Origin of the sequence: Streptomyces coryli, assembly GCF_011044975.1 — a bacterium.
Lineage (GTDB): Bacteria > Actinomycetota > Actinomycetes > Streptomycetales > Streptomycetaceae > Streptomyces > Streptomyces coryli.
Genome location: NZ_JAAKZV010000028.1, coordinates 1 through 51,683, shown reverse-complemented (window position 1 = coordinate 51,683; position 51,683 = coordinate 1). Strand labels below are relative to the sequence as shown.

General features: G+C 71.7%; 48 protein-coding genes and 1 pseudogene. 22 read left to right on the top strand and 27 right to left on the bottom strand.

The annotated features are described in order from the left end of the window. Window positions 1–19: 19 nt before the first annotated feature. A complete protein-coding gene (locus G5C51_RS42930; protein ID WP_165235003.1) occupies window positions 20–601 on the bottom strand; it encodes a phosphoenolpyruvate hydrolase family protein in 582 nt (193 codons plus the stop codon). Between the two features lie 61 nt (window positions 602–662). After that, window positions 663–1,641, bottom strand: a pseudogene (locus G5C51_RS42925) (Tm-1-like ATP-binding domain-containing protein); the annotation flags it as partial. A 270-nt stretch (window positions 1,642–1,911) separates the two neighbouring features. On the opposite strand from G5C51_RS42925, the gene G5C51_RS09725 reads away from it, so the two are divergent. From G5C51_RS09725 to G5C51_RS09715, 3 genes are read left to right on the top strand one after another with little or no spacing between them, the layout of a single operon-like run. Beyond that, window positions 1,912–3,966, top strand: coding sequence for a SpoIIE family protein phosphatase (locus G5C51_RS09725; protein ID WP_165235000.1), 2,055 nt, complete (start codon window positions 1,912–1,914; stop codon window positions 3,964–3,966). Between the two features lie 5 nt (window positions 3,967–3,971). Then, window positions 3,972–4,406, top strand: a complete 435-nt coding sequence (locus G5C51_RS09720) for a helix-turn-helix domain-containing protein (protein WP_165234997.1) — start codon at window positions 3,972–3,974, stop codon at window positions 4,404–4,406. A 33-nt stretch (window positions 4,407–4,439) separates the two neighbouring features. Next, a complete protein-coding gene (locus G5C51_RS09715; protein WP_165234994.1) occupies window positions 4,440–4,880 on the top strand; it encodes a VOC family protein in 441 nt (146 codons plus the stop codon). Here the strand turns inward: G5C51_RS09715 and G5C51_RS09710 are convergent. Together G5C51_RS09710 and G5C51_RS09705 are read right to left on the bottom strand one after the other, a co-directional pair. Then, window positions 4,877–6,733: a beta-L-arabinofuranosidase domain-containing protein gene (locus tag G5C51_RS09710; RefSeq protein WP_165234991.1), complete on the bottom strand. Its 1,857-nt coding sequence runs from the start codon at window positions 6,731–6,733 to the stop codon at window positions 4,877–4,879. The genes G5C51_RS09715 and G5C51_RS09710 overlap by 4 nt on opposite strands. 85 nt (window positions 6,734–6,818) lie before the next feature. Next, a complete protein-coding gene (locus G5C51_RS09705; RefSeq protein ID WP_165234988.1) occupies window positions 6,819–7,838 on the bottom strand; it encodes a LacI family DNA-binding transcriptional regulator in 1,020 nt (339 codons plus the stop codon). 146 nt (window positions 7,839–7,984) lie between these two features. Here G5C51_RS09705 and G5C51_RS09700 point away from each other — a divergent pair, with 146 nt between their 5' ends. The 3 genes from G5C51_RS09700 to G5C51_RS09690 are packed head-to-tail and all read left to right on the top strand — an operon-like array spanning window position 7,985 to window position 11,121. Next, window positions 7,985–9,307: an ABC transporter substrate-binding protein gene (locus tag G5C51_RS09700; protein WP_165234985.1), complete on the top strand. Its 1,323-nt coding sequence runs from the start codon at window positions 7,985–7,987 to the stop codon at window positions 9,305–9,307. Continuing rightward, complete coding sequence (locus tag G5C51_RS42920) at window positions 9,304–10,254, top strand: ABC transporter permease subunit (RefSeq protein WP_206313643.1); 951 nt, start codon at window positions 9,304–9,306, stop codon at window positions 10,252–10,254. Before G5C51_RS09700 ends, G5C51_RS42920 begins: the two co-directional genes overlap by 4 nt. A 6-nt stretch (window positions 10,255–10,260) precedes the next feature. Further along, entirely contained in the window at window positions 10,261–11,121 is an 861-nt protein-coding gene (locus G5C51_RS09690; protein ID WP_165234982.1) for a carbohydrate ABC transporter permease, read from the top strand. On the opposite strand, the gene G5C51_RS09685 is transcribed toward G5C51_RS09690, so the two are convergent. Genes G5C51_RS09685 through G5C51_RS09675 form a run of 3 tightly spaced genes read right to left on the bottom strand, consistent with a single transcriptional unit; the run spans window position 11,082 to window position 12,836 of the window. Beyond that, a complete protein-coding gene (locus tag G5C51_RS09685; protein ID WP_165234979.1) occupies window positions 11,082–12,110 on the bottom strand; it encodes a hypothetical protein in 1,029 nt (342 codons plus the stop codon). The two genes, G5C51_RS09690 and G5C51_RS09685, sit on opposite strands and share 40 nt — an antisense overlap. Then, window positions 12,107–12,679 (bottom strand): sigma-70 family RNA polymerase sigma factor, encoded by a 573-nt coding sequence (locus tag G5C51_RS09680; RefSeq protein WP_165234976.1) that lies wholly within the window; start codon window positions 12,677–12,679, stop codon window positions 12,107–12,109. The genes G5C51_RS09685 and G5C51_RS09680 overlap by 4 nt, the downstream gene beginning before the upstream one ends. Next, window positions 12,672–12,836 (bottom strand): hypothetical protein, encoded by a 165-nt coding sequence (locus G5C51_RS09675; protein ID WP_165234973.1) that lies wholly within the window; start codon window positions 12,834–12,836, stop codon window positions 12,672–12,674. The genes G5C51_RS09680 and G5C51_RS09675 overlap by 8 nt, the downstream gene beginning before the upstream one ends. Before the next feature lie 308 nt (window positions 12,837–13,144). Between G5C51_RS09675 and G5C51_RS09670 the strand changes: the two genes are divergently transcribed. Further along, entirely contained in the window at window positions 13,145–15,607 is a 2,463-nt protein-coding gene (locus tag G5C51_RS09670; protein ID WP_338118073.1) for a galactose oxidase family protein, read from the top strand. On the opposite strand, the gene G5C51_RS09665 is transcribed toward G5C51_RS09670, so the two are convergent. The 5 genes from G5C51_RS09665 to boxC are packed head-to-tail and all read right to left on the bottom strand — an operon-like array spanning window position 15,541 to window position 22,617. Continuing rightward, on the bottom strand, window positions 15,541–17,007 hold the full coding sequence (locus tag G5C51_RS09665; protein WP_165234970.1) for a methionine--tRNA ligase: 1,467 nt from the start codon (window positions 17,005–17,007) through the stop codon (window positions 15,541–15,543). The two genes, G5C51_RS09670 and G5C51_RS09665, sit on opposite strands and share 67 nt — an antisense overlap. Before the next feature lie 28 nt (window positions 17,008–17,035). Further along, window positions 17,036–17,905 carry an amidohydrolase family protein gene (locus tag G5C51_RS09660; RefSeq protein WP_165234967.1) on the bottom strand — a complete coding sequence of 290 codons (870 nt, stop codon included), beginning with the start codon at window positions 17,903–17,905 and terminating at the stop codon, window positions 17,036–17,038. Window positions 17,906–17,927: 22 nt separating this feature from the next. Beyond that, window positions 17,928–19,526: a benzoate-CoA ligase family protein gene (locus G5C51_RS09655; RefSeq protein ID WP_165234964.1), complete on the bottom strand. Its 1,599-nt coding sequence runs from the start codon at window positions 19,524–19,526 to the stop codon at window positions 17,928–17,930. Between the two features lie 14 nt (window positions 19,527–19,540). After that, window positions 19,541–20,953: a benzoyl-CoA 2,3-epoxidase subunit BoxB gene (gene boxB / locus G5C51_RS09650; protein ID WP_165234961.1), complete on the bottom strand. Its 1,413-nt coding sequence runs from the start codon at window positions 20,951–20,953 to the stop codon at window positions 19,541–19,543. Window positions 20,954–20,958: 5 nt separating this feature from the next. Continuing rightward, window positions 20,959–22,617 carry a 2,3-epoxybenzoyl-CoA dihydrolase gene (gene boxC / locus G5C51_RS09645; RefSeq protein WP_206313642.1) on the bottom strand — a complete coding sequence of 553 codons (1,659 nt, stop codon included), beginning with the start codon at window positions 22,615–22,617 and terminating at the stop codon, window positions 20,959–20,961. Window positions 22,618–22,674: 57 nt separating this feature from the next. Between boxC and G5C51_RS09640 the strand changes: the two genes are divergently transcribed. Then, entirely contained in the window at window positions 22,675–23,502 is an 828-nt protein-coding gene (locus G5C51_RS09640; protein ID WP_165234958.1) for a PaaX family transcriptional regulator, read from the top strand. An 86-nt stretch (window positions 23,503–23,588) separates the two neighbouring features. Then, window positions 23,589–24,119, top strand: coding sequence for a hemerythrin domain-containing protein (locus G5C51_RS09635; protein ID WP_338118072.1), 531 nt, complete (start codon window positions 23,589–23,591; stop codon window positions 24,117–24,119). A 28-nt stretch (window positions 24,120–24,147) separates the two neighbouring features. Here G5C51_RS09635 and G5C51_RS09630 read toward each other — a convergent pair whose 3' ends face one another. Further along, window positions 24,148–24,930, bottom strand: coding sequence for a DUF308 domain-containing protein (locus tag G5C51_RS09630; protein WP_165234955.1), 783 nt, complete (start codon window positions 24,928–24,930; stop codon window positions 24,148–24,150). A 128-nt stretch (window positions 24,931–25,058) separates the two neighbouring features. On the opposite strand from G5C51_RS09630, the gene fes reads away from it, so the two are divergent. The 3 genes from fes to G5C51_RS09615 all read left to right on the top strand — a co-directional run bounded on the left by fes (window position 25,059) and on the right by G5C51_RS09615 (window position 28,077). Next, window positions 25,059–26,381, top strand: coding sequence for an enterochelin esterase (gene fes, locus G5C51_RS09625; RefSeq protein WP_165234952.1), 1,323 nt, complete (start codon window positions 25,059–25,061; stop codon window positions 26,379–26,381). Window positions 26,382–26,467: 86 nt separating this feature from the next. Next, window positions 26,468–27,316 carry a hypothetical protein gene (locus tag G5C51_RS09620; protein WP_165234949.1) on the top strand — a complete coding sequence of 283 codons (849 nt, stop codon included), beginning with the start codon at window positions 26,468–26,470 and terminating at the stop codon, window positions 27,314–27,316. Between the two features lie 56 nt (window positions 27,317–27,372). After that, complete coding sequence (locus tag G5C51_RS09615; protein WP_338118071.1) at window positions 27,373–28,077, top strand: trimeric intracellular cation channel family protein; 705 nt, start codon at window positions 27,373–27,375, stop codon at window positions 28,075–28,077. Here the strand turns inward: G5C51_RS09615 and G5C51_RS09610 are convergent. Both G5C51_RS09610 and G5C51_RS09605 read right to left on the bottom strand, forming a co-directional pair. Further along, window positions 28,067–28,837: a peptidoglycan-binding domain-containing protein gene (locus G5C51_RS09610; RefSeq protein ID WP_165234943.1), complete on the bottom strand. Its 771-nt coding sequence runs from the start codon at window positions 28,835–28,837 to the stop codon at window positions 28,067–28,069. The two genes, G5C51_RS09615 and G5C51_RS09610, sit on opposite strands and share 11 nt — an antisense overlap. Further along, complete coding sequence (locus G5C51_RS09605) at window positions 28,827–29,036, bottom strand: hypothetical protein (protein WP_165234940.1); 210 nt, start codon at window positions 29,034–29,036, stop codon at window positions 28,827–28,829. The genes G5C51_RS09610 and G5C51_RS09605 overlap by 11 nt, the downstream gene beginning before the upstream one ends. Before the next feature lie 190 nt (window positions 29,037–29,226). Between G5C51_RS09605 and G5C51_RS09600 the strand changes: the two genes are divergently transcribed. Then, window positions 29,227–30,081 (top strand): S1 family peptidase, encoded by an 855-nt coding sequence (locus G5C51_RS09600; protein WP_165234937.1) that lies wholly within the window; start codon window positions 29,227–29,229, stop codon window positions 30,079–30,081. A 10-nt stretch (window positions 30,082–30,091) separates the two neighbouring features. Here G5C51_RS09600 and G5C51_RS09595 read toward each other — a convergent pair whose 3' ends face one another. After that, window positions 30,092–30,490: a nuclear transport factor 2 family protein gene (locus G5C51_RS09595; RefSeq protein WP_165234935.1), complete on the bottom strand. Its 399-nt coding sequence runs from the start codon at window positions 30,488–30,490 to the stop codon at window positions 30,092–30,094. 86 nt (window positions 30,491–30,576) lie between these two features. On the opposite strand from G5C51_RS09595, the gene G5C51_RS09590 reads away from it, so the two are divergent. Next, on the top strand, window positions 30,577–31,164 hold the full coding sequence (locus tag G5C51_RS09590; protein ID WP_165234932.1) for a TetR/AcrR family transcriptional regulator: 588 nt from the start codon (window positions 30,577–30,579) through the stop codon (window positions 31,162–31,164). A gap of 42 nt (window positions 31,165–31,206) precedes the next feature. Here the strand turns inward: G5C51_RS09590 and G5C51_RS09585 are convergent, their stop codons facing one another. Beyond that, window positions 31,207–32,427 carry a S8 family peptidase gene (locus G5C51_RS09585; RefSeq protein WP_165234929.1) on the bottom strand — a complete coding sequence of 407 codons (1,221 nt, stop codon included), beginning with the start codon at window positions 32,425–32,427 and terminating at the stop codon, window positions 31,207–31,209. A gap of 218 nt (window positions 32,428–32,645) precedes the next feature. On the opposite strand from G5C51_RS09585, the gene G5C51_RS09580 reads away from it, so the two are divergent. Then, on the top strand, window positions 32,646–33,275 hold the full coding sequence (locus G5C51_RS09580) for a hypothetical protein (protein ID WP_165234926.1): 630 nt from the start codon (window positions 32,646–32,648) through the stop codon (window positions 33,273–33,275). Between the two features lie 18 nt (window positions 33,276–33,293). On the opposite strand, the gene G5C51_RS09575 is transcribed toward G5C51_RS09580, so the two are convergent. The 8 genes from G5C51_RS09575 to G5C51_RS42915 form a co-directional block, all read right to left on the bottom strand. Further along, the gene (locus G5C51_RS09575; protein ID WP_165234923.1) at window positions 33,294–33,938 is read right to left on the bottom strand and encodes a dihydrofolate reductase family protein; all 645 of its coding nucleotides are present in this window, start codon (window positions 33,936–33,938) and stop codon (window positions 33,294–33,296) included. Between the two features lie 69 nt (window positions 33,939–34,007). Next, window positions 34,008–37,883: an amino acid adenylation domain-containing protein gene (locus tag G5C51_RS09570; protein ID WP_338118070.1), complete on the bottom strand. Its 3,876-nt coding sequence runs from the start codon at window positions 37,881–37,883 to the stop codon at window positions 34,008–34,010. Further along, entirely contained in the window at window positions 37,880–38,110 is a 231-nt protein-coding gene (locus G5C51_RS09565; RefSeq protein ID WP_165234920.1) for a phosphopantetheine-binding protein, read from the bottom strand. The genes G5C51_RS09570 and G5C51_RS09565 overlap by 4 nt, the downstream gene beginning before the upstream one ends. Before the next feature lie 6 nt (window positions 38,111–38,116). Then, window positions 38,117–38,749, bottom strand: coding sequence for an isochorismatase family protein (locus G5C51_RS09560; RefSeq protein WP_165234917.1), 633 nt, complete (start codon window positions 38,747–38,749; stop codon window positions 38,117–38,119). Window positions 38,750–38,755: 6 nt separating this feature from the next. After that, complete coding sequence (locus G5C51_RS09555) at window positions 38,756–40,366, bottom strand: (2,3-dihydroxybenzoyl)adenylate synthase (RefSeq protein WP_165234914.1); 1,611 nt, start codon at window positions 40,364–40,366, stop codon at window positions 38,756–38,758. Further along, window positions 40,359–41,561 (bottom strand): isochorismate synthase DhbC, encoded by a 1,203-nt coding sequence (gene dhbC, locus G5C51_RS09550; protein ID WP_165234911.1) that lies wholly within the window; start codon window positions 41,559–41,561, stop codon window positions 40,359–40,361. Before dhbC ends, G5C51_RS09555 begins: the two co-directional genes overlap by 8 nt. A gap of 178 nt (window positions 41,562–41,739) precedes the next feature. Continuing rightward, window positions 41,740–42,522: a 2,3-dihydro-2,3-dihydroxybenzoate dehydrogenase gene (locus tag G5C51_RS09545; protein WP_165234908.1), complete on the bottom strand. Its 783-nt coding sequence runs from the start codon at window positions 42,520–42,522 to the stop codon at window positions 41,740–41,742. Beyond that, a complete protein-coding gene (locus G5C51_RS42915; protein WP_240929513.1) occupies window positions 42,519–43,523 on the bottom strand; it encodes an ABC transporter substrate-binding protein in 1,005 nt (334 codons plus the stop codon). The genes G5C51_RS09545 and G5C51_RS42915 overlap by 4 nt, the downstream gene beginning before the upstream one ends. A 118-nt stretch (window positions 43,524–43,641) precedes the next feature. Here G5C51_RS42915 and G5C51_RS09535 point away from each other — a divergent pair, with 118 nt between their 5' ends. From G5C51_RS09535 to G5C51_RS09525, 3 genes are read left to right on the top strand one after another with little or no spacing between them, the layout of a single operon-like run. Then, the gene (locus G5C51_RS09535) at window positions 43,642–44,727 is read left to right on the top strand and encodes a FecCD family ABC transporter permease (protein WP_165234905.1); all 1,086 of its coding nucleotides are present in this window, start codon (window positions 43,642–43,644) and stop codon (window positions 44,725–44,727) included. A 5-nt stretch (window positions 44,728–44,732) separates the two neighbouring features. Further along, the gene (locus G5C51_RS09530; RefSeq protein WP_165234902.1) at window positions 44,733–45,812 is read left to right on the top strand and encodes a FecCD family ABC transporter permease; all 1,080 of its coding nucleotides are present in this window, start codon (window positions 44,733–44,735) and stop codon (window positions 45,810–45,812) included. Window positions 45,813–45,814: 2 nt separating this feature from the next. After that, window positions 45,815–46,633 carry an ABC transporter ATP-binding protein gene (locus G5C51_RS09525; RefSeq protein ID WP_165234899.1) on the top strand — a complete coding sequence of 273 codons (819 nt, stop codon included), beginning with the start codon at window positions 45,815–45,817 and terminating at the stop codon, window positions 46,631–46,633. A gap of 39 nt (window positions 46,634–46,672) precedes the next feature. Here the strand turns inward: G5C51_RS09525 and G5C51_RS09520 are convergent, their stop codons facing one another. Beyond that, window positions 46,673–47,245, bottom strand: a complete 573-nt coding sequence (locus G5C51_RS09520) for a TetR/AcrR family transcriptional regulator (protein WP_165234896.1) — start codon at window positions 47,243–47,245, stop codon at window positions 46,673–46,675. A gap of 69 nt (window positions 47,246–47,314) precedes the next feature. On the opposite strand from G5C51_RS09520, the gene G5C51_RS09515 reads away from it, so the two are divergent. Then, the gene (locus G5C51_RS09515; RefSeq protein WP_165234893.1) at window positions 47,315–48,484 is read left to right on the top strand and encodes an FAD-dependent monooxygenase; all 1,170 of its coding nucleotides are present in this window, start codon (window positions 47,315–47,317) and stop codon (window positions 48,482–48,484) included. Here the strand turns inward: G5C51_RS09515 and G5C51_RS09510 are convergent, their stop codons facing one another. Next, the gene (locus G5C51_RS09510; protein ID WP_165234890.1) at window positions 48,485–49,129 is read right to left on the bottom strand and encodes a TetR/AcrR family transcriptional regulator; all 645 of its coding nucleotides are present in this window, start codon (window positions 49,127–49,129) and stop codon (window positions 48,485–48,487) included. A 91-nt stretch (window positions 49,130–49,220) separates the two neighbouring features. Here G5C51_RS09510 and G5C51_RS09505 point away from each other — a divergent pair, with 91 nt between their 5' ends. The 3 genes from G5C51_RS09505 to G5C51_RS09495 all read left to right on the top strand — a co-directional run. Beyond that, a complete protein-coding gene (locus G5C51_RS09505; protein WP_165234887.1) occupies window positions 49,221–50,096 on the top strand; it encodes an NmrA/HSCARG family protein in 876 nt (291 codons plus the stop codon). 145 nt (window positions 50,097–50,241) lie between these two features. Then, entirely contained in the window at window positions 50,242–51,240 is a 999-nt protein-coding gene (locus G5C51_RS09500) for a cellulase family glycosylhydrolase (protein ID WP_165234884.1), read from the top strand. An 87-nt stretch (window positions 51,241–51,327) separates the two neighbouring features. Next, window positions 51,328–51,683 (top strand): LacI family DNA-binding transcriptional regulator (locus G5C51_RS09495; protein WP_165234881.1); only part of this gene is annotated, 356 nt, incomplete at its 3' end.

The following is a 51,683-nucleotide window of genomic DNA, read 5'->3' as shown; positions in this document are numbered from 1 at the left end:
ACCCCACCCGCTCCGCCCCTCAGTACGTCATCGACGTAAACCGCCGCGTCGCCACCGTCAGCGCCTCCTCCGTCGGCAGCCGTTCCATCGACGACGCGCCGTAGAAGCCGTGCACGCCCTCGGTGTTGCGCAGCACGTATTGCGCGTCCTCCGGCTGCGCCACCGGCCCGCCGTGTACCAGGACGAGCACGTCCGATCGCACCTCCCGCGCCGCCTGTGCGATCTTCTGCGTCAGCCGCACGCACTCGTCCAGCGACTTCGCCGTGTCCGCGCCGATCGAGCCGCCCGTCGTCAGGCCCATGTGGGCGACGACCACATCCGCGCCCGCCTCCGTCATCGCCGCCGCGTCCTCCGGCGAGAAGACGTACGGCGTGGTCAGCAGGTCGTGCCGGCGGGCCGCGCGGATCATGTCCACCTCCAGGGCGTAACCCATCCCCGTCTCCTCGAGGTTGGCGCGGAAGGTGCCGTCGATGAGGCCGACGGTGGGGAAGTTCTGCACGCCGGAGAAGCCGATCCTGGCCAGCTCCGGGAGGAAGACCTCGGGGTCGTAGAACGGGTCGGTGCCGTTCACCCCGGCCAGCACCGGGGTGTCGCGGACCACCGGGAGCGTGGAAGGCCGCCCCCTCGACCGAGAGCATCGAGACGCCGCGCAGCGGCAGGAACAGCGCGCACGGGCCGGTCGCCGCCGACAGCCGCCGCGCCAGTCGGCGGCCGAGCTCGGCGCACTCGTCGGGCGTCGTGCGCATCAGGGTGACGCTCGGGTTGTGCACGTACAGCAGCCGGTCGGCGAAGTCGGGCGGGACGGTGTCCTGCGGGCCGAAGTTGACCATGTCCAGGGCGCCCACCGCCCGCCGCCGTCAGCCGCCCGGGGCCGGCCGAGAAGACGCCGCCGACCAGCTCATCCGCCAGCTCGGTGGTGGTCATGTCCAGCACACCGGCGAGCAGGCCGTGGTCGGCGAGGGACTCCAGGGTGCGGCCGCCGGTGCCGGTCATGTGGAAGACCAGCACCTCGTACGCCTGCTCCAGCCACTCGCGGGCCGCCTGCACGCCGGGCGTCGTCACGCCGAACATGCTCGCCGCGACCAGCGGCTTCGCGTCGTCCAGGGCCACCGGGTCGCGCGTCGCCATCCCGGCCACGGCGGCCGCGGCGTTGGCGATGACCTGCGCCGATATCCGGTTCACCCCGGCGACGTCGACGACGCTCGGCATCAGGACGAGGTCGGATTCGGCGACATACGCCCCGGTGTCGCCGGACGCCGCGGTCGAGACGATCACCTTCGGCACGCCGAGCGGCAGTTCGCGGAAGGCCCGGGCCGCGATCGACGTACCCCCGGTGCCGCCGAGGGCCAGCGCGCCCGCCACCCGGCCGTCCCGGTGCAGCCGCGCGACGACCGCCGCCGCGCCCTCGGCCATGGCGGTCACAGCCGCGCCGCGATCACCGCGCCCGGCCAGCTCCTCCAGGTCCGCCCCGGCAGCCGCGGCCACCTCCTCCCGCGACACGTCCGCCGGGATTCCGGCGCTGCCCAGCACCCCGGTGTCGACCACCACCACGTCCACACCCGCCGCCCGCAACCGCTCCCGCGCGAAGGCGTACTCGGCGCCCTTCGTATCCAGCGTCCCGAGCAGAACCACCTCAGGCATACGACTCTCTCCTCCGGGCCGATGTTCCGGGCATTGTGGTACGTGTTCGCCGGTATGGACACCGTGTCGCCGGTGATCACCGTGAGGACCTCGCCGCCGCCGGCTGCTCGACCCGCCGGGCGGCGCCTCGCTGTGGGTGGGTATCCCCCGGCCGGCGCAGGCCTGGGACGACTACCTGCGGGGCGGCAGCCGGGAGCTGCCCGGCGGCGCGGTGCTGACCCAGCGCGGCGGCCCCGTCGACAAATGCCTTATACGTCATAAACTGGCCCAATGCACACCTCGGCGGCCCTCACGGCCCTCGCCACCGGAGTGTGGCGCTGGGACGCGGCCACGGACGTGGTGTCGGTGGACGCGGAGGCCGCGCGCCTGCTCGGGCTGCCGCCGCGCCCTGCGGAGGTCGCTCGTGAGGACGTCCGGTCCCGTCTGGACGCCCTCGACTGGGCGCAGCTCGCCGGCGTCGCGGAGCTCGCCCACGGCGGCGGGTCCCTGGCCGAGTCGCGCGTGCGGCTGCCGGCGCCCGACGGCTCCGTGCTGCGCACGCTGCGGGTGCGGCTGTCCATCTCCGGGCCGCGCCCGGTCCGGGTCGCCGTCGGCACCGTCCAGGAGGTGCTCAGCTCCGCTCCGCGGGCCGGCGACCCGCCGGGGCTCGCGCGCGAGGCGTTCCTGCTCGACGCGGGCAGCGCGCTGGCCGAGGCCACGTCCACCGACCAGGTGCTACGGGTCGCGGGCTCCCTCGCGATGCCCGGGTTCGCGCCGGGGCGGCTGGCGGTCTTCCGGCCCGAGGGCGGCCGGCTGACGCTGGTCGGCGCGCACGGCGAGGACGCGGCCGCCGCGCCCGTGGACGTACCCCTGGACGCGGAGACGCCGGCGACCGCGGTGCTGGCCTCCGGCCGCGCCATCTATCTGCCGGGGCCCGACAGCTACCGCGCCCGTTTCCCGGAGGCGTGGGCGGCGGCCGACCGCCACACCATGCAGTCCTGGGCGTACCTCCCGCTCTTCGACGGCGACGACGTGGCCGGGGTCTGGGAGGCCGCCTTCCCGGGCCCCGCCCCGTTCACCGCCGACCAGCGCTCCGTGCTCACCACCGTCGCCAGGATGCTGGCCCGCGCACTGGTCAGGACGCAGGTGCGGGACTCCGAGCGGGAACTGGCCGGCGGCCTGCAGCGCTCCATGGCACCGCCGTCCCTGCCGGACATCCCCGGCCTCTCCGTCGCCGCCCGCTACGCCCCCGGCGACGGCGGGCTGAGCATCGGCGGCGACTGGTACGACGTCATTCCGCTGCCCTCGGGGCGCTTCGCGCTGGTCATCGGCGACGTAGAGGGGCATGACGTACGGGCCGCGGAGCTGATGAGCCAGCTGCGCGTGGCGATCCGCGCGTACGCCGTCGAGGGGCACGCCCCCGACGCCGTCCTCAGCCGCGCCAACCGCTACCTCACCGGACTCAACGAGCGCCCGGACGCCGCGGGGCCGGACCCCCGCTACGCCACCTGCTTCTACCTCGAGGCCGACCCGGGCACCGGTTCCCTGCGCATGGCCCGCGCGGGCCACCTCGACCCGGCGATGGTGCTGGCCGACGGCACCATGCTGATCCACCCCACCCAGGGCGGCATCCCGCTCGGCATCGAACCGCTCGACGACTATCCGGTCAGCCGCCACATCCTCGCCCCCGGCGAAACGATGCTGCTGTGCACCGACGGCCTGGTGGAGAACGGCGGCCACGACCTCTACACCGGCCAGGCCCGGCTCCAGGCCGCCTTCCACGCCACCGCCGGCGCGGGCGTCGAGGCGGTTGCGGACGTGGTGCTCGCCTCGGCCACCGGCCCGGACGCGTACAAGAACCCGGGCCCGCACTCCGCCCGCCGCGAAGACGACATCGCCTTCCTGCTGCTCCGGACCTCTACCCCCGCCGGCGCGCCGCCCGCCGGGGCCGGCCGCCACACCCACATGGTCGTCCCCCAGACCGAACAGCAGCGCATCTCCGACGCCCGCGCCCAGCTCCGCGGCATGCTCCACGACTGGGCCGACCCGGATCAGGTCGACGCCGCGGAGCTGGCTCTTTCCGAGATGATCGCGAACGTCATGATGCACACCGACAGCCCCGCCACCGTCTCCATCACGGTGATGGGCACCCCCGGCACCCGCACCCTGAGCCTCCGCATCTCCGACACCGACGCCACCCTCCCCCACCTCAAACACCCCGGCGAACTCTCCGCCTCGGGCCGCGGCATGCTGCTCCTGGACTCCCTCGCCGACGACTGGGGGGTGCAGCCGCAGGGGGACGGGAAGATGACGTGGGGGGAGTTCTACGAGCGGGGCGCACAATAGGTCCCGTGGCTCATGTCCCGATCGCCCGGCATCTGCTCCGCGCCAGAGATCTCGCGGACGCCCGCTATGCCGACCCGCTCTCCGTGGCGGACCTGGCCGCGGCCGCCGGGCTGTCCCCGGCGCACTTCAGCCGCCGCTTCAAGGCCGCGTTCGGGGAGTCGCCGCACCAGTACCTGCTGACCCGCCGCCTGGAGCGGGCCGCCGCCCTGCTGCGCGCCACCGACTGGACGGTCGCCGCGGTCGGGGTCGCGGTCGGGGTGCGGAGCATCGGCTCGTTCACGACGAGCTTCCGCCGGATGTACGGGGTGACCCCGCAGGCGTACCGCGCGGCGCACCCGCCCGCCGCGCGGCACGTGCGCATCCCCCGCTGTGTGGCGATGGCCTACGGCCGCCCGCAGAACCGCACGTTTCGAGAAGACACCAGGCCAGAGGCTGCCTAGCGTCGGATGCAGGCAACCGATTCAGGAGCGGCCATGACGACTATCAAGATCGCTAACGCGCAGTTCTGGGTGCACGACCAGGACGCGGCGCTCGACTTCTATACCAAGAAGCTCGGCTGGGAAGTGCGGGCGGACGTGGTGATGGCGGAGTGGAGCTTCCGCTGGCTGTGCGTCGGGCCGCCCGGCGGGGAAGGGCCGGCGCTGGTGCTCATGCCCGTACCGGGGCAGCCGATGCTGGACGCGGCGAGCAGCGCCCAGCTGTCGGACCTGGTGGCCAAGGGCGCGGGCGGCACCCTGTTCCTGGAGACGGACGACTGCAAGGCCGCGTACGACGAACTGTCCGCCCGTGGCGTCGAGTTCAATGACCCGCCGACGCCGCAGCCGTACGGGATCGACACCTCCTTCCGGGACCCCTCGGGCAACAACGTCCGGCTCACTCAGGTGCTGGAGTTCGACCCGGACCGGAACGGCTAGCGCACCTCCCGGCCGTCCGCCTCCACCGAGATCACCGTCGGCAGTTCGGCCACGCGCAGCCGGGCACTGCCGTACGGCACCAGCGGGCAGTCGACCACCGGCGACCCGGTGACCACCGGGCTGTCCGGCGGCTCCGGGGCCGAGCCGTGCAGCGCCTGCCACTCCATAAGGCGGGCGCCGCGGCCGCGGATCCGGACCGGCGGGCGGTCCGGGGAGAAGGGGACGTCCGGGACCGGGGTGCGTTCGACCGGCCACTGTTCCAGGCCGCCGCGGCCGCGGGTGTGCAGGGCGTAGTTCCAGGAGGAGCGCGGCAGCACCTCCCATTCGCCGAGGCCGCGCGGGCGGGGCAGCGGGCGCCAGGACTCGGCGATCGGCGCCACCATGACCAGGGGGCCGAGGCGTACGCCGACGGCGCCGCGCTCGCGCTTCACCCGGCGGATCGCCATCGGCAGCCGCAGCTCGAAGACGTCGCCGGTGGACCAGGTGCGGTCGAGGACCACGTAGCCGTCCGGGCCCGGAGTGGCCGCGGCCGCCTCGCCGTTGACGCGCAGCTCCGGCGCCGCGCACCAGCCCGGGATCCGCAGCCGCAGCGCGAAGTCCGCGGGGGCGGAGAGCGTCAGGGACAGCCGGATCGTCTCGTCGAAGGGGTAGTCCGTCTCCTCCTCGATCGTCACCTCGGAGCCGGCGACGCGGGTGTGCAGCGTGCTCGGCGCGTACGCGAAGACGGCCAGGCCGTCCGGCGCGCGCATCCACAGCGAGGCGGCGAACTTCGGCCAGCCCTGGTGCAGGTTGGCCATGCAGCAGCCGTAGTGCGGCTCGAGGCCGAAGATGTTGGCGTCGTCGGAGCTGTGCGTCCAGCGGCGCGCGTCGACGGTGGCGGCGATCTGGGTGGCCTGCTGGTGGTACTGGTGGGACGTCAGGTGCGGATCGCAGGCGGCGGCCAGCTGGTTGAAGGCCACCAGCTCGCCGAGGTCGCCGAGTTCGCCCGCGCCGAAGGCGAGCGCGGACTGCTCGAGGGTGTAGAGATACTCGACCACCTGGCAGGTCTCGATGCCCTGATACGCCTCCCGCCCGGCCAGCCACTCGTCGCCGGAGAACATGCCGTGCACCTGGCCGTGCCAGCGGTCCAGGGAGGCGAGACAGGCGCGCAGGTCGTCCAGGTGGCGGCGGTCGCCGTCCAGCAGGGCCCGTACCGCCGGGACCTTGAGCCCCATGGCGACATTCGGGCCGTGGGTGAGGTGGTCGAAGACCGTGGCGCGGCCGGTGATCAGGTCGTCGGTGAGGTAGCGGGTCCAGTCGGCGTTCTGCTCCATGAGCAGCTCGCTCAGCCGCAGCCATCGCGGGTCGCCGTCCCTGCGGTGCAGCCAGAGCGCGGCGAGGACGTTCTCGGTGGCGCGGACCGCGCCCCACTCGGTGAGCGGGCGGCGCGGGAGGTGCTCCAGCTGGTACGCGAAGTAGCGGGCCAGGAACGGCGGGACGCGGTCGTCGCCGGTCGCGTCGGCGTGCTGGATCAGCACCTTCAGGGCCACCATCCGCGGCCACCAGTCATCATTGGTGGCCGGCCCGAACTGGCCGTCCTCCCGCTGGCTGCCGAGCATCCACTCGATCCACGCCTTGGCCTTGCGCAGCAGGCTCTCGTCGCCCAGGAGATGAGCGAGGGGCACCAGACCGTCGAGGTAGTACGGGCCGCGCTCCCAGTCCTCGCCGGGTCCGCCGAGCCAGCCGGAGTCGGGGCCGAGGTCCGGCCAGATCTCCTCGGCCTGGCCGGTGAGGCCGGCGGCCTGGAGTTCCAGCTGGCGGCGCAGCCAGCCCTCGGGGCGTATCTCGCCGAGGCGGACGGGTTCGTAGCGCATGCCCATGTGTGGTGCGGGTCCTCTCCGTGCGGGGTCCGAGCGGGGTCGGTGCAGGGGTTGGTGCTGGGGTCGGTGCTGGGTCCGGTCAGTCGCCGGCGATGGTCGAGCCGCGGGCCACCAGCCGCGGCGGGAGGTATTCGATGCCGCGCGGGCCGGTATCGGCCTCCTGGATCTCGGCCAGCAGCCGCTCCGCCGCGCGCCGCCCGAGCGCTTCCAGCTCCATGTCCACGGTGGTGAGCGGAGGACGGCTGGCGGACCACATCACGTGCCAGTTGTCGTAACCCGTCACGGCGATGTCGTCCGGGACGCGCAGGCCGCGCTCGCGCAGCCGGTCAGCCGCGGCGCGGGCGAGCTGGTCGGAGGCGCAGACGATCGCGGTCACCGGCGGCTCGGCCGCGTCGCGCAGCACGAGGTCGACCGCGCGCCGGCCCCACGGCTCGCTCCACTCGCCGAACAGCGGCTCCCCGACCAACTCCATCCCGGCCTCGGCCAGCGCCTCTTGGAGGGCGGCGAGCCGCACCCGGGAGGTGTTCTGGTCGGCGCGGCCCGCGATGTGCGCCACCCGCCGGTGGCCGAGGGTGCGCAGGTGGTCGACGACGAGACGCATGCCCGCGGCGTCGTCCGGCAGCACCGAGATGTCGTCCGGGTCGGCGGAGGGCGCGAGGGCGTAGACCACCGGGACCGGGACCTCGATCGGCTCGCGCGGGTCGGTGGTCTTGCCGGTGACGATGATGCCGTCCACGCGCCGGGCGATGAGCGTACGCAGATGGTGCTGCTCGCGGACCGCGTCGTGCCGGGCGGTGGCCACCAGGGTGGAGATCTCCCCCACCGCGAAGGCGTTCTCCGCACCCTGCATCACCGGCATGCTGAACCGGCCGATGTCGTCCGTGCTCAGCAGACCGACGATGAACGTGCGCCGCATCGACAGCGCCCGGGCGCCGGCGTCGGAGACGAAGCCGAGCCGGTCGGCGGCCTCACGGACCCGCTCGCGGGTGGCCGCCTTCAGCGAACCCGAGTCGTTGAGGGCCTTGGAGACGGTGCTCGGCGAGACGCCGGCGGCGCGGGCGACATCGACGATGCGCACGAGCCGGCCATCCTGCTTCATGCTTCCTCCGATTTTCCGGTCGTTCCCATCGGACACCAAGGGGATCAACTAGTCAACGCTTTCAGACGGGTTGACGGCCGGTGTGCACGCTCTTACGGTTTCGGAAATCGGTTTCCTGATTTTCCTTCCGGCAGGAGTTGGACACGATGGAGCTCACCCGGAGCCGGTTCCTGGCGCTGCTCGGTGGTGGCGCGGCCGGTCTGGCCGGCGCGGCGCTGGCGGGGTGCGCCAAGGCGCCGCCGCCCCTGGACACCGCCGCGGCCGACTTCCGCGAACGGGCCCACGGCACCGTCGATGTGTGGTGCCGCGGCGGCCTCGTCGGCACCTCGGAGCCGACCGTCGCGGCCTTCCACGCCGCCCAGGACCGCGTCCGCATCCGCCTCACGCCGGTGCCCGACGGCATGTTCGTCACCAAGCTCGCCACCGCCATCCGCGGCGGCCGGATGCCCGACCTCGTCGACATCGATGTCATCAACTCGGCGGCCTTCGTGCACCGCGGCGCCTTCGCCGATCTGACGCCGCTGCTGGAGGAGTTGCCGTACCGCGACCGGCTGAGCCCGGGGCACCTCGCGCTCGCCAAGCGCGACGGCCGCTACTACGGCGTCCCGTCCATCGCCGACAACTCCGCGCTGTGGTGCAATCAGGCCCTCCTCGACCGCGCCAAGGTGAGCGTCGACGACGCGACCGGCTCCTTCGAGGGCTATCTGGAGGCGGCCCGGGCGGTGCGCGGCCTCGGCAAGGACTTCTACGGCTGGTATCTGCCGGGCAATGGCTCCGGCGGCCTCGCCTTCACCGTCCAGCCGCACATCTGGGCCGGCGGCGAGGACCTGGTCACCGGCGGCATCGGCAGCCAGCGCGCGCACATCGCCGGCAATGAACCGCTGCGCCGCACCCTGAAGTTCCTGCACACGCTGTGGCGGGAGCGGCTGATGCCGCGCGACTGCTTCTCCGACGACGGTGCCCGCTGGACCGCCGCCTTCTACGCCGGGAAGGTCGCGATGCTGCCCAGCGGCTACAACATCACGTTCCCCAAGGCCCCGAAGGCGCTGCGCGACGACCTCGCGGTGCGGCTGCTCAGCGGCCCGGACGGCGGCCACGCCTTCTTCGCGGGAGGCAATAACTTCGGCATCCCGAACGGCGCCAGGAACCCGGAAGGCGCCTGGGACTTCGTCCGCTTCTGCCTCACCGTGCGCCGGCAGGGCACGCTGCCCGCCGCCGGCATGGCCCCGGTCCGCTCCGACGCCGCGACCCCGGCCTTCCGCAAGAAGTACCCGCTCGCGGTGGCCCCGCTGACCGCCATCGACTCGGGGCGCGCCCCGCTCGCCCTCGCGTACAACCGCATCTTCAACCAGAACGACGGCCCCTGGCTCGCCATGCTCCGCCGCGCCACCTTCGGCGGCGAGGTGGAGCAGGCGATGCGCGAGGCCCAGCAGCGCTTCGACGAGGTTCTACGACAGGGGGACGCGTGAGTACGACCCTCAAGACCGCCGCGCCCCGGCGGCACACCCGCCCCCTGCGCGCCCGCCCGGCGCCGCGCCGCCGCGCCGGCTCACTCACCCACCCGGCCCGCACCGGCTTCCTGCTCGTCGCGCCCGCCGTGCTGTTCGTGCTGGCCTTCGTCTTCACCCCGCTGGTGGTGGCCGGCTACATCTCGCTGACCGACTTCCCGCTGATCGGCCCGTACCACTTCACCGGCCTCAAGAACTACGAACTCGCCCTCTCCGACCCGGTCTTCCTGCCATCCATCGGCTACACCCTGCTCTACACGGCGATCGTCACGGGCCCGATCCTGGTGCTCGGCTACACCCTCGCCGTCCTGGTGCGCGCCAACCGCCGGGGCTCGACGCTGCTGCGCACCATCTTCTTCCTGCCGTTCATCATCGGCCTGACCACCATCAGCTTCACGACGCTGCTGGAAGCCCAGCCCAACAGCGGCGCGATCAACGCGCTGCTCAAGGCGCTCGGCATCACGGACGGCTCCACGGCCTGGCTGGTCGACGGACCGCTCGCGACAGGCCTGATCATCGTCATGGTGCTCTGGGGCACCTCGGGCCTGACGATGGTGCTGCTGATGTCGGCCATGCAGGGCATCCCCAGGGAGGTCTACGAGTCCGCGGAGCTGGACGGCGCCGGCTGGTGGCGCACCGAGCGGTACATCACGCTGCCGATGGTGCGGCGGACGCTCGGGCTGTGCGCGGTGATCTCGGTGATCGGCTCGCTGCTGGCGTTCAACCAGTTCTACATCCTCACCCAGGGCGGTCCCGGCTCCGAGACCACCACCGTGGTGATGTCCGTCTACCGCCGGGCCTTCGTGGACCTGCAGCTGGGCGCCTCCACCGCGATGTCGCTCATCCTCGTACTGATCATCGCCGTCATCGCCGCCGTGCAGTTCTGGCTGCTCCGCGAGAAGGACTGAGGTGCCATGGCCACCATCGCGACCCCGCGCCGCACCGACACCCGCCTGAAGCTGATCCTCTACGTGCTCGGCGGGGGCGGCGCCGCGCTGGTCTTCCTCGTGCCGCTCGGCTTCGCCCTGATCCGCTCGGCGCAGCCGAACGACGTCGTCATGGGCGCACCGAGCCTGTCGACCTTCTTCGAGTGGACGCTGGACAACTTCGACCGCCTGCTGACCCAGGGCGACATGGCCCGCCCGGTGCTCAACTCCCTGACCGTGTCGCTGTCGACCGCGGTGCTGACAGCCGTCCTCTCCACCCTGGCCGGCTACGGCTTCGCGCGCTTCGCCTTCCGCGGCCGTGCCGGGCTGCTGAGCGTGGTGGTGCTGACGATGATGGTGCCGTTCCAGGCCATCCTCACCCCGCTCTACCTGGAGCTGAACACGATCGGCCTGACCGACTCGCTGTTCGGCCTGGTGCTGTTCTCCACCACCGTCAACCTCCCCTTCGGCGTCATCGTGATGCGCAATTCCTTCGCCTCCATCCCCGCGGAGCTGGAGGACTCCGCGCATGTGGACGGCACGGGCACCGCACGGCTGCTGCTGTCCGTGCTGCGCCCGCTGATCACCCCGGGCGCGGCGACTGTGGCGCTGTACGCCTTCCTCGCGTCCTGGACGGACTTCCTCGGCGCGCTGACCTTCCTCACCGACCCGGACCTCTTCACCCTTCCGGTGGCCCTGTCCAACCTGCAGCAGGGCTCGTACGGACAGGTGGACTTCGGCCTGCTGGCGGCGGGCGCGGTGGTCGCGATGATCCCGTGCGTGGTGCTGTATGTGGCGCTGCAGCGGTTCTACGTGGCTGGGCTCGTATCGGGGGCGGTGAAGGGCTGACCGGGAAGCACGACGTACACACCGCTCCCCGAAGGCGACTCCTCCGACCGGGACTTGAGAGCACGGACATCCACCGTCGCGGGCCAGCGGGTCCCGTGCTCCGTCCAGCGGACCCCGATCAGATCCACCCCCGTCAGGTCGGCGTCGGTGAGGTCGGCGTCGGTGAAGTCGTTGAGGAACTCCTCGACGGCCGTCTCGCCGAAGAGCGGAGGGTCCTCCCCCAAAGTGATGCCCGTAGTTCCCTGGACCCGTTTGCGGCACTCATCGGCCAGGGTGCGGGCGCGCGCCCGCGCACGGTCCAGGCCCAGCGCCAGGTCGCGGATGCGATCGCGGGCCAGGGCGCCGGAGAAGCGGTGGACGAGGTCGGCGATGGTGGTGAGTTCGCGGGTGAAGGCGTCGAGGCAGGCTCGGGCCTTCGCGAGGTCGGCGTCCAGGACGCCGAGGTCGAGGGAGCAGACGCCGACGAGGTTGTCGAGGAGCTTGATGTCGGCGAGCAGGTCGTCGTTGAGGCGGCGGGCGAGGTTCCGGTCCTGGCCGAGGGCGTAGGTGCGGTCCGCCGGGCGGTCGAGGCCGTGGTCGAGGGAGAGGGCGCGGTCGAGCGCGAGCGCGCGGTCGCGGCCGCGCTCCAGGGCGGCGGCGGCGTTGAGGGCGTAGACGAGCACCCGGTATTCGCCGGCGACCGCGGGGTCGCCGCGCAGCGTCATCCGTTCCGGCGGGCTGACCAGCGACAGGTGGGCGAGCCAGCGGTGCGCGGCGTGCGCTGGCAGCGGGGGCATGGCGCCCGGCACGATGGCCCGCAGCCCCGACTCGACGTCGAGCACCCGCTCCAAGTCCTCGGCCAGCGCGTCGTAACGGGCCTGGATCAGCACCTCGCGCAGTCCGGCCTCGATGTCCAGCCGCGCGGCGAGCGTCGCCGCCAGCGCAGACTGATGGCCGGCGAGCAGCCGGCCGGCGGCTTCCCTGGCTTCGTTGACGTAGCCGTCCGTCACCGTTCCTCCTTTCCGTCCGCCACTTCTCGGGCGGTCACTCCTCGGTCCTGCGTTGTGGGCCGCAGCTCCGCGCTCACCGCGCGGCGGGCCTTGCGCAGGCTCGCGCTGACGGCGTTGGGGGTGATCCCGAGCTCCCCGGCGATCTCGCCGGGGGTGAATCCGCTCAGGGTCCAGGCGACGACCTGGCGCTGCCGCGGCGGCAGCCGGCGCAGCACGGTCAGGGCGTGGTCCCGTAGCTCCCACTCCACGACGTCGCCCACGCCCGGCAGCAGCGACGTCGGCTCCGGCAGCTCGCCGACGGGCCGCTCCCGGGTGCTGCTGAACTCCCGGATCAGCGCCCGGGAGGCGACGGTGTGCACCCAGGCTCGCGGGCTGTCGATGCCGGACCAGCGCTGATACGCCTTGATCATGGTCTCCTGCGCGATGTCGGCGGCCAGGTGCAGCGAGGCGCCCTGGTTGATGAGGAAGGCGACGAGGTGGTTCGTCGTCTCCCGGTAGAACGCCTCGAATCCGACGGTTTCCGTACGGCTCGACGCGTCGCCCAATTGCGGTGCGGTGCTGTCACTCACGATGCCCCGCCTCCCTGCGCGGTGTCCGCGCGCTGGGACACGCATGGCGTTCGTGGCGGGCGTATTTGCGCTGGTGCAGCCAGTCGGACAGCAGGGTCAGGCTCTGGTTGGCCAGCACCGCCGCGATGGCGGCGGCCATGGCGCTGAGTGTCTGCATGGGCTCCCTCTTCTCGATCTCTTCTCGATGGTCAAGTCCCGGTAAAGGGAGGCTTGTTGAGAAGGGGAGCCGACAGGACGTCGGTACGTGAACCCGGCGGCGACGATCGATCGACGGCGTGGGCCATTTCCGGCCACCACTCCCGTCGAGTCTCCCTAATCACACCCTTATCCCGCTATGGTGCTCATCTCCGCGTGGGGACGCGGTGAATGGCCCGGGGGGGCGATGCGGTGATGCGTGCTGCGCATGAACTGATCAGGCTGAACAGACTCAGATCCCGCGGGCTCATATTGCTCCTGCTCGGGGCCGTGGCGGCCGCGCTGCTGCCGCTCATCTCGAGCATGGACGCCACCGCGAGATCCGCGGATCCGCCGCCGGCCCCGAAGCCGGACAAGCCGCTGACGTCGCCGCACCACCCCGTGATCCCGGCCGACGCGAAGGAGCCCACCGCGCCGCAGCTGCCGCGCGACGGCTGGACCGCCGCGGCCAGCGACGAGGAGACATCCGGCGAGAACGGGCGGGCGGCCAATGTCCTCGACGGCAGCGCCGCCACCATCTGGCACAGCAAGTGGTCCGGCACTCCGGCGCCGTTGCCGCACACCATCACCATCGACATGCACCGCACCGCGGTCGTCTCCGCCCTCGTCTACCAGCCGCGGACCGGCAGCGCCAACGGCCGGATCGGCGGCTACGCCGTCCACCTCAGCACCGACGGCCAGACCTGGGGCTCGGCCGTCGCGTCCGGGACGCTCGCGGACGACGCCACCACCAAGACGCTGAGCTTCGCCGCGAAGGGCGCCCGCTATGTGCGGCTGACCGCGAACACCGAGGCCGGCAACCGCGGCCCGTGGTCCTCCGCCGCCGAGCTGAACCTGCTGGGCGACCCGGGCATGCCCGCCTCCGTGGTGGACCTGCCCCGCACCGGATGGACGGCCACGGCCAGCGACGAGGAGACCACCGCCCAGAACAACCGCGCCGCGCTGGCCCTCGACGGCGACGACGACACGATGTGGCACAGCAAGTGGTCGGGGACCCCGGCGCCGCTCCCGCACCACATCACCATCGACATGAAGAGCAGTCGTACGGTGTCGGCGCTGACCTATCAGCCGCGCAAGTCCGGGGCCAACGGCCGGATCGGCGCGTACACGGTCACCACCAGCACGGACGGCACCACCTTCGGTGCGCCGGTGGCCCGCGGCACCTGGAAGGACGACGACACCGTCAAGGGCGCGACCTTCACCGCCCCGGTGACCGCCCGCTATGTGCGGCTGACGGCCACCACCGAAGCGGGCGGCCGCGGACCCTGGTCGTCCGCCGCCGAGCTGCGGCTGAGCGGCCCGGCCGCCCCGGCCACCCACGGCGCCTGGAGCAAGCTGACCGGATTCCCGCTGGTGCCGGTGGCGACCGCGGTGCTGCCCAACAACAAGCTGCTCGCCTGGTCCGCGTATGCCGTCGACCGCTTCGGCGGCAGCAACGGCTACACCCAGACCGCGATCATGGACCTCAAGACCGGCGCGGTCACCCAGCGGCGCGTCGACAACACCGGGCACGACATGTTCTGCCCCGGCACCGCGGTCCTCGCCGACGGCCGGGTGTTGGTCACCGGCGGCAGCAACTCCGAACGCGCCAGCATCTACAACCCGGCGACGGACGAGTGGACGTCGACGACGGACATGAACATCCCGCGCGGCTACCAGGCGATGACCCTGCTCTCGAACGGCGACGCCTTCGTCCTCGGCGGCTCCTGGAGCGGCGGCAACGGCGGCAAGGACGGCGAGGTCTGGTCACCGGCCACCGGCACCTGGCGCAAGCTGTCCGGCGTGCCGGTGACCAGCACCATGACCGCCGACCCGGCCGGCCCGTATCGCGCGGACAACCACCAGTGGCTCTACGCCACTTCAGGTGGCCGCGTGCTGCACCTGGGCCCGAGCAAGCAGCTCAACTGGATCTCCACCGCCGGCAACGGCAGCATCACCGCCGCCGGCACCCGCGCCGACAGCCCGGACGCGATGAACGGCAACGCGGTCTCGTACGACATCGGCAAGCTGCTCACCCTCGGCGGCGCCACCGCCTATCAGGACGCGCCCGCGACGAAGCGCGCCTATACGGTGAACGCCACCGGCAGCGGCAACCCGGTCAGCACCCGCACCGGCGACATGGCGGGCGCCCGCTCGTTCGGCAACAGCGTGGTCATGCCGGACGGCAAGGTCGCGGTCTTCGGCGGTCAGTCGTGGCCGGTCCCGTTCTCCGACGCCACCTCCACGATGACGCCGGAGATCTGGAATCCGGCCACCGGCACCTTCACCCGGATGGCGACGATGGCCGTGCCGCGCAATTACCACAGCGTCGCCAACCTGCTGCCCGACGGCCGGATCTTCTCGGGCGGCGGCGGGCTGTGCGGCGACTGCGCTACGAACCACGCGGACGGCGCGATCTTCACGCCGCCGTATCTCCTCAACGCCGACGGCTCGATGAAGCCCCGCCCCGCCCTCACCGGCACCGTCCCGTCCAAGGTGGCCCACGGCACCAAGCTGCAGGTCACGACGGACTCGGCAGTGTCGTCCTTCGTCCTGGTCCGCAACAGCGCCTCGACCCACTCCACCGACAACGACCAGCGCCGGGTGCCACTGCAGTCCACGCAAACCGGCACCGGATCGTACGACCTGCAGATCCCGGCCGACGCCGGGGTGGCCCTGCCGGGCAGCTACATGCTGTTCGCCCTGAACTCCCAGGGGGTCCCCAGCGTCGCCAAACTGCTGACCGTCGGCTGACGGCCGACCTTCGAGAAGAGTACGGGCGGGACGCTGAACTCGGTGCCCGGGGGCAACGAGTTCAGCGCGCGGGCTTCCACGGCGGTCGGCCAGCCGGACGTACGGCCACTGCCGAACACGGCCGCCAGGCTCCGGGCCGTCGCCGGCACCACCGGCTCGCACACCCGCCCGTACAGCTCGATCAGCATCATCGCGGTCCGCAGCGTGACCGCTGCCGCCTCCGGATCGGTACGGATCTCGCGCCACGGCGCCTTCTGATCGACATACGCGTTCCCGGCGCTCCACAGCGCCCGCAGCGCCGCCGTCGCCTTGCGGAACCGCAGCGCCTCCAAGTGCTCCTCGTACTCGGCGAGCCCCGCCGCGATCTCGGCTCCCAGGCGCTCCTCCGCGGCACCGGGTGCGCCACCGCCGGGCACGGCGTCGCCGAAGGACTTCCGCGAGAAGGACAGCACCCGGTGGACGAAGTTGCCGAGCGTGTCGGCCAGGTCCTTGTTGACTGTGGCGGCGAAATGCTCCCAGGTGAAGGAGGAGTCGTCCGACTCGGGGACGGTGGCCATCAGGTAGTAGCGCCAGTAGTCGGCGGGCAGCACCTCGAGCGCCGTATCGGCGGAGACGCGGCACTTCAGTCCGCCGAAGGCCTTGAGGAAGTCGACGGTTTTCCACGGCTCGCCGGTGCCTAGCTGGATGGCGGGGAACATCACCGCGTGGGTAGGCAGGTTGTCCTTGCCCATGAACTGCGTGTAACGCACGTCCTCCGCGTCGTACCACCACGACTCCCAGTCGCGGTCCGCCGGCGCCCGCTCCGCCCACTCCTTCGTGGCGCCGATGTACTCGATCGGGGCGTCGAACGCCCCATGGAAGACCTTCCCGTCCGCCGCCAGCTCCGGCCAGATGTCGGCCGGTACGGGCACGCCCCAGTCGAGATCGAGGGTGATGGCTCGGTCCGGTAAGCCTTCGACGAGCCACGTGTGCGCGAACTCCTCGATCTCGTGCTGGAGTTTCGACTGCAGCAGGAAGAGGTGTGCGGTCTCGTCGACGGCGCGCTGCTCGATGAAGCCCTGGTCATGGAGGCAGCGGGCGAAGTGCTGGGTGATTTCGGTGTTCTGGGTGGAGGAGCTGCGGCCGAAGTGGTCGAAGGAGAGGTCGAAGCCCGCGTAGATCGCCTTCTGGGCGTCGTGCTGGCGGGCGCAATATGTGTCGACGGGCAGGCCCGCCGCCTTGGCGGCCAGCTCCGCCGGGGTGCCGTGCTCGTCCGTGGCGCACAGGAAGAGCACCTCCTCCCCGCGCAGCCGCAGATAGCGGGCGTAGACGTCCGCCGGGAGCATGGACCCGACCAGGTTGCCCAGGTGCTTGGTGCCGTTGATGTACGGCAGGGCGCTGGTGATGAGGTGCCGGGTCATGGCCGGACAGCGTAATGGCGGCTTCCGTTCAGGCCGACAGTTTCTCCAGGAGCGCCGGGTACACCGTCTGCGCGTTCCCCGCAAGGATGAGCCGGTTCGTCTCGTCGTCGAGTCCCAGACGGAGGATCGCACGTGCGTTGCGGGCGATCCCCGGGATGCCCGGCCAGTCGGTGCCGAAGATGAACTTCCGCGCCAGCCGCGGGAAGTTGTGGCGGGCGTAGTACTCGGGGAGCTTCTGCGGCGGCAGGCCACTCAGCTCGATCCACACCCGCTCGTGCAGCGTGGCGAGGAAGGCCGCCCCGTCGTACCACCACCCGCGGCCGCCGTGCGCGAGCACCAGGTGCAACCGCGGAAAGGCCTGCACGATGTCGTCGAGCAGCTCGGGGCAGGCGTAGCGGTTGACGGAGCCCGGGAAGCTGCTGGTGCCGCAGTGCACCACCACCGGCAGGCCGAGGTCCTGGCAGATCTGGTACGCGGGGTACATCTCGCGGTCGTTGGCCGGGAAGGCGCCGTGCACCGGGTGCACCTTCAGGCCGATGGCGCCGAGGCCCAGCTGGCGCTCCAGTTCGGCGGTGAGCGGGTAGTGCAGGTGCGGGTTGACATTGGCGAGGAAGGAGACCCGCGTCGGGGCGTGCTTGATCAGCGGGAGCAGGTCCTCGGGCGGCTGGATGCCGGTCACCCGCGGGCTGTGCTCGCACAGCGCGATGGCGTGGTCGACGCCCTCCGCTTCCAGGTGTGCGGCGAAGCGTTCCGGGACCGGGGTGCCGTCGGCGTCGTAGACCTCGGCGGTGATCCGCGGGTCCCCGAAGCGGTCGGCCCACTCGCGCCAGGCGGGCTTGAGGGTGGGCAGCCGGGCGGGGTGCAGGTGGGCGTCGATGAGCAGGTGGTCGTCGAGCAAGGGGGCCTCCGTTACGGCAGGTTCACGCCGTGGCCGACGGCGAGGGCAGCAATACGTCGCGTACCCGCTCGCGCAGCGCCACCCGCCGGATCTTGCCGGTCGGCGTGATCGGCAGCTCCGCCAGCAGCAGCACCTTGCGCGGGCACTTGAAGTGGGCCAGGCCCTCGCGGCAGTACGCGATCAGCTCGGCCTCGGTGGGCTCCGCACCAGGCTGCGGTACGACGCAGGCCACCGGCTTCTCCAGCCGGTCCGCGTCGGGGGCGGCGACCACGGCCGCCTGCAGCACGCCGGGGTGCCGCATCAGCCGCGCCTCGACCTCGGCGGGCGAGACCCAGATGCCGCCCGCCTTGATCAGGTCGCTGCTGCGGCCGAGGCAGGTGTAGTAGCCGTCGGCGGAGCGGGAGTACGTGTCGCCCGTATCGAGCCACTCGCCGCGGAAGACGCGGCGGGTGGTGGCGTCGCGGCACCAGTAGCCGAGGGCCGCGGACGGGCCGCTGACCAGCAGCCGGCCTGGCGCGTCGGGTTCGGTGACGGGGGCGCCGGCGGCGTCGACCAGCTGCAGCGCGTAGCCCGGGACCGGGACGCCGGTGGTGCCGGGGCGGACCGCGCCGGGCCGGTTGGAGAGGAAGATGTGCAGCATCTCCGTCGAGCCGAGGCCGTCCAGCACCTCCACCCCGAAGCGGTCGTGGAAGCGGCGGTACAGCTCGGCGGGCAGCGGCTCGCCGGCCGAGGTGACGGCCCGTACCGGCGCGAAGACCTCCGCGGGCAGCTCGGCGGCGAGCAGCGCCGCGATGAAGGTCGGCCCGGCGGCCACGACGGTCGGCCGGTGCGCGGCAAGCACCTCGGCGGCGGCGTCCGGGGTGGAACGCTGCTGCAGCAGCACGGTGGTGGCGCCGGCGGCGAGGGGGAAGAGCGCGCCGACGCCGAGCCCGTAAGCGAAGAAGAGCTTCGATGCCGACCAGCAGATGTCGTCGGCGGTGAGGCCGAGCACCTGGTCGGCGTAGGTCTCGCAGACGTGTCGCAGGGCCGCGTGCCGGTGGATCGCCGCCTTCGGCGTACCGGTGGTGCCGGAGGTGTAGAGCCACAGCGCCGGGAAGTCGTCGCCCGCGGGGTACGGCGGCAGGAAGTCGCCGGTGCGCCGGGCGCCTTCGGCGAGCAGCGCGGCCCAGCGGCGCAGCCGCACGCCCTCCGGCAGCCCGGGCGGCTCGTCGTCGCCCGCGGCCACGAAGTCCGTCACGCCCTCCGTCTGCGCCAGCGCCTTCGCCGCCGTGCCCGCGAACTCGCCGGTCGCGAGCAGCATCCGGGCACGGGAGTCGGCGAGCAGCGCGGCCAGTTCCTCGGCGTTGTACATCGTCGATACGGGCACGGGGACGGCGCCGAGCCGCATCGCGGCGAGCAGGGCGGTGAGCATCCGCGGCCCGTCGGAGGCGAAGAGCACCATCCGCTCCTCTGGCCGCAGCCCGGCGGCGCGCAGCCCGGCCGCGAGGCGGCTGACGTCGCGCGCCAGCTCGGCGTAGGTGAGCGTGCCGGCGGGGCCGGTGACGGCCGGGTGGCCGGCGCGCCCCCGCTCCAGCTGTCTGTCGATCAGGTACGTACACGCGTTGAAGGCGTCTGTGCTCATCGACCGTCCCGTCCTCAGATCAGGTGCACGTATTCGTAGTCGAAGGGCTTTCCGTTGATGCCGTTGCTGGGCGGCGCCACCCAGGCGGCGATCTTTCCGGGGTCGTAGACGGGGCGCATCAGCGACTCGACGTACGCCTTGTCGTCGGGCGTCGGCAGCCAGGTGTCGCGGCCCGCCTCCCACTCCTCCGCCGCGACGATCCGCCCGTCCGGCGTGATGTGGTGGCCGGAGTAGGCACCGACCTTGCGGTTGAAGCCCTGGTGGGGGAGGTAGAGGCGGGCGTCGAGCCCGGCGTCGGTGAGGATGGCGTTCCAGCGCTTGACGCCGCCGGCGCAGTCGGCCGCGTATTCGTCGCGCAGGTCCTGGTTGAGCCCGATGAGGGACGGGATCTCGACGCCGGTGAGCTGGTCGTCCCGTACCGTGCCGATCTCGGTGAACGCGTCCGTGAGCCGGTGGTCGTCCTTGCGCCGCTCCTCCATCCAGCGGCCTTTCAGCCCGGCGGTGAAGTAGTTGGCGGCGTTGGTGGAGGTCTCGGAGCCGAAGAGGTCGAGCGAGACGCTGTAGTGGAAGTTGAGGTACTTCTGGATCACCGAGAGCGGGATCGCGCCGTACGCGGCCACCTCGTCGGTGTCGCGCTCGCGCATCACCTCGGCGGTCCTGCGCACCACCCGGTCGACACCGGTGGTGCCCACCATCATGTGGTGCGCCTCTTCCTTCAGCATGAACTCGCAGGTGCGCGACAGCGGGTCGAAGGCGCTCTCCTTGAGGGTGCCGAGCTGGTACTTGCCGTCGCGGTCGGTGAAGTACGTGAACATGTAGAAGGAGAGCCAGTCGGGGGTCTCCTCGTTGAAGGCGCCGAGGATGCGCGGGGATTCTTCGCTGCCGGAGTTCCGTACGAGAAGATTCTCGGCCTCGTCGCGGCCCTCGCGGCCGAAGTAGGCGTGCAGAAGGTAGACCATCGCCCACAGGTGGCGGCCTTCCTCGACGTTGACCTGGAAGAGGTTGCGCAGGTCGTAGAGGCTGGGCGCGGTCATGCCGAGGTGGCGCTGCTGCTCGACGGAGGCGGGTTCCGTATCGCCCTGGACGACGATGAGGCGCTGCAGGTCGGCGCGGTATTCGCCGGGGACCTGCTGCCAGACGGGCGCGCCCATCTCCTGTCCGAAGGCGATCCGCCGGTCCGGTTTCCGGTCGGCGAGGAAGATCCCCCACCGGTATTCGGGCAGCGCCACGTGCCCGAAGTGCGCCCAGCCGGCGCGGCCGACGTCCACGGCCGTACGGAGATAGACGTCCTGGGTGGGCAGCGCCGGGCCGAGGGTCTGCCACCAGTCGAGGAACTTGGGCTGCCAGGACTCGAGGGCGCGCTTGAGGCGGCGGTCGTCGGCGAGGTCGACGTTGTTGGGGATGCGTTCGGTGTAGTCGATGGGCATCTCTTTCAGACCCTCTTCCGGTCGAAGACCGCCCGCTGTCCGGTGCCGTAGCGGCGCAAGGCGCCTTCGGGGCCGGAGGCATTGGGGCGGGTGAAGATCCAGTTCTGCCAGGCGGTGAGGCGGCCGAAGATCTTGGTCTCCAGGGTCTCGGGGCCGGCGAAGCGGTAGTTGGCCTCCATCCCGGTCAGCGCGTCCGGGCTGAAGGCGGCGCGCTCTTCGAGCGCGAGGCGCAGCTCGTCGTCCCAGTCGATGTCGTCAGGGGTGAAGGTGACGAGGCCGAGCTCGGCCGCGGCCGCGGCGTCGAGCGGCTTGCCGAGCGTCTCCTCGCCGGGGGCGGGTTTTCCGCAGAAGCGGTTACGGAGCCGGGAGAGTCCGTTCGCCATGGGATACGCGCCCAGGTTGGCCTCGGTGAGGACCAGCTCGGCGGGCTCGCCCGGTTCGTCGGCGTCCTCGAAGACGCCGTCGAGCATGTACTGGCGATCGCAGGCGAGGGCGAGTTCCAGCAGCAGTCCGGCGAAGGCGCTGCCCGGTTCGACGGCCGCGATCAGGCTGCGGCTGGAGGCGTCGAGGCGCTTGAGGGTGCGCTTCGCGTAGTGCCGGACCTCGTTGAGGAACCAGTGCTCGGCGTGGGCGGTGAGGAAGGCGTCGTGGTCGAGGACGCGGGCCGTGTCGCCGGTGGTGCGGAAGAGCCAGGTGCCGAGCTCGGGTTCGTTCGTACGGAGCCGGAGGACGAGGTCGTCGAGCTCGCGGGTGACGGCGAGCGGCCAGTAGCCGGCGCCTTGCGCGACGGCGTCGGCGGGCTCCGTCGGCGCGGGCGCATCAGGCCCGGCGACGGTGATCTCGACGAGCCGCCGGTCGCGGTCGTACGTGGCGCGCACGTGGTCGTAGGAGAGGCCGGTGGCGCTCGACTCCCGGCGCAGCGGGGTGAGTTCCACCCCTGGCCCGTCGGCGTGTCGCGCTGACTCCGCGACCGCCTGCGCGGCGTGTCGCTCGATTGCCGCGTCGAAATCCCGGCGCGGCACGGACTCGTCGACCAGGCCCCATTCGACGGCCCGCGGGCCGCGGACACCCTCCGTCTTGGTGGCGAAGTAGTCGGCCAGGTCCCGCCGCACCCCGCGCTTGTCCACGACCCGGGTCAGGCCGCCCGTGCCGGGCAGCACGCCGAGCAGCGGGAGCTCCGGCAGCGATACGGCGGAGCTGCGGTCGTCGACCAGCAGGATGGCGTCGCAGGCCAGCGCGATCTCGTAACCGCCGCCGGACGCCGTCCCGTTGAGGGCGGCGATCCAGCGCTGGCCCGAGTGCTCGGTGGCGTCCTCGATGCCGCACCGCGTCTCGTTCGTGAACTTGCAGAAGTTCACCTTCCACTCGTGCGGCGACTGGGCGAGCATCCGGATGTTCGCGCCGGCGCTGAAGATCTTGTCCTTGCCGCCGGTGACGACCACGGCCCGCACGCCGGGATGCTCGAAGCGCAGCCGCTGGGCGGCGTCGTAGAGCTCGATGTCGACGCCGAGGTCGTAGGAGTTGAGCTTCAGCTCGTATCCCGGGACGAGGCCGCCGTCCTCGGCGACGTCCATCACCAGGTGGGCCACCTCGCCGTCGACGGTGAGCTTCCAGTGGCGGTAGCGGTCGGGGTGGGTGTCGAAGGAAACCTCCATGCCGTCCATGGCTACGACGATCCACGTTTCTACGACGCGGCGTCAAGAGTCTGTAGACTATCGGGCATGCCCGAGACCAATTCCCCGCGCTCCAGCGCCCGTTCGCTGCTCCTCACCGCGCTCGGCGAGTTCGTGCTCCCGAACGGGCCGGCGTGGACGTCGGCGCTGGTCCGCCTGCTCGGCTCCCTCGGCGTCGAGGAGAAGACGGCCCGCCAGGCCCTCTCCCGTACCGCCGCGGACGGCTGGCTCGCCGGCGAACGGGACGGCCGCCGGGTGCGCTGGTCGCTCACCGCCCGCGGCCGCCGGCTGCTGTCCGAGGGCGCCGAGCGGATCTACGCGCTGGGCACCGAGCGGCAGGCCTGGGACGGCCGCTGGCTGGTGCTGACCGTGACGGTCCCGGAGTCGCAGCGCAGCCTGCGCCACCGGCTGCAGACGAAACTCACCTGGGCCGGTCTCGGCAATCCGGCGCAGGGCCTGTGGGTCACGCCGCACGCCGAGCGTGAGGCGGAGGTGAAGGAGGTGGTGGCGGAGCTGGGTCTCGGCGCGTCGGCGTTCTCCTTCACGGGCCCGTTCGCGGGCGTCGGGGAGGAGGCGTCGCTGGTACGCCGTGCCTGGGACCTGGACGCGGTGGCGCACCGCTACGAGGACTTTCTGGCGGCCTTCGCGGGGGTCGCCCGACCCGGCAGCGGCGACGCGCTGCTCGCGGCCCAGACCCGACTCGTCCACGAATGGCGCCGCTTCCCGTTCCTCGACCCGCAACTCCCGGACGAACTCCTGCCTCCGCAATGGACGGGCCGCACGGCTTCCGCCCGCTTCCACGAACTGCACGACCGCTGGTCGGACCGGGCGCAGCAGCGGTGGGCGGACCTCAATGACCAAGGCGGACGCCCCTGACCGGATTGCCGCGACCGCCACCCTCTGGAGACGTCCTCAACGAATCCAGGAGGTGCTCACCGTCTAGAGACACGTCCGCTCCGCGGGTGCAGCTCCGCACTGGCTGCACCCGCTATTTTGTCCGGATGTGCCACTACTGCGGCTGCCGGGAGATTCCGCTCATCAAGGAGTTCATCGCCGAGCACGATCAGGTGAAGGATCTCGCCGGAGATGCCGAGCGGGCCTTCGATCGCGGCGAGACAGCGCGGGTGCGGGAACTGGTGCGGGCCATGGCGACGATCCTGCAGGCGCATTGGCGGGGCGAGGAGGACGGGCTCTTCGCGGTGATGCGGGGTGATCCCGAATACGCGGATTACATTGCCGCACTGATGCGGGAGCACCGCGAGCTCGCGGAACTGCTCGACACGGCGGATCCGGATGACGCGGCCGACCGCAAGAAGCTCTTCGAGGCCTTCGACGAACTGCACCATCACATCGCGAAGGAGGAGGACGGGCTGTTCCCGGCGTCGCTCACGGCTCTCTCCGGCGAGGAGTGGAATCGGTCGATCGCGGCGTGGCGCGCAGCGCATCCGGATCGGGATCCGGATCCGGACGAGGCGGGGCAGCTGCCGGGCTGAGCGGCGGCCCCGCCGTCCGTCGTACGGGTCAGGCGGCGCGCCGGCCCTCGTCGGGCGGAGCCGCGGTGGTGGTCTTGTCGACCGGCACCGTGGTGCCGGCGCTCGCGGTGGTCCCGGTCGTCCCGGTCGCTCCAGTGCCCGTATGTGACACCGCGTCGTCCACCGCCCGCAGATTGCGCACCTCGGCCTGCGACAGGTGGCCCGTCTTCACGTCGTGCCGGAGCTTCAGCGCCGTCACGATCTCCATGATGCCCATCGCCACCAGCCAGGCGCCGGCGACGATCGTCAGCACGGCGATCGACTCGAACGGCGACACGAGCAGCACCACACCACCGAGCACGCTGATGATGCCGAGCGCGATCTGCCAGCCGCGGGCCGGCATGTCCTCGTCCTGGATGGCGGCCACCGTCTCGGTGATGCCGCGGATGAGCCAGCCGATGCCGATCCAGATCGCCAGCAGCAGGATGGACTGCAGCGCGCTGCGGAAGCACAGCAGGCCCAGCAGGATCGACAGCGCGCCGCTGACGAAGGCCAGCACCCGCATCGCCGCCGTGGTGTGCGTACCGAACGCGGCGATCAGCTGGGCGATGCCGGTGACCAGCAGATACGCGCCGAAGAAGATGCCCGCGACCAGCAGCGTCGGCCCGGGCCACACCAGCGTCATGATGCCGAGGATGAGGGCCAGGATGCCGGCGATGAGCAGCGTGTGCCAGGCGCCCTTCGCCAAGCGCTGGAGCGGGGTCTGATAGGTCTGCTTGGCGCCTCGTGGCGGCGCCGTGGTGCTTGCGTTTGCAGTTCCGTCGGCGGACATAGGTGTCCTCCTTACGCCACTACTCACGGAAGCAGCACCGGGCCGCCTTCGCAAAAGATCGGCGGCTGAGTAAGGTAAGCCTTACCGTAACTGCCAGCCTTTCTCCCCTGCCGCTCCCCGGAGGCCGCATGCCCGCGCCGGCACCGTCCGCCGCCCCGCCCGCCAAGCGGCACCCGCCCCGTATCCCGCGGCCGCAGCCCGTGCCGCGGGCCGCCGGCGACCTCGTCGCCCGGCTGGAGCGCGGCGAGCTCACCGAGGACGCGTTCTGGCGAGAGGCGGCCCGGGCCGGGACGCCCCTCGTCGAGCCGGCCGGCGACGGCGACGCGGTCGTCACCTTCCTCTGGCGCGGTACGGACACGACCCGGGCGGTGCTGGTCACACCAAACAAGCTCGCCGACCCGCGCGACCCCGGCGGCAATCTGATGGCGCGCGTCCCCGGCACCGGTGTCTGGCACTGGTCGATACGGATGCGGCGCGACTGGCGCGCCACGTACACGCTCGCCGTGGACGAGGGCGACGGGCCGGCGCCCGACAGCCAGGCGTACTGGCCTTGGCTGCGCACCCAGCACCGACCCGACCCGTACAACTCCCGCACCCTGGCCCCCCGGTGGGGCGGGCCGCCGGTCCCGTACGTCGAACTCCCCGACGCGCCCCGCGCCACCGACTGGCAGCGCCGGCCCGGCACACCCCGCGGCAGGGTCACCGAGCACACGGTCGCCAGCGCGCTGCTCGGCAATGAGCGGCGGGTCTGGCTGTACGAGCCGGCGGGCGAGCACGCCGAGCCGCAGGGCGACCACGCCGAGCCGCTTGGCGAGCATGCGGCCCCGCCAGGCGAGGACACCGACCCGCTCCCCCTCCTCGTCCTCCTCGACGGCGAGATGTGGCAGCCGGGCCTGGACGTGGCCGCCCTCCTCGACAACCTCATCGCCGACGGCCGCATCCCCCCGCTCGCCGCCCTGCTGCCCGAGTCCCTCGGCGCCGACACCCGCTACGACGAGCTCACCTGCAACGAGCGCTTCCTCGGCTTCCTCACCGACGAGCTGCTCCCCTGGGCCGCGTCCCGCCTCCCGCTCACCACCGACCCGGCCCGTACGATCGCCGCAGGCCAGAGCCTCGGCGGCCTGACCGCGGCGTACGCGGGCTACGCGGCCCCGCACCGCTTCGGCGCGGTGCTCGCCCAGTCCGGCTCCTTCTGGTGGCCCAACGGCCCCGGCGCCGAGTGGCTCACCGCCCGCCTCGCCGAGGCCCCCCGCCTCCCGGTCCGCTTCCGCCTCTCCGCCGGCGAACAGGAGTGGGTCGCCTTGCCCGCCTGCCGCCGCCTCCACGACACCCTCACCGCAAAGGGCTACGACGACGCCCGCTACCGCGAGTTCAACGGCGGCCACGACTACCTGTGCTGGCGCACGGAGCTGGCCGACGGGCTGTGTGAACTGCTGGGAGTTCCTCGCTAGCCGGCACCGAACGGCCCATGTGCCGGAACGCCCATCGGCCTATGGTCATTGCCACGCACCACTCCGAATGATTCCGGAGGGGCACCGTGGCACTGACGCGCGAAGACAAGATCAAGTGGGCAGTCGGTTCGATCGCCGGCCTGCTGCTGACCGCATTGGCGGCGACATTCTTCTTCGTCGAGATCTGCGATCAGCAGCTGACCCGCAATGGCTCAGTGGTCACCGTCTGCCGGCACGCATCGGCGGCGGACCCGCCGGTGGTCGCCGTGGGTCTCGCCGTGGTCGCCCTGCTGGCGGTCCTCTTCGCCGAGGTGTCGGTCCTCGGGCTCACCGTCAAAGGGCAGTTCAGACGCACCCAGGAGCAGGTCAGGGAGAACGAATTCACCAGCCAGGAGCTCAGCGACGACATGCGGGAGTTGCAGTCGGACCTCTACGAGGCATTGAACCAGGTCCGCGCCCTCCTGCCACCCGATGAGGAGCCGCCGCCACCGGCCGTGGACGCAATCGAGGAGCTCGCCCGCGAGTACAACCGGATCCGGCACGAGATGCCGAGCGGGACCGAGCGGACCAACGCCATGACTGACATCGTCCGCCGGCTCACCGACGAAATCCAGCAACGCCAGGGCTTCGACCCGGCTCCGTATCTGGAATCCGCCGACCGCGGGCTCCGGCTCGCCGGCTACGCCGCGCTCTACGCAGGCGGGAATCCCTCCTTCATTCCCCGCCTTGCGACGGCAGTGACCGAGGAGGACAAGCCCTTCGGGCAGTACTGGGCTTTGCAAGCGCTGGACAAGCAGCTCAGATATGCCCCTCGCGCCCTGGACTCGGCCTCGGCCGATCTCCTGGAACACCACCTGCGTGACATTCCGTATCGCGAGGACCGCGCACGCCGCATCCGCGAGATCCTGCTCCGGGAACGCGGCCGCATTCTTTAGCCTCGACCGGGGGTGCCTGCTCGCCTTCGCGTGGTCTTCCGCCAAGGATGGGCGGCGTGACGGATCTACTCAGCAGCCACTCGCTCGATGTGGCCACGCGCTATCTGGACCTCGCCGGAGTCTTCGCTTCCGCCCTGCTCGGTGGTGCTATCGCCCGCGTCGAGCGGCTTGATCTCTTCGGCTTCCTGGCCGTCGGCATCGTGTCCGGGCTCGGCGGCGGTCTGGTGCGCGACGTGCTTCTGCAGCACGGCACGCCCGTCGCCCTGACCGACGTCGCCTATCTGCCGACCGCCATCGCCGGGTCGCTCATCGCGTTCGTCATCAGCATCAGCCAGCACGCGTGGGACCGGCTGTTCACCGTGCTCGACGCCGCCGTCATCGGCTTCTGGGCCGTCACCGGCGCGCATATGACCCTCGCCGCCGGGCTCGGCTGGCTGCCCGCGGTGCTGCTCGGCACGATGACCGCCGTCGGGGGCGGCGTCGCCCGGGATCTGATGCTGGGGCGGATCCCGGCGGTGTTCGGCGGCAACGCGATGTACGCGACCGTCGCGATGATCACCGCCGCGATCATGGTGCTCTGCTCCTACCTGGACGCGCCCGCCCTCGGCATCATTCTCGGCATTGTCGTCAGCCTGGTCTTCCGGGTGCTGGCCGTCCGGCGCGGCTGGAGCCTGCCGAACGGGCGTGACTGGCAGCCGCGCTCCCGGCTGGCCACCGTGATGGAGCGCGGCCGGCGCGTCGTCCCCCGGCTCAGGCCTTGACCCGGAAATTGCCGGTCTTGCGGCCGAGGGCCTCCAGGCCCGGACGGCCGACGACGCCGGTGGCGTTCTTCACGCCGAGCCGGGTGCGCCAGTTGCGGTAGCCCTCATGGGTACGGGGACCCCACTCCCCGTCGACCCGGAACGGATACAGCCCGACCTCCTTCAGCGCCCCCTGCACGAGCTCGATATGCCGCCGCGAACTCGCCGACGTGAATTGCCGCTTCGTCGTCTCGAATCGCTTGGAGGCGAAGGCGAGAATGGACGCGTCGGCGAAGGGCTTCACTCCCGGGCGCGTCACGTAACGCGCCAGGAATGCCGCCGAGAAGAATTTCGGATCGACGCGGGGATCGGGGTCGGGGCCGTGACCGGCGAGCCCGTTCTTGTGGTTCTTGTAGTCGGTGACCTGACGCTTCGCCCCCGCCGAGAGATCCGGGTCCCCGACGGCGATCGCGTGGATATGCGGGCCGTTGAACGGTGGTGATGTCCGGCGCCAGGCCGCCCAGCCCGCCTTGCGCAGCGATACGACCCGATGCCTGATCTGCTCCCTGGTCAGGCCGCGCACGCTCACGTCCATGGCCCCGCCGCCGTCGTGCGTGCCCGCCGACGCCGGTACGGCGCCCCGGTTGAACGACCCCTGGACGATACGGAGCTTGAACCCGCCGATCCGTTCCGCTTCCCGCAGCATGCAGATGCTGCGCCGGTTCAGCGTTACGGACCCGAACTTCACCCGCTCCCTCGGGGCGGAGGTGCTAAACACCATCTTCCCCACCCTCTCGACCTTCGGTCTCGGTGGCGATGAGTTCCATTTCGTCGTCGTCCGCGAGCTCGACGCCGACGGCGTCGTCCTCGTCCTCCGGATCCGGCGCTTCGGTCGGCTCGTCGGCACCGACTTCGATGCTTTCCGCCGCTTCTTCCTCGTTCAGCTCTTCCAGCGTGAGTACTTCATGAGGCTCCGCCATGGCCGTTCACCCCCCACAGGAAAACCGGGCCACTTCTCTGGCGCTGCCCAGCCTCCCATCGGCGCGTAGGGCCGTCCATACGCCAATTCGCCCTGGTCGGGGCCCTGTTGTCGCGAGCACCCGGGGCCATCAGAATGCTCATGACAAAGCCGGGTGTGACAAGACACCCGGCGACAGAGAGGACCCCCACATGAAGAAACCTCTCGTCGGTGCGTTCGCCGCGAGCCTGCTCCTGATCGGAGCGGGCGCGGCGCCCGCACTCGCCGACAACCGGGGCGAAACCGGCCCCGAGGCCGCCGGCTTCGCCGGCACCGTCGCGCTCAGCAACTGTTCGGGCTCCGTCATACGCGTGCCCGACTCGCAGCCGACGGACCCCGCGCTCGTCATGTCCAACGGCCACTGCCTCGAGGGCGGGATGCCGGGACCCGGCGAGGTCGTCGTCGACCAGCCCTCCGGCCGCACCTTCGACCTGCTCGACGCCTCGGGCAACGAGGTCGGCGTGGTGAAGGCGAGCAAGGTCGCGTACGGCACGATGACGGACACCGACGTCTCGCTGTACGAACTCACCAGCAGCTACCAGCAGATCGAGAGCGACTACGGCATCAAGCCCCTCGAACTGTCCGCCGACCACCCCGCCCAGGGCTCCGCGATCACCGTGGTCTCCGGCTACTGGAAGCAGACCTACAGCTGCGCGATCGACGGCTTCGCCCACCAGCTCCGCGAGGCCGACTGGACCTGGAAGGACTCGGTCCGCTACACCTCCGCCTGCAAGACCATCGGCGGCACATCCGGCTCCCCGGTCGTCGACGACGCCACCGGCAAGGTGGTCGCCGTCAACAACACCCTCAACGAGGACGGCCAGGAGTGCACCCTCAACAACCCCTGTGAGGTCGACGAGAACGGCACCGTGACCGTCCACCACGGCATCGGCTACGGCCAGCAGACGTACACGGTCGTGCCGTGCGTCGGCGCGGGCAACAAGATCGACCTCAACGCGGCCGGCTGCTCCCTGCCCAAGCCTGCCGGGGCTCAGGCGACTTCGTAGCCGGTGCGCATCAGTCTCCCTTGATGGTGCGGGTGAACCCGCAAGAACGGTGCAGTCGGCCGTCGGGCAGGAAGTCGTAGAACCCGATGCACTCGGTCGAGATCCGCTTCTTGCGGGTCGTCGCATGGATGGTGAGCCGGGCCGCGATCCGGTCGCCGTCCGCGATGGCCTCGTGCACCTCGAAGCGCGGCTCGCCGTCCGCCACCAGGTTGCGGCGGACGGGCCGGATATGGGCGACGAGCCGGTCCCAGTCGAGGTGGATGCCGTCGCTGACCATCACGATGTCCGGGGCGTAGAAGCGGGCCAGCGCGGGCGCCGGGTCATGGTCGCCCACGACGACCTCCTGGTGGAGGGTGGCGAAGAAGTCGGCGATGAACTGCTCGGGGGTGCTCTGCGCCAAGGGCTTCATGATGCTCCGTCCAGCAACGGCGAACTCTCGAACTCTTACACCGTGTAAGATATGAGCGTGTCCTCAATTTTGACAAGGTGTAAGAGTTGACGCCTCCGGCCCGCCGCCGCGCCGACGCCGAACGCAGCCGCGCCGCCGTGCTCGACGCGGCACTTCAGCTCCTCGGCGAACGTCCCGACGCGGGCATGGCGGCCGTCGCGGCCGCCGCCGGGGTCACCCGCCAGACCGTCTACGCGCACTTCCCCTCGCGGAACGCACTCCTCGCGGCGGTCGTCGACCGGATGGCGGAGCTGGTGACCGAGGCGATGGACGCGGCCACGGCCGACGAGGGGCCGGCGCCGGAGGCGCTGCTGCGCCTGCTGGACGCGGCATGGCACGCCTTGGACGCGTACCCGGCCCTGGGCCGGCTCGCCGAACACCCGGCACCCGCCGAGCGGGACCGGGCCCGCCATCAGCCGATCGCCGACCGCATCGCGGGGGTGCTGCGGCGCGGGCGGGAGAACGGCGACTTCGATCCGACGCCGCCGGTGTCCTGGCAGGTGGCGGCGGTCATCGCGCTGAGTCATGCGGCTGGAGAGGAGATCAACGCCGGTCGTATGACGGCAGCCGAGGCGGTGCCGGCGCTGCGCTCGGGGGTGCTGCGGCTGCTGGAGCCGCGAGAGGGTCCTGGCTGACGGCGGCCCGGACCGGCTTACGGGGCCGGGCCGCCGTGTCGCTCACAGCAGGGAGTACAGCAGCCGGTTCGGTGAACCGGTGCGCGGGTCCTGCACCTTGTTCGGGGTGGAGCCGTTCACCAGCGCGTCTCTGACCTGGGCCGGCGTGGCGCCGGCATGCGTGGCCAGATAGAGGGCGGCGACGCCCGCGGTGTGCGGGGTGGCCATCGACGTACCGGAGATGGTGTTGGTGGCGGTGTTGCTGTCCTTCCAGGCGGAGGTGATGCTGACGCCCGGCGCGAACAGGTCCAGGCAGGTGCCGTAGTTGGACCAGGAGGCGCGGCGGTCGTTACGGTCGGTGGCGCCGACGGTGACCGCCTCGGGGACGCGGGCCGGGGACGTGTTGCAGGCGTTCTGCGGCCAGCCGAAGATGTTGCCGTTGCCGGCGGCGATGGCGTACGTGATGCCCGCGGCTATGGAACGCTTGACGGCGTTGTCGAGCGTGGTGCTCGCGCCGCCGCCCAGGCTCATGTTGGCGACGGCGGGCTTGGCCGCGTTCGCCGTCACCCAGTCGATGCCCGCGACGACGCCGGAGGTGGAGCCGGAGCCGTTGCAGTCCAGGACGCGGACGGCGACGAGCTTGGCGGCCTTGGCGACGCCGTAGGTCTGCCCGCCGACGGTGCCGGCGACGTGGGTGCCGTGACCCTGGCAGTCCTGCCCGTTCTGACCGCCGCCGACGGTGTCGGTGCCGACCGTGGCGCGGCCGCCGAACTCGCCGTGGGCGGTGCGGATTCCGGTGTCGATGATGTACGCCGTGACGTTCGACGCGGTGCTGTTGTACGTGTAGGTGGAGCTCAGGGGCAGATCGCGCTGGTCGACGCGGTCCAGGCCCCAGGTGGCGTTGTTCTGCGTGTCGGCGACGCGCATGACCTGGTCCTGCTCGACGTAGTCGACCCGCGGATCCCGGGCGAGCCGGGCCGCTTCGGCCTTGCTGAGCTTCGCGGAGAACCCGCGCAGGGCCTCGCGGTAGACGCGCCCGAGCGTGCCGTCGGCGCTCTCGGTGAGCTCACGCGCCGCGGAAGCGGTGTTCTTCTTGCTGACCTCACCGTTCTTCAGCACCACGAGCCACTTTCCGGGAATCGCGGTATCGGCGGGAGCGGACCGGACGTCGCCGGTAGGAGCGGTGGCACCGTGTGCACTGGGGACGGCCGCGAACTGAAGCCCTAACGCGGCAGCCACCGCGGCGACGATCACTGTCGCGCGGCGGAGGGGGACGCTTCTCATCGTGGTGCACCAGACCTTTCGTTGACCGGATCACGGACAAGAACAGGTAGTGCGGATCACAACTCCCCTGGTCGCAGGGGGATTCGCCAGGCACACATAACCGCACCCCCCTGCCTCGCGCAATGGCAGGTTCACGCCATATTAAGTACCCGTACTCAGAGCCCAGTGAGGACGATCACGGGTCCCACGCACCGCCGGGCCGGCCATAGCCTTCGATCATGACTAAGCAGGGCGGGACAGCCGCCGCTCTCGGGGCCGGCTGCCTCGTGCTGATCGCCGTGCCGGTGCTCTTCGTCGTCGGGTTCATCGTGGTGGTGAACGTCCAGAGCAACACGCCCGAGGACTATCCGACGGTCGCGCCCGACACCATGGCCAAGCGCGTGCACGGCCGGGCGCAACAGGCGTACGAGGTCCTGGGCTTCGACCGCGCACCGGGGCGGGACGCCCGCATGGATTCCTCGTACTGCTATCCCGACGGCCTGGAGAGCATCAACGACAAACCGCAGCAGGGGGCGTACTCCCTCAGCTACGAATGGGCCCTCGACAAGGTGCCGGAGGACCAAGCCGTGGCGGCGCTGCGGCGGGTCGAGCGGAAGCTCGAGAAGGACGGGTGGAAGGTCGAGTCGAGCCACTCGGGCGGCTTCCGCGACTTGTACGCACGCCGTGGGACCGGCGACGCCGAGGAGCGGCAGAGCTTTCACTGGAAGGCATCGGGTGGCGGGCGCTTTGACGGCGGCAGTAGCGGGCCGTGTGCCTACGACCGCGATGCGCCCGAGAGCGACGCGTATGCGAAGCCGCAGGTCGACGGCCCGCTGCCTGGCATGACGCCTGGACCGGCTATGCCTTGACCCGGAGGGGGCGCCGGCTCACTTCCGCCAGAACAGGTGGTGCGTCACGCCGCTCGGGCTGGGCACCACGTCGTGGTGGAAGCGGTCGTCCAGCTCCTCCGGGGACTCCCACAGCCGCTCCCCGGAGCCGAGTTTCACCGGAGCCACCGCCACGTGCAATGTGTCGACGAGGCCGGCGTCGAGAAAGGCGCGGTTGATCGCGACGCCGCCGCCGAGGCGCACGTCCTGGCCCTGGGCCGCCTCCTTCGCCTGCGCGAGGACGGCGGCCGGGGTGCCGTCGACGAAGTGGAACGTCGTGTCGGAGAGCGTGAAGGAGGGTCGGGCGTGGTGGGTCATGACGAACACCGGCGTGTGGAATGGCGGCTCGTCGCCCCACCATCCCTGCCACTCCTCGTTCTCCCAGGGCCCGCGCTGCGGACCGAACTTGTTGCGGCCCATGATCTCCGCGCCGATGTTATTGCCGAAGTCGCGGGTGAAGTAGTCGTCCAGGCCGCGGCTGCCCCCGGCGTCGGTGCGGCCCGGCCAGCTCGCGGTGGCACCGGCCCAGCTCATGATGGTTCCGGGGTCGGCGTGACCGAACGGCCGCTCCAGGCTCTGGCCCTCGCCGGCGCCGTAGCCGTCACTGGAGACGGTGAAGTTCTGCACTCGCAGCAGCTGCCCCATGGTTCTACCCCTGCCCCTCACGTTTCGGTGATCGCGTACGGAAGGGTAGACCCGCGGGCCCGTAAAAAATCATCGCAGCCGCGCCCGCAGCACCTCCGCGATCTCATCCATCCGCTCCGGCTGCGTCAGCTCCTGGTGCAGGCAGTCGATGTCGTGGTTCTCCAGCGTCCCGCCGATGTAAGGCGCCCACGCCTTCCGGGTCAGCCAGTCCTCCTCCCGCGGCGCCGCCGCCGTGAAGAACAGCGCGTCGCCGTCGAAGACCCGCGTGTCGTGCTCGCGCATCAGCCGGGCGTTGTTCACGACGATGTCCAGCACCGCCCGCAGCGTCCGCTGCGACAGACCCGCCAGCGCGCTGCCCTCGCGGCGCAGCGTCGCCAGCACGCCCTCCGTGGTCAGCTCGCCCTCCTGGTCGAAGCCCGCCATCCGCAGCAGCGCCCGCAGCGCGTCCGCCTCGACGGGTACGGCAAGACCGCGCCATTGATCGGACGGGTACGCGTCCAGCAGCGCCAGCAGCTCCACCCGCTCCCCCGCCTCCCGCAGCCGCACGGCGACCGCCTGCGCGACCACGCCGCCGACCGACCAGCCGAGCAGCCGGTACGGGCCGTGCGGCTGCACGGAGCGGATCTGCGCGGCGTAGTCGGCGGCCATGTCCTCCAGCGTGCGCGGGAGTTCACCGACCCCCGTCAGGCCGCGCGCCTGCAGCCCGTATACCGGCTGCTCCGGGTCGAGCCGCGCCAGCAGCGCCGAGTAGCACCAGCTCAGCCCGCCCGCCGGGTGCAGCGCGAACAGCGGGGTGCGCGAGCCCGTGGCGCGCAGCGGCAGCAGCACCCCGAGCGCGTCGTCGGCGGCCCCGCCCTCCTCCAGGCGGGCGGCGAGGGCGGCGGGCGACGGCGCCTGGAAGAGCGTGCCGATCGTCAGCTCCGCGCCCAGCGTCTCGCGCAGCCTGGTCACCAGCCGGGCGGCGAGCAGCGAGGTGCCGCCCAGGTCGAAGAACGCGTCCTCCACCCCGACCCGGTCGAGGCCGAGCGCCTCCGCGAAGAGCCGGGTGAGGGTCTCTTCGAGGGGCGTGCGCGGCGCGCGGGCGGCAGCACCCTCGTACGACGGCGCGGGCAACGCCTTGCGGTCCAGCTTGCCGTTCGGGCTCAGCGGGAAGGCGTCGAGGACCACGATCGCGCCCGGCACCATGTACTCCGGCAGCCTCGCCGCGAGGCGCTCGCGCAGCGCCTTCGGGTCGGCGTCGGAGCCGGTGACGTAGCCGACCAGGCGCTGGTCGCCCGGCCGGTCCTCGCGCACCAGCACACCCGCTCCGTTGACGGTGTCGTCGGCGGCCAGCGCCGCCTCGATCTCGCCCAGTTCGATGCGCAGGCCGCGCAGCTTCACCTGGTGGTCGGTGCGGCCGAGGTACTCGACCTCGCCGTCCGCCGTCCACCGTGCCAGGTCACCGGTGCGGTACATGCGGGTGCCGAGGGGCCCGTACGGATCGGGCACGAAGCGCTCGTCCGTCAGCTCGGGCCGCCCGAGGTAGCCGTCCGCCAGCTGCGCGCCCGCGAGGTACAGCTCGCCGGGCACCCCGGGCGGGCAGGGCTGCCCCGCCTCGTCGAGGACGTACAGGCGGGTGTTCCAGACCGGCCGGCCGATCGGCACCGGGCCCGAAGACCCCGGCTCACAGGCGTGGTACGTGACGTCCACCGCCGCCTCGGTCGGGCCGTAGAGATTGTGCAGCGGTACCCCGGGGAGCACCCGGTGGAAGTCCGCCGCCGTCTCCCGCGGCAGCGCCTCACCGCTGCAGAAGACCCGGCGCAGCGGCCCCGCGGCCCCGGCAGCCTCCGCCGCGCCCAGGAAGACCTGCAGCATCGACGGCACGAAGTGGCAGGTGGTGATGGCCTGTTCGCGGATCGTACGGGCCAGATAGTCCGGGTCCTGGTGCCCGCCCGGGTCCGCGACGACCAGCGTCGCGCCTTCGCGCAGCGGCCAGAAGAACTCCCACACGGAGACGTCGAAGCCCGACGGAGTCTTCTGCAGCACCCGGTCGGACGGCTCCAGGCCGTACTCCGCCTGCATCCACCGCAGCCGGTTGTCGATCGCCGAATGCGGGACGACCACGCCCTTCGGGCGGCCGGTCGAGCCGGAGGTGTAGATGACGTACGCCGGGTGCTGCGGAGTCAGCGCGCGCGGCGGGTTGATCGTCAGATACGCGCTCAGGTCGAGGCCGTCCAGGACCACCTGCGGCACGCCGGCGGTGTCCGGCAGCCGGTCCGCCACGTCCGTGATGACGCACGCGGGCGCGGCGTCCTCGAGCATGTACGCCAGCCGCGCCGCCGGATAGTCCGGGTCGAGCGGCAGATACGCGCCGCCCGCCTTGAGCACCGCGAGCAGCGTGACCACCAGGTCGAGCGAGCGCGGCACGGCGACCGCGGCCAGGGCTCCGGGGCGTACGCCCAGAGTCGCCAGATGCCGGGCGAGCTGATTGGCGCGGGCGTCGAGCTGGGCGTAGGTGAGGGCGTCGAGGCCGTGCACCACCGCCGTGGCGTGTGGTGTGCGCATCGCCCGGGCCTCGATCGGGCCGACGAGGGTGGTGGGCGGCACCGGGCGGGCGGTGTCGTTGAACTTCAGCAGCACCTCCGCCCGTTCCAGCTCCGTCGCGATGCCGTGCTCCGAAAGACGAGCGTGCGGGTCGGCGACGGCCAGGCGGCCGAGCAGGTCGAGGAAGCGCTCCTGGTGCGCGGCCACCTCGGCGTCGGCGTACAGCGCCGGGTTGACGTCGTAGTCGATGCGCAGGCCGCGGCCGTCGGTGCGGTCGTAGACGTTGACCGTCAAGTCCTCGACCGGGCCGGCGGACAGGTTGTGGGCATCGGCGCGGGCGCCGGCGAAGGTGAGGTCGTAGTCGAAGGGCATGACATTCACCAGCGGCCCCGTCAGCGCCCTCCCCTCCCCCAGCAGGCCGAGGTCGCGCCGGATGTCCTCGTAGCGGTAGCGCTGGTGCTTGCGGGCGGCGCGGATGCCGAGGACGACCTGGCGGGTGAGCTCGGCGAAGGTGGCGTCGGGGGTGACGGTCAGGCGCAGCGGCAGGACGTTCATGACCATGCCGGGGATGCGCAGGGCGGCGGAGCCCATGCGGCCCATCATCGGCAGGCCGAGGACGACGTCGGTGGTGCGGGTGGCCCGTGATACGTACAACGCCTGGGCGGCGATGAGGACTTCGGGCCAGGTGGCGCGGACGGAGCCGGCCACCGCCTTGAGCTTGTCCGTCGCCTCCGGGTCCAGGTGCGCGGAGCGGCGCAGGAAGGTGCGGGACGGCAGGGCGGTGCGGCCGGCGAGCGTGATCACCTCGGGGTGGTCGGCGAAGGCCGCGGCCCAGTGCTCGCGGTCGGCCGCGAAGGCGTCGGAGGCGCGGTACGCGGCGTCCTCGGCGACGAGGTCCGCGAGCGAGCCGAACGGCGACGGGCCGGGGTCGGCGCCGGCGGCAAGTGCCGTGTAGGCCTCGGCGGTGCGGCGGGCCAGCAGCGAATAGCCGTAGCCGTCCATGACGATGTGGTGCACCCGCTGATACCAGAACCAGCGCCGCTCCCCCACCCGGATCAGCGCGTGCCGGAACGGCGGCTCGGCGGCGAGGTCGAAGGGGCGGGCGAGGTCGGCGCGCATCCAGGCGAGCGCCGCGTCCTCGGCCAGGTCGAGCACCTCCAGCGGGAAGGCGGCCGGCGCCGCGTACCACTGCCGCGGCCCGTCAGGGCCGTCCGCGATCCGCACCCGCAGCGCGTCCGCCTCCGCCGCCACCCGCCGCAGCGCCTCGCCGAAGGCGTGCGGGTCGACGGCGGCGTGGATCTCCAGATACTCGGCGGTGTTCTGCGCCGGGCTCTCCGGGTCCAGGGCCTGGGCGTACCACATGCCCGACTGGGCGGCGGTGAGCGGGAGTTCGTGGGCCGCCGGCTCTGCGAGGGTGGTCACGCGGCCGCCCCCAGCATCGGCGCCCACGCCTCCACCGCCGGCTGTTCGGCCAGGTCGGCGAAGCTGGCCTCGACGCCGTGGTCGCGGCGCCAGCGCTCCAGCAGGGACATGATGCGGACGGAGTCGAGGCCGTAGTCGACGAGGTTCTCGTCGACGGGTATGTCGTCCGGCTCCTCGCCGAGCACGTCGGCGACGTCCGCGCGGATCTGCTCCACGGTCAGCGGCATGGCGGCTCAGTCTCCCTTCAGCAGCGAGGCGGTGGTGGTGACGACGGCGCAGCGGCCCGCGGCCCACTTCAGGGCCATGTCGTGGTCCTCGCGGGAGAAGTCGGCGACGGCGTCGGCGACCACGAAGGCCTGGATGTCCTGCATCCAGGCATCACACGCGGTCATCATGACGCCGATGTGCGCGTAGACACCGGCGATCACCAGCTGGTCGCGGCCGAGTTCACGCAGCTTCGTGGCGAGGCGGGTGCGGACGAACGCGCTGTACTTCCACTTGGTGAGCACGTGGTCGCCCGGCTCCGGCGCGATGTCGTCCGGCACCGCCTTCGGCTGGTCGCCGGCCGGGAGGCCCGGGCCCCAGAAGTCCTGCTGCAGTCCGCGCTGGGTGGGGGTCTGGCCGCCGGGCTGCACCGAGTAGACGACCGGGATGCCGATCCGGCGGGCCTCCTTGGTGAGGAGGCCGACGTTGCCGAGCAGCGGGTCGAGGGGCGCGGTGCCCGGGGTGAAGGCGCCGATGAAGTAGTTCTGCAGGTCGTGCACGAGCAGCACGGCGCGGTCGGGGTCGACCGTCCAGTCGACGCGGTTCGCGGGCAGTTCGGCCGCGGTGGGCATCGGATACGGGGCTATGGCGGGCAGGGCCATGGTGGTTCAGGCCTTTCGGTGGGGCTCGGCGGCGGCTTCGGACGCTGCGCGCAGGTCCTTCTTGCTGACCTTGCCGACGCCGGTCTGCGGGAAGGCGGTCACGAACTCGACCTTGTCCGGGACCTTGTAGGCGGCGAGACCGCGCTCGCGCACATGCTTCTTGATGGCTACGGGCTTGGGCTGCTCGGCGCCGTCGCGGACGATCACGTACGCGAGGGTGCGCTCGCCGAGGTACTCGTCGGGGATGGCGACCACCGACACGTCGTGGACGGCGGGGTGGGCGAGGATGACGTTCTCGACCTCCTCGGGGGCGATCTTCTCGCCGCCGCGGTTGATCTGGTCCTTCGCCCGGCCCTCGACGACGAGGTGCCCGGTCTCCGTCATCCGCACCACGTCACCGGTGCGGTAGAAGCCGTCCTCGGTGAAGGACCGCTTGTTGTGGTCCGGCGCCCGCCAGTAGCCGCGGATCGTGTACGGGCCGCGGGTGAGGAGGTGCCCGGTCTCGCCGGGGGCGACCTGCACGTCGTGGTCGTCGACGATCCGGATCTCGTCGTCCGGGGAGATCGGCCGCCCCTGGGTGGTGACGATCGTCTCGACCGGGTCGTCGAGCCGGGTGTAGTTCACCAGGCCCTCGGCCATCCCGAAGACCTGCTGCAGCGTGCAGCCGAGCGCAGGCGTGACCCGGCGGGCCGCCTCCTCGCTGAACTTCGCGCCGCCGACCAGCAGCACATCGAGGCTGCTCAGGTCGTACGAGGTGGCCGGGCCCGCCTCCGTCCAGACCAGGGCGAGCGGCGGCACGAGCCCGGTGATGGTGACGCCCTCCTTCTCGATCAGCGGGAAGGCGGTCTCCGGGTCCGGCTGCGGGCACATCACGACGCGGCCGCCCGCGTACAGCACGCCGAGCGAACCGGGAGAGCTGAGCGGGAAGTTGTGCGCGGCGGGCAGCGCGACGAGGTAGACGGAGTCGGCGTCGACGCCGCAGAGCTCGTTGGAGCCCCAGAGCGAGTAGATGTAGTCGTCGTGGGTGCGCGGGATCAGCTTCGGGACGCCGGTGGAGCCGCCGGAGAGCTGGAGGAAGGCGAGGTCGCCGGGGGCGGGTACGTCGACCTCCGCGGTGGCGGAGTCGGCGGGGAGGTCCGGGTCACCGGCGGTCCAGATGTGCCGCAGGGTGGGCACCTGGGCCTGCACGTCCGCCGCCAGCTTGCGGTAGTCGAAACCCGCGACCGGTTCGGCCGGGAAGACGTACGCGACCGCCTCGGTGAACTCGCAGAAGTACCGGATCTCCGTCTCCCGGTGCGCGGGCAGCGCGAAGACCGGCAGCGCGCCGATCCGGAAGAGCGCGAAGATGACCTCGAAGAACTCGGCGACGTTGGGCAGTTGCACGACGACCCGGTCGCCCTTACGCACGCCGCGGGCGGCGTACCCGGCGGCGAGCCGGTCGGCTCGGGTGTCGAGCTCCCCGTACGACCAGCGCCGGTCGCCGTCGACGACGGCGGTGCGGTCGGGATGGGCGGCGGCCCGGTCGCGGAGCATCCGCCCGAAGGTCTCGCCGCGCCAGTAGCCGGCGGCCCGGTAGCGCTCGGCGAACTCGTCCGGCCAGAGCGGTGCGTCAGTCATCGTTTCCCCCCACGGCGTCCAGGAACGTGCGGAACTTGGCGGCCGTCTCCGCGGTCTCGGCCGCCGGCGTGGACGCGGCGACGACCCCGGCGCCCGCGTACAGCCGCAGCCGCCGCTCTGCAGCCTCCGCGCACCGGATGGTCACTACCCACTCGCCGTCGCCTTGAGCGTTGCCCCAGCCGACGATGCCGGTGTAGTGGCCGCGGTCGAAGGGCTCCAGCTCGTCGATGACATCGCGGGCGACCTTGGTCGGCGTGCCGCAGACGGCCGGGGTGGGGTGCAGGGCGCAGGCCAGTTCCAGGGCGGAGGCGGCCGGTTGCCGCAGCTCGCCGGTGACGGTGGTGGAGAGGTGCCACATGGTGGCGGTGCGGACGAGCGTGGGGCGCTCGGGGACGTCGAGGCGGTCGCAGTACGGGGCGAGGGCGGCCCGCACGGCGGCGACGACGACGGCGTGTTCGTGCAGGTCCTTCGCGGACTCCAGCAGCGCGGCGGCGCGGCGGACGTCCTCGGCGAGGTCGGCGCTGCGCGGGGTGGAGCCGGCCAGCGGGTTGGCGACGACGGCGTCGCCGCGTCTGGAGACCAGCAGCTCGGGGCTGGCGCCGAGGAGGGTGCGGCCCGGGCCGGTCGGCATCGCGAAGGTGTAGCCCTCGGGGTCGCGGCGGGCGAGGCGCTGCAGCATCGCCGGGAGGTCGAGGGGGGCGTTGCGCTCGAGCTCCAGGGTGCGGGCGAGGACGACCTTGTCGAACTCGCCTGCCTGCATGCGCTTTACGGCTGTGGCGACGGAGTCACCGTAGACGCTCGCGGCCGGCACCTCGCGCCGCCGCCAGCCCGCCGTCCCCCCGGCGGCGGGGGCGGGCAGCGCGATGAGCGGGTCGGCGCGCAGGGCGGGCGCCCAGCTGATCGCCTGCGGCACGGCGAGCGCGGCGGGCGCGCCGTGATCGAAGGGGACGGAGCCGACGACCACGGGGTCCCGGTCCCCGAGGGCCTGTTGCGCTTCCAGCGTGACCCGTACGCGCTCGGCCAACGGCCGCTCGTCGTGCGGCACTTCGTCCCGTACGCCGTGCGCGAGCAGCGTCCGCGTCGGAGAGGCGAAGAACCGGCTGTCGCCGGGCGAGTACCCCTCCAGCAGCGAGGTGGCGGTCCCGACGGCACCGAGCGCGCCGGCCGGCGCGGGCACCTCGTGGGCGGTGGTCACGTGAAACTCCGTTCGTCACGCGGTGCGATGCACCGGAGGTGGGGGGTGGTCAGCGGGTGCCGAGTCGCTCAGGCCTGCGGCGCCGTCGGTCGCGGCTCGGGTCGGGCGGCCGGGTGCGGTCCGGCCTCGGTCGGACGGGACCCGCCGTGCGGGACGCCTGCCCGCAGCCTCAGCTCGATCAAGCGCGCAGCGTGGCGCCGCCGTCCACGTACAAGTCGTGCATCGTGATGTGCCGGGCCCGGTCCGATGCCAGGAAGACGACCGCCTCGGCGACATCCGCCGGGGCGGCGATCCGCCCCAGCGGAATCCCGGTGCGATACGACTCCGGGTCGCCCTCGATCACGCCGCGCGGGACCTCGTCGCCGTCCCACAGCTGCCGCTGCATCGCGGTGTCCGTCGAGCCGGGCGAGACGACATTGCAGCGCACGCCGCTCCGGGCGATCTCCAGGCCGAGGCACTTGGTGAACATCGTCGCCGCGGCCTTCGAGGCGGCATACGCCGCCATCCCCGTCCGCGGTACGCCCGCCGCGTTCGAGCCGACCGTCACGATGCTCCCGGCGCCGCGCGCGACCATCCGGCGCGAGGCCGCGCGGGACGTATTCATCACGCCCGTCGTGTTGACCGCGAAGGTGCGCGACCAGTCCGCGTCCGTGAGCTCCGCGACCTGCGCGGGCCGCAGCACCCCGGCCACGTTGACGAGGATGTCCAGCGGGCCGAGCGTGCGCTCGACCTCCGTGAGCAGCTCCTCGACGGCCGCCGCGTCGGCGACGTCGACGGTACGGGCGGTCACCCGCGACTCTCCGTACTCCTCCGCCAGCGCCTTCACCCCGGCAGGGGCGAGGTCCGCGGCCACCACCCGCGCGCCCGCTTGTGCGAACGCGCGGGCGACGGCCTCGCCGATGCCCTGGCCTGCGCCGGTGACCAGCGCGGTCCTGCCCGAGAGACCGTCGGCTGCGGTCACTTGTCCCCCATGGCCTTCTCGATGTCGTCGAGCACGGAGACGGAGGCGAGCGCGCCGCCGAGGCTGGTCCACTTCGAGCCGTCGATCTCGGTGGTGTGGCCGTCCTTGACCGCGCTCAGCTGCTTGTATGCGGGCTTGCTCTTGAGCTCCTTGAAGAGCGAGGCGTCCTTGCCGGTGGAGGCGAGGGTGCCGATGAAGAGCCAGTCGGCGTCGATCTGCTTCAGGTCCTCGTCGCTGAGCGGGGTGGAGTGGCCCTGGCCCGGCTTGTTCTGGATGCCGGGGCGCTTGAAGCCCATGTCCTTCAGGACGTCGGAGATGAAGACGCCCTGCTGCATGACGGCGGTGCCCTTGGCGGAGTAGCGGGCGACGGAGACGTCGGCGCCGGCGTTGTCACCGAGGGACTTCTTCACCTCGGCGACCTTGGTGTCGTAGTCGGCGAGGAAGGTCTTCGCCTCGCCGGACTTCCCGAGCACCTGGCCCGTCAGGGTGAGGGCCTTCTTCCAGTCCTTCTTGCGGTCGATGGTGACGACGGTCGGCGCCACCTCCTGCAGCTGCTTGAGCACCTGCTGGTCGGCGAGCTGCCCGGCGAGGATGACGTCCGGCTTGGCCTGGACGACCTTCTCGATGTCGGGCCCGGTGACGGCGCCGACCACGGGTATGCCCTTCGCCTTGTCGGCCAGGTACTCGGGCGCGCCCTTCTGGCCGCGGCCCGCGGTCAGGCCGACCGGCTTCACGCCGAGGGCGAGGGAGGAGTCGAGGTCCATCTCGCTGAGCGCGATGACCTTCTTCGGGGCGGCCGGCACCTCGACCTTCTTGCCGGTGGCGTCGGTGACGGAGACCTTCTTGGCCTCGGCGGCCGCGTTGCCGGAGTCGGAGGACGAGTCGTCCCCGGAGCCGCAGGCGGCAAGTACCAGCACGGAGGCTGCGGTCAGGGCCGTAGCGGCGGCGAATCTGGAGCGCTGCGGGCGGCGGGTCATCGACATGTGTTCTTCTCCGGACATCAAGTTCGAGGGTGGATAAGATCGTTCGGCCGGTTCCGGGCATGCCGAATAGACCCGTAAAGGTCTGGGTGCGGACACCCTCGGGAGCCCCGAACCGAGCTTAGGTTAGGCTAACCTCATGTTGGTTGCGCAAGAGGAGGCGGCCCCCGGGGCCGGTTCCGACCCCCCGATACCGGCCGCGGCGAAGGCCCACCGCCCGACCCTCTGGGCGGCGCTGGCACTGACCGCCCTGCTGGGTGTCCTGGTGATCCTGTCGCTCCTCATCGGCACCGGCTCCTCCCCGTTCGCCCGCGCCTGGGACTACCTCCTCGGCGACCCCGCCGCCCGCGCCGACGCGCAATTGCGGCTCGCGGTGGTGGACGTACGGCTGCCGCGCACCATCGCCGCCGTCATGGTGGGGGTCAGCCTCGGCGTCGCCGGCTGCCTGCTGCAGGCCGTCACCCGCAACCCCCTCGCCGAGACCGGACTGCTCGGCGTGAACAACGGCGCGGCCTTCGGCGTCGTCCTCGGCCTCACCTACTTCGGCGTGAAATCGCCCTTCGCGATGCTGCTCTGGGCGCTGGTCGGCGGCATGGCGGCCAGCTCGGTGGTGCTGCTGCTCGCGGCCACCGGCCGGGCCGCCGGGTCACCGCTGCGACTGGTCCTGGCCGGCTCGGCGCTCGGCGCCACCTTCCACGGGCTGACCTCGTACGTCCTCCTCAGCACCCAGTCGACCTTCGATACGTTCCGCTACTGGACGATCGGGTCCCTCGCCGGGATCGAGACCTCCGATACGTATCCGCTGCTGCCGCTGATCGCCGTCGGGCTGCTCGTCGCCTTCGCCTGCGTCCGCCCGCTGTCCGCGCTGGCGCTCGGCGACGACGGCGCCCGCGCGCTCGGGCACCGGCCGACGCGGGTGCGGTTCGCGGTGGCGGGCGCGGTGACGCTGCTCGCCGGGTCCGCGGTGGCGCTCGCCGGGCCGATCGCGTTCCTCGGGCTGCTGGCGCCGTACGCGGCGCGGACGGTCACCGGGCCGCGGATGGCCGGGCAGTTGGTGCTGTCGGGACTTATCGCCGCGAACGTGATGATCGTCGCGGATGTCCTCGCGCGGGTGGTGATCCGGCCATGGGAGACCCCGGTCAGCGTGCTGCTGGCGCTCGTCGGCGGTCCGCTGCTGATCTGGATCGCGCGGTCGTCGCGGATGTCGACGGCGGGGGCGGCGTAAGAGACATGACAGACAAAACAACTGACGCGGTCAAGACCACCGATGTGACGCCGCCGGACAGCACCGTCGTACGGGCCGGCACGCTCTCCTATCTCTTCCCGCGCCGCAGCGCGCTGATCGCGGTCGCGCTCAGCCTCGTCATCGCGCTGGTGACGGCGCTGGCCGCCTTCGCCAGCTCCACCTCGATGCCGTTCTCCGACACCGTCGCCGGGCTGCTCGGCACCGGCGACTCGGCGACCGTGATGCTGGTCCGCGACTTCCGGCTGCCCCGTATCGCCGTCGGCCTGCTGGTCGGCGCCGCGCTCGGCATCGCCGGGTGTCTGACCCAGACCCTCGCCGGCAACCGCCTCGCCACCCCCGACATCATCGGCGTCAACGACGGCGCCACCGCGGCGGTCGTCGCCTCGGTCGTCGGCTCCTCGACCGGCATGATCGGCGACTGGTGGCTCGGCCCGCTCGGCGCCATCGGCGCGGCGGTGCTGGTGGTGCTGTGCGCGGGCGGCGCGGGCCACCGCGGCTACCGGGTGCTGGTGGTAGGCATCGGCGTATCGACACTGATCGGCGCCATCACCGACCTGGTGATGTCGCGGGAGAACGACAACACCGCGGGCGGCGTCTTCCTCTGGACCGTCGGCAGCCTCAACGGCCGCGACTGGGGCGTCGGCACCCCGCTGGCGCTCATCCTCCTCATCCTGGTCCCGCTGGCGCTGGTGGCCGGCAACCGGCTGCAGATGCTGCGCTTCGACGACGACATGGGCTCCGCCCTCGGCGTCAACGTCCGCCTCGTCCGCGCCTGCTCCCTCGCGCTCGCGGTGGCGCTCGCGGGGGTGGCGGTCGGCATCGCGGGCCCGATCGCCTTCGTCGCGCTGGCCGCCCCGGTGATCGCGGCGCGGCTCACCGGGCCGGCCCGGGTCCCGGTGCTCGGCTCGGCCCTCACCGGCGCCGCATTGATCGCGGCGGCGGATGCGCTGGGGCGTGTGATCGCCCCGGTGGAGATCCCGGTGGGGGTGGTCACCAGCGTGCTGGGTGGCCCGTTCCTGCTGTGGGTCCTGTTCGGCTCCAACAAGACGGGTGCAGAATCTTGACGATGACCAAGACGACGACCGATGTGGCGGCCTCCCCGGCGACCGGCCTCGGCCTGACTGTCGAGGCCCTCACGGCCGGCTACCCGGGCCGCACCGCCGTCGCCGGCGTCGACCTGGAGCTCCCCGCCGGCGAGGTGACCGCCATCGTCGGCCCCAACGGCTGCGGCAAGTCCACGCTGCTGCGCGCCATCGCCCGCCTGCACAAGCCCGATTCGGGCACGGTACGGGCCGGCGACGCGGACGTCTGGCAGCTCACCCGCCGCCGCGCGGCCCACCGCATCGCGCTGCTGCCGCAGTCCCCGCAGGCCCCTGAGGCCGTGACGGTGGCCGGTCTCGTACGCTACGGCCGCCACCCGCACCAGGGCCTCTTCCGCCAGTGGTCGCGCGAGGACGAGCGCGCGGTGCGATCGGCGCTGGAGGCCACCGGCACCGCGGAGTTGGCCGGACGGCGACTGGACCAGCTCTCGGGCGGCCAGCGGCAGCGCTGCTGGCTGGCGATGGTGCTGGCGCAGGAGACCCCGGTGGTGCTGCTGGACGAGCCCACGAGCGCCTTGGACTTGGGCCACGGCGTGGAGGTGCTGGAGCTGGTCCGCGAGGTGGCGGCAGGCGGCCGTACGGTCCTGATGGTCCTCCACGACCTGGCGGCCGCGGCCCGCTACGCCGACACTCTGGTCGCGATGAACGACGGCCGGGTGGTGGCCCAGGGCCCGGCGCGAGAGGTCGTCAGCTCGGAGCTGGTGAAGGAGCTCTACGGCATCGAGGCCGACATCCTCCGCGCCCCGGGCGACGACTCCCCGGTGGTCGTGCCGCGCCGCGGCTGACAGTCAGGGGGTGCGACCCTTTTCGCCGCCGGGGCCGGGCTATTGGGGGCGGAGCCCGTCCATCAGGACGGCGAGGTAGGCATGCACGATCCCCTCGGACGCGGGCTGATCCTGCGCGATCGCGAAGGCCGTCCGGCCGACGAGGGTGACGAGAACGGCAGTGTCGAGATCGGTGCGGATCGCGCCGTCCCGGCGCGCCCCGACGATCATCTCCTCCATGGCTTCGGCCAGTTGTTGGCGCAGGGCCGTCGTGGCGGGCGCCTCCAGGCCGTCGAGCTGGCGGCTGATGGCGTGGTGCGCGGACTGGAACGCGATCAGCTCGGCCAGGAAGGTTCGTAGCGCCTGCTCCGGTGCGGTCTGCTCCAGCAACTGCCGGGCGCGCTCGACCAGCGGTGCGAGCAGGCCTGCAACCGCGGCGTCGAGCAGGGCCTCCTTGCCCCCGAAGGCCCGCACCACGGTCGCGGCCCCCAGGCCGGCCTTCTTCGCGATGGCCTCGACCGTGAGGGTGCCGCCCGGCTCGGCCAGCAGCTGGGTGGCCGCATGAAGGGCGAGCTGCCGGTTGCGTACGGCGTCCGCCCTGCGGCCGCGTGGGTTCTCCTCGGGCGTTGACAACTGAAACGCTCCTTCCACATAATCAACTGGAACGTGCATTTCAGTTAGCTTACCGCGAGGGAGAGCTCCATGAACCAGCGCATCCTGATCTCGGGCGCCAGCATCGCCGGCCTGACCCTGGCGCACTGGCTGGCCCGGTACGGCTTCCAGCCCACCGTGGTCGAGCGGGCGCCCGGCCTGCGCAGCGGAGGCAACGGGGTGGACGTGCGGGACCAGGCCGTCGAGGTCACCGAACGGATGGGGATCCTGCCGCGGATCCGCGAACTCGCCGCCGACGTCCAGGGCATGAAGTTCGTCGACACCGCCGGCCGAGCCGTCGCCCGCATCGACACCCGGGACCCCGCCGCCACCGAGATCATGCGCGGCGATCTGGTCGCGCTGCTGCACGAAGTGACCGACGTCGACTACCTCTTCGGCGACTCCATCCGCGACCTGACGCAGGACGACGACGGCGTGACGGTCACCTTCGAGCACGCCCCCACCCGCAGCTTCGACCTGGTCATCGGCGCGGACGGCATGCACTCCAACGTCCGCCGGCTCGCCTTCGGCCCCGAAGCGCAGTTCATCGACTTCAAGGACCACTACTTCGCCTTCGCCGACAGCGACCCTTCGCTCGGCGAGGACCGGTGGGTGACGATGTTCAACACCCCGGGCACGATGACCGGGATCTATCGCTCCGGCAACCACGCCCGGGCCAAGGCGTACTTCATGTTCCGCTCCGCGCCTCTCGACTACGACCACCGCGACATCACCGAGCACAAGCGCCTGATCGGTGAGCGGTTCGCCGACGACACGTCCTGGCGGACCCGGGAACTGCTCGAATCGGCGCTGGCCGACCCGGAGTTCTACTTCGACGCCCTGGGCCAGGTCCGGATGGATTCGTGGTCCAGCGGACGGGTCTCGCTCGTCGGTGACGCCGCCTGGTGCGCATCACCCGCCTCCGGCGCGGGCGCCGAGCTCGCCCTGGTGGGCGCCTACCGTCTCGCCGGGGAACTCGCGGCCGCCGGCGGCGATCACCGCGTAGCCTTCGCCCGCTACGACGCCGCCCTGCGCCCGCTGGTCGACAAGAAGCAGCAGATCGGCCCCAATGCCCGCGTGATGATCCCGAAGACCGCCGGCGGCCGGTGGCTGCGCGACCTCTTCGCCCGCCTCCAGCTGATGAAGGCGCTCGGTGCGGTCGAACGCCGCTCCCGGGCCAAGGGCCTCCGCCTGCTCCCGGACTACGCGCCGGCTGCCTGACTACTCCCCGGCGGCCTGCCGCCACGGCCGCAGTGCCCGTTCCGTCGCCTGCCGCACCTGTGCCTGCAGCTGGGCCGGGTCCGCGTGCTCCGCGCCCTGCTCGCCCAGGAGTACATCAAGTGCGCCGCTGACGGCCCCCGTCAAGGCCCCGGCCAGGGCTGCCGCGGTCACCTGGTCCAGTTCACCGGGGAAGGCCTTGTGCAGTTCGCGGGCGATCTCCCGCTGAGCGGCGAGCTGAACCTGGAGCGCCTTGCCGCGCACCGCCGGGACGGTATGGAACAGCCGCATCCGGACGGCGGCCATGGGGCTCACCATGTCGGCGTCGCTCTCGGCGATGGTGTCGAGAGCCCGCAGCAGTACGTCCACCGGGCCCTCGGCGGGATCGCGGTCGGCGATCGCCGCGATCGTGGCCCGGGATCTCGCGTCGCTGTCGGGGAAGAGGATGTCCTCCTTACCGGCGAAGTACCCGAAGAACGTCCGGGTGCCGATCTCCGCCGCCGCCGCGATCTCCGCGACGGTCGTCTCGTCGTACCCCTGACGCTCGAAAAGTTCCACCGCCGCTTCGATCAGCGCCTGGCGGGTGCGCGCCTGCTTTCGTTCGCGCAAGGAGGGCTGTGAGGTGCTGTGTTGTCCGGGTCCGGCCATGGCGCACAGATTAGCGCATTGACAGCCAACTTGCATTCGATGCAAACTCGCATCGAGTGCAAGCTAGCTCTTCGAGACGTAGGAGACTGCCATGGACACGCACGACAAGACCGTTCTCGTCATCGGCGCCACCGGGAACCAGGGCGGCGCGACCGCCCGCCACCTGCTCGCCGGAGGCTGGCGCGTCCGTGCTCTCGTCCGCGACGAGACGGCACCGGCCGCCGCCCAACTCGCCTCCGCCGGCGCCGAGCTCGTCCGCGGCAACCTCGACGACCGGGCCTCCCTCGACGAGGCGATGCGCGGCGCGTACGGCGTCTACAGCGTTCAGTCCGACAACCCCGACGAGATCACCCAGGGAACGAACGTCGCGGACGCCGCCAAGGCCGCGGGCGTGCGGCACCTGGTGTACTCCTCGGTCGGCGGCATGGAGCAGCAGAACCGCTTCTACGTCGAGCGCGGCTGGGGCGCCATCGACAAGTGGCGGATCGAGCAGCACATCCACGAGCTGGGCGTGCCCGCGACGATCCTGCGCCCCGCGGGGTTCATGGAGGACTTCACCAGCCCGGAGCGGTTCTTCCAGAACGGCTCGCTCAACGTGCCCTGGCACGACGAGATGGTCATGAAGCTCATCGCGATCGACGACGTCGGCGCCTTCGCCGCGCTGGCCTTCGCGGATCCGGACACGTACCTGGGCCGGACCATGGAGATCGCCGGCGACCGGCTGACCGCCCCGCAGATCGCCGCCGCGCTGGGCAAGGCCGCAGACCGCACCATCCCCCACGCACGGATACCGCTCGAGCTGCTGTGGGAGCACGCCCCGGCGGTCGCGAAGGTGATGACCTGGGCGAACGACACCTTCTACGACATCGACCTCGCCCCCGTACGCAAGGCCTTCCCCGGCCTCATGGACTTCGACACCTGGCTGAGCCGGTCGGGCAGGGCGCGGCTCCTGGCCCAGCTGGGGTAGCGCTTAACCGGTTCCGTACCTTCTCTTGCCCTGCGGCTCAATACCCCCTACCTTCATGCCCGTTGCCGCGTAGAGGCAGCGATTCAGCTCGCCCTGAACGGCACTTTCCCGGTTTAGTAAGTGACCCCCACACCAGGAGCAGCAGATGAAGAGATCGCGAGCCGCATTACTGGCAGGCGCAGTCCTCGCCGCCTGTACGACCCTCTGGGCCGGCTTCCCCGCCGCCCAAGGGGCCGAGACGCCCGGCTTCCACATTCAGGACGGCCGGCTGCTCGACGCCAACAACCAGGAGTTCGTCCTGCGCGGCGTCAATCACGCCCACACCTGGTACCCCGACAAGACCGACCAGGCGCTCAAGGACATCAAGGCCGCCGGCGCCAACTCCGTGCGCGTGGTGCTGAGCACCGGCGACCAATGGACGAAGAACGATGCCGCCGACGTCTCCCACGTCGTCGACCAGTGCAAGCAGAACAAGCTGATCTGCGTCCTCGAGGCGCACGACACCACCGGCTACGGCGAGGCGGGCGCGGCGGTGTCGCTGGACAAGGCCGTCGACTACTGGGTCGGCATCAAGGACGCCGTCGTCGGCCAGGAGAAGTACGTCATGGTCAACATCGGCAACGAGCCGCACGGCAACAGCACTTACGCCGCCTGGACCAACGACACCACGTCCGCCATCGGCCGCCTGCGCGAGGCCGGCTTCGACCACACCCTGGTCGTGGACGCGCCCAACTGGGGCCAGGACTGGACCTTCACCATGCGCGACAACGCCGCCGACGTCTTCGCCGCCGACCCGGACAAGAACACGCTCTTCGACGTCCACATGTACGGCGTCTACGACACCCCGGCCGAGGTCAGCGACTATCTCAACACCTTCGTCGACGCGAAGCTCCCGATCACCGTCGCCGAGTTCGGCAACAAGCACTCCGACGGCGACCCGGACGAGGACGCCATCATGAAGACGACCCAGTCCCTGGACCTCGGCTACATGGGCTGGTCCTGGAGCGGCAACGGCGGCGGGGTGGAGTACCTCGACCTGGTGCAGGGCTTCGACGCGAACCAGATGACCGACTGGGGCAAGCGCCTCTTCGACGGCGCCGACGGCATCAAGGCCACCGCCAAGGAGGCCAGCGTCTTCGGCTGAACCCGTTGAACCGCAGGTCCGGATCCCCGGCGGCCGCCGGTAAAGTCGGCCGCCGGGGGTACGGAACGGGCCGGCGGGAGGCGCACGATGAAGCGACCGACGATCGGGGACATAGCCCGTAAAGCGGGCGTCTCCAAGGTCGCGGTGTCGTACGCCCTCAATGGCCGGCCCGGCGTCTCCGACGAGACCCGGCTGCGGATCAAGGCCATCGCCGAGGAGGTCGGCTGGCGCCCCAGCAGCGCCGCCCGCGCGCTCAACGGCAAGCAGGCGCGGGCGGTCGGCCTGGCCGTCTGCCGGCCGGCGCGGACGCTGAGCGTCGAGCCGTTCTTCATGGAGCTGATCGGCGGCATCGAGTCCGAGCTGGCGCCCCGGTCCGTAGCGCTGATGCTGCAGACCGTCGACAGCCACGAGGCCGAGATCGAGTTGTACGGGCGGTGGTGGGG

Excerpts from the sequence above, each read along its gene's own strand:
- G5C51_RS09705 (WP_165234988.1), bottom strand. The coding sequence starts at position 7,838 with ATGAAGCAGGATGGCCGGCTCGTGCGCATCGTCGATGTCGCCCGCGCC.
- G5C51_RS09585 (WP_165234929.1), bottom strand. The coding sequence starts at position 32,427 with ATGAGAAGCGTCCCCCTCCGCCGCGCGACAGTGATCGTCGCCGCGGTG.
- G5C51_RS09605 (WP_165234940.1), bottom strand. The coding sequence starts at position 29,036 with ATGGCGGAGCCTCATGAAGTACTCACGCTGGAAGAGCTGAACGAGGAA.
- G5C51_RS09630 (WP_165234955.1), bottom strand. The coding sequence starts at position 24,930 with ATGTCCGCCGACGGAACTGCAAACGCAAGCACCACGGCGCCGCCACGA.
- boxB (WP_165234961.1), bottom strand. The coding sequence starts at position 20,953 with ATGCCCATCGACTACACCGAACGCATCCCCAACAACGTCGACCTCGCC.
- G5C51_RS09505 (WP_165234887.1), top strand. The coding sequence starts at position 49,221 with ATGGACACGCACGACAAGACCGTTCTCGTCATCGGCGCCACCGGGAAC.
- G5C51_RS09530 (WP_165234902.1), top strand. The coding sequence starts at position 44,733 with ATGACAGACAAAACAACTGACGCGGTCAAGACCACCGATGTGACGCCG.
- G5C51_RS09560 (WP_165234917.1), bottom strand. The coding sequence starts at position 38,749 with ATGGCCCTGCCCGCCATAGCCCCGTATCCGATGCCCACCGCGGCCGAA.
- G5C51_RS09565 (WP_165234920.1), bottom strand. The coding sequence starts at position 38,110 with ATGCCGCTGACCGTGGAGCAGATCCGCGCGGACGTCGCCGACGTGCTC.
- G5C51_RS09535 (WP_165234905.1), top strand. The coding sequence starts at position 43,642 with ATGTTGGTTGCGCAAGAGGAGGCGGCCCCCGGGGCCGGTTCCGACCCC.
- G5C51_RS09655 (WP_165234964.1), bottom strand. The coding sequence starts at position 19,526 with ATGAGCACAGACGCCTTCAACGCGTGTACGTACCTGATCGACAGACAG.
- G5C51_RS09725 (WP_165235000.1), top strand. The coding sequence starts at position 1,912 with ATGCACACCTCGGCGGCCCTCACGGCCCTCGCCACCGGAGTGTGGCGC.
- G5C51_RS09715 (WP_165234994.1), top strand. The coding sequence starts at position 4,440 with ATGACGACTATCAAGATCGCTAACGCGCAGTTCTGGGTGCACGACCAG.
- G5C51_RS09640 (WP_165234958.1), top strand. The coding sequence starts at position 22,675 with ATGCCCGAGACCAATTCCCCGCGCTCCAGCGCCCGTTCGCTGCTCCTC.
- G5C51_RS09610 (WP_165234943.1), bottom strand. The coding sequence starts at position 28,837 with ATGGTGTTTAGCACCTCCGCCCCGAGGGAGCGGGTGAAGTTCGGGTCC.
- G5C51_RS09510 (WP_165234890.1), bottom strand. The coding sequence starts at position 49,129 with ATGGCCGGACCCGGACAACACAGCACCTCACAGCCCTCCTTGCGCGAA.
- G5C51_RS09600 (WP_165234937.1), top strand. The coding sequence starts at position 29,227 with ATGAAGAAACCTCTCGTCGGTGCGTTCGCCGCGAGCCTGCTCCTGATC.
- G5C51_RS09575 (WP_165234923.1), bottom strand. The coding sequence starts at position 33,938 with ATGGGGCAGCTGCTGCGAGTGCAGAACTTCACCGTCTCCAGTGACGGC.
- boxC (WP_206313642.1), bottom strand. The coding sequence starts at position 22,617 with ATGGACGGCATGGAGGTTTCCTTCGACACCCACCCCGACCGCTACCGC.
- G5C51_RS09710 (WP_165234991.1), bottom strand. The coding sequence starts at position 6,733 with ATGCGCTACGAACCCGTCCGCCTCGGCGAGATACGCCCCGAGGGCTGG.
- G5C51_RS42915 (WP_240929513.1), bottom strand. The coding sequence starts at position 43,523 with ATGTCCGGAGAAGAACACATGTCGATGACCCGCCGCCCGCAGCGCTCC.
- G5C51_RS09500 (WP_165234884.1), top strand. The coding sequence starts at position 50,242 with ATGAAGAGATCGCGAGCCGCATTACTGGCAGGCGCAGTCCTCGCCGCC.
- G5C51_RS09665 (WP_165234970.1), bottom strand. The coding sequence starts at position 17,007 with ATGACCCGGCACCTCATCACCAGCGCCCTGCCGTACATCAACGGCACC.
- G5C51_RS09675 (WP_165234973.1), bottom strand. The coding sequence starts at position 12,836 with ATGCAGACACTCAGCGCCATGGCCGCCGCCATCGCGGCGGTGCTGGCC.
- G5C51_RS09525 (WP_165234899.1), top strand. The coding sequence starts at position 45,815 with ATGACCAAGACGACGACCGATGTGGCGGCCTCCCCGGCGACCGGCCTC.
- G5C51_RS09580 (WP_165234926.1), top strand. The coding sequence starts at position 32,646 with ATGACTAAGCAGGGCGGGACAGCCGCCGCTCTCGGGGCCGGCTGCCTC.
- G5C51_RS09595 (WP_165234935.1), bottom strand. The coding sequence starts at position 30,490 with ATGAAGCCCTTGGCGCAGAGCACCCCCGAGCAGTTCATCGCCGACTTC.
- G5C51_RS09700 (WP_165234985.1), top strand. The coding sequence starts at position 7,985 with ATGGAGCTCACCCGGAGCCGGTTCCTGGCGCTGCTCGGTGGTGGCGCG.
- G5C51_RS09515 (WP_165234893.1), top strand. The coding sequence starts at position 47,315 with ATGAACCAGCGCATCCTGATCTCGGGCGCCAGCATCGCCGGCCTGACC.
- G5C51_RS09690 (WP_165234982.1), top strand. The coding sequence starts at position 10,261 with ATGGCCACCATCGCGACCCCGCGCCGCACCGACACCCGCCTGAAGCTG.
- fes (WP_165234952.1), top strand. The coding sequence starts at position 25,059 with ATGCCCGCGCCGGCACCGTCCGCCGCCCCGCCCGCCAAGCGGCACCCG.
- G5C51_RS09555 (WP_165234914.1), bottom strand. The coding sequence starts at position 40,366 with ATGACTGACGCACCGCTCTGGCCGGACGAGTTCGCCGAGCGCTACCGG.